This window comes from Piezobacter thermophilus, from assembly GCF_055386745.1.
Genome location: NZ_AP042380.1, coordinates 1 through 56261, shown reverse-complemented (window position 1 = coordinate 56261; position 56261 = coordinate 1). Strand labels below are relative to the sequence as shown.

Annotated in this window: 50 protein-coding genes and 1 pseudogene; 27 read left to right on the top strand and 24 right to left on the bottom strand. The window is 66.1% G+C overall.

The genetic code is table 11. From position 1 onward, the window contains the following. Positions 1-31: 31 nt before the first annotated feature. The 5 genes from boxB to ACZ5CM_RS00235 all read left to right on the top strand — a co-directional run bounded on the left by boxB (position 32) and on the right by ACZ5CM_RS00235 (position 4386). A complete protein-coding gene (gene boxB, locus ACZ5CM_RS00255) occupies positions 32-1483 on the top strand; it encodes a benzoyl-CoA 2,3-epoxidase subunit BoxB (protein ID WP_464640218.1) in 1452 nt (483 codons plus the stop codon). 77 nt (positions 1484-1560) lie between these two features. Then, positions 1561-1734: a hypothetical protein gene (locus ACZ5CM_RS00250; protein WP_464640217.1), complete on the top strand. Its 174-nt coding sequence runs from the start codon at positions 1561-1563 to the stop codon at positions 1732-1734. Beyond that, the gene (gene boxA / locus ACZ5CM_RS00245; RefSeq protein WP_464640215.1) at positions 1731-2918 is read left to right on the top strand and encodes a benzoyl-CoA 2,3-epoxidase subunit BoxA; all 1188 of its coding nucleotides are present in this window, start codon (positions 1731-1733) and stop codon (positions 2916-2918) included. The genes ACZ5CM_RS00250 and boxA overlap by 4 nt, the downstream gene beginning before the upstream one ends. After that, positions 2919-3395: an acyl-CoA thioesterase gene (locus ACZ5CM_RS00240; RefSeq protein WP_464640213.1), complete on the top strand. Its 477-nt coding sequence runs from the start codon at positions 2919-2921 to the stop codon at positions 3393-3395. It abuts the gene before it with no gap. 73 nt (positions 3396-3468) lie between these two features. Then, on the top strand, positions 3469-4386 hold the full coding sequence (locus tag ACZ5CM_RS00235; RefSeq protein WP_464640211.1) for a helix-turn-helix transcriptional regulator: 918 nt from the start codon (positions 3469-3471) through the stop codon (positions 4384-4386). A 12-nt stretch (positions 4387-4398) separates the two neighbouring features. On the opposite strand, the gene pbpC is transcribed toward ACZ5CM_RS00235, so the two are convergent. Then, positions 4399-6441 carry a penicillin-binding protein 1C gene (gene pbpC / locus ACZ5CM_RS00230; RefSeq protein ID WP_464640209.1) on the bottom strand — a complete coding sequence of 681 codons (2043 nt, stop codon included), beginning with the start codon at positions 6439-6441 and terminating at the stop codon, positions 4399-4401. After that, the gene (locus tag ACZ5CM_RS00225; RefSeq protein ID WP_464640207.1) at positions 6438-11888 is read right to left on the bottom strand and encodes an alpha-2-macroglobulin family protein; all 5451 of its coding nucleotides are present in this window, start codon (positions 11886-11888) and stop codon (positions 6438-6440) included. The genes pbpC and ACZ5CM_RS00225 overlap by 4 nt, the downstream gene beginning before the upstream one ends. 148 nt (positions 11889-12036) lie before the next feature. On the opposite strand from ACZ5CM_RS00225, the gene ACZ5CM_RS00220 reads away from it, so the two are divergent. Together ACZ5CM_RS00220 and ACZ5CM_RS00215 are read left to right on the top strand one after the other, a co-directional pair. Further along, positions 12037-14355 (top strand): response regulator, encoded by a 2319-nt coding sequence (locus tag ACZ5CM_RS00220; RefSeq protein ID WP_464640205.1) that lies wholly within the window; start codon positions 12037-12039, stop codon positions 14353-14355. A 79-nt stretch (positions 14356-14434) separates the two neighbouring features. Then, entirely contained in the window at positions 14435-15547 is a 1113-nt protein-coding gene (locus tag ACZ5CM_RS00215) for a CaiB/BaiF CoA transferase family protein (protein WP_464640203.1), read from the top strand. Here the strand turns inward: ACZ5CM_RS00215 and ACZ5CM_RS00210 are convergent. Beyond that, the gene (locus tag ACZ5CM_RS00210; protein ID WP_464640202.1) at positions 15535-16539 is read right to left on the bottom strand and encodes an asparaginase; all 1005 of its coding nucleotides are present in this window, start codon (positions 16537-16539) and stop codon (positions 15535-15537) included. The two genes, ACZ5CM_RS00215 and ACZ5CM_RS00210, sit on opposite strands and share 13 nt — an antisense overlap. Before the next feature lie 168 nt (positions 16540-16707). On the opposite strand from ACZ5CM_RS00210, the gene ACZ5CM_RS00205 reads away from it, so the two are divergent. The 3 genes from ACZ5CM_RS00205 (at position 16708) to ACZ5CM_RS00195 (ending at position 18938) form a co-directional block, all read left to right on the top strand. Further along, complete coding sequence (locus tag ACZ5CM_RS00205; protein ID WP_464640200.1) at positions 16708-17238, top strand: invasion associated locus B family protein; 531 nt, start codon at positions 16708-16710, stop codon at positions 17236-17238. 160 nt (positions 17239-17398) lie between these two features. After that, complete coding sequence (rlmN, locus tag ACZ5CM_RS00200; RefSeq protein WP_464640197.1) at positions 17399-18598, top strand: dual-specificity RNA methyltransferase RlmN; 1200 nt, start codon at positions 17399-17401, stop codon at positions 18596-18598. A 130-nt stretch (positions 18599-18728) separates the two neighbouring features. After that, on the top strand, positions 18729-18938 hold the full coding sequence (locus ACZ5CM_RS00195) for a hypothetical protein (RefSeq protein WP_464640195.1): 210 nt from the start codon (positions 18729-18731) through the stop codon (positions 18936-18938). Positions 18939-18982: 44 nt separating this feature from the next. On the opposite strand, the gene ACZ5CM_RS00190 is transcribed toward ACZ5CM_RS00195, so the two are convergent. The 6 genes from ACZ5CM_RS00190 to ACZ5CM_RS00165 form a co-directional block, all read right to left on the bottom strand. Continuing rightward, positions 18983-19828, bottom strand: a complete 846-nt coding sequence (locus tag ACZ5CM_RS00190; RefSeq protein ID WP_464640193.1) for an LOG family protein — start codon at positions 19826-19828, stop codon at positions 18983-18985. Between the two features lie 245 nt (positions 19829-20073). After that, positions 20074-21174, bottom strand: a complete 1101-nt coding sequence (locus ACZ5CM_RS00185) for a flagellar basal body P-ring protein FlgI (protein WP_464640191.1) — start codon at positions 21172-21174, stop codon at positions 20074-20076. Then, entirely contained in the window at positions 21171-22178 is a 1008-nt protein-coding gene (locus tag ACZ5CM_RS00180; protein WP_464640190.1) for a flagellin, read from the bottom strand. Before ACZ5CM_RS00180 ends, ACZ5CM_RS00185 begins: the two co-directional genes overlap by 4 nt. A gap of 3 nt (positions 22179-22181) precedes the next feature. After that, positions 22182-23636 (bottom strand): flagellar hook-associated protein FlgK, encoded by a 1455-nt coding sequence (gene flgK / locus ACZ5CM_RS00175; protein ID WP_464640188.1) that lies wholly within the window; start codon positions 23634-23636, stop codon positions 22182-22184. A gap of 36 nt (positions 23637-23672) precedes the next feature. Next, positions 23673-24974: a flagellar hook protein FlgE gene (locus ACZ5CM_RS00170; protein WP_464640186.1), complete on the bottom strand. Its 1302-nt coding sequence runs from the start codon at positions 24972-24974 to the stop codon at positions 23673-23675. A gap of 88 nt (positions 24975-25062) precedes the next feature. Next, positions 25063-25983: a flagellar motor protein MotB gene (locus ACZ5CM_RS00165; protein ID WP_464640184.1), complete on the bottom strand. Its 921-nt coding sequence runs from the start codon at positions 25981-25983 to the stop codon at positions 25063-25065. A gap of 116 nt (positions 25984-26099) precedes the next feature. On the opposite strand from ACZ5CM_RS00165, the gene ACZ5CM_RS00160 reads away from it, so the two are divergent. Further along, positions 26100-27320, top strand: a complete 1221-nt coding sequence (locus ACZ5CM_RS00160; protein WP_464640182.1) for an MFS transporter — start codon at positions 26100-26102, stop codon at positions 27318-27320. A gap of 111 nt (positions 27321-27431) precedes the next feature. Here ACZ5CM_RS00160 and trhO read toward each other — a convergent pair whose 3' ends face one another. Next, a complete protein-coding gene (gene trhO / locus ACZ5CM_RS00155) occupies positions 27432-28349 on the bottom strand; it encodes an oxygen-dependent tRNA uridine(34) hydroxylase TrhO (protein WP_464640180.1) in 918 nt (305 codons plus the stop codon). Between the two features lie 97 nt (positions 28350-28446). On the opposite strand from trhO, the gene pncA reads away from it, so the two are divergent. The 6 genes from pncA (at position 28447) to ACZ5CM_RS00125 (ending at position 34508) form a co-directional block, all read left to right on the top strand. Beyond that, positions 28447-29040 carry a bifunctional nicotinamidase/pyrazinamidase gene (gene pncA / locus ACZ5CM_RS00150; RefSeq protein ID WP_464640178.1) on the top strand — a complete coding sequence of 198 codons (594 nt, stop codon included), beginning with the start codon at positions 28447-28449 and terminating at the stop codon, positions 29038-29040. An 87-nt stretch (positions 29041-29127) separates the two neighbouring features. Beyond that, positions 29128-30420, top strand: a complete 1293-nt coding sequence (gene pncB, locus ACZ5CM_RS00145) for a nicotinate phosphoribosyltransferase (RefSeq protein WP_464640176.1) — start codon at positions 29128-29130, stop codon at positions 30418-30420. Positions 30421-30615: 195 nt separating this feature from the next. After that, positions 30616-31479 carry an FAD binding domain-containing protein gene (locus ACZ5CM_RS00140; protein ID WP_464640174.1) on the top strand — a complete coding sequence of 288 codons (864 nt, stop codon included), beginning with the start codon at positions 30616-30618 and terminating at the stop codon, positions 31477-31479. Then, positions 31476-31955, top strand: a complete 480-nt coding sequence (locus tag ACZ5CM_RS00135) for a (2Fe-2S)-binding protein (RefSeq protein WP_464640173.1) — start codon at positions 31476-31478, stop codon at positions 31953-31955. The genes ACZ5CM_RS00140 and ACZ5CM_RS00135 overlap by 4 nt, the downstream gene beginning before the upstream one ends. Continuing rightward, entirely contained in the window at positions 31955-34270 is a 2316-nt protein-coding gene (locus ACZ5CM_RS00130) for a xanthine dehydrogenase family protein molybdopterin-binding subunit (RefSeq protein WP_464640171.1), read from the top strand. Before ACZ5CM_RS00135 ends, ACZ5CM_RS00130 begins: the two co-directional genes overlap by 1 nt. Further along, on the top strand, positions 34263-34508 hold the full coding sequence (locus tag ACZ5CM_RS00125) for a MoaD/ThiS family protein (RefSeq protein WP_464640169.1): 246 nt from the start codon (positions 34263-34265) through the stop codon (positions 34506-34508). The genes ACZ5CM_RS00130 and ACZ5CM_RS00125 overlap by 8 nt, the downstream gene beginning before the upstream one ends. A 102-nt stretch (positions 34509-34610) precedes the next feature. Here ACZ5CM_RS00125 and trmD read toward each other — a convergent pair whose 3' ends face one another. From trmD to ffh, 9 genes are all read right to left on the bottom strand, one after another. Continuing rightward, on the bottom strand, positions 34611-35438 hold the full coding sequence (gene trmD / locus ACZ5CM_RS00120; protein ID WP_464640167.1) for a tRNA (guanosine(37)-N1)-methyltransferase TrmD: 828 nt from the start codon (positions 35436-35438) through the stop codon (positions 34611-34613). Next, positions 35435-36274, bottom strand: a complete 840-nt coding sequence (locus ACZ5CM_RS00115; RefSeq protein ID WP_464640166.1) for a hypothetical protein — start codon at positions 36272-36274, stop codon at positions 35435-35437. Before ACZ5CM_RS00115 ends, trmD begins: the two co-directional genes overlap by 4 nt. After that, a complete protein-coding gene (gene rimM, locus ACZ5CM_RS00110; protein ID WP_464640165.1) occupies positions 36274-36792 on the bottom strand; it encodes a ribosome maturation factor RimM in 519 nt (172 codons plus the stop codon). The genes ACZ5CM_RS00115 and rimM overlap by 1 nt, the downstream gene beginning before the upstream one ends. Before the next feature lie 6 nt (positions 36793-36798). Further along, positions 36799-37464, bottom strand: a complete 666-nt coding sequence (bluB, locus tag ACZ5CM_RS00105) for a 5,6-dimethylbenzimidazole synthase (protein WP_464640163.1) — start codon at positions 37462-37464, stop codon at positions 36799-36801. A 4-nt stretch (positions 37465-37468) separates the two neighbouring features. After that, the gene (rpsP, locus tag ACZ5CM_RS00100; RefSeq protein ID WP_464640161.1) at positions 37469-37831 is read right to left on the bottom strand and encodes a 30S ribosomal protein S16; all 363 of its coding nucleotides are present in this window, start codon (positions 37829-37831) and stop codon (positions 37469-37471) included. Positions 37832-37879: 48 nt separating this feature from the next. Further along, positions 37880-38179, bottom strand: coding sequence for a chorismate mutase (locus ACZ5CM_RS00095; RefSeq protein WP_464640160.1), 300 nt, complete (start codon positions 38177-38179; stop codon positions 37880-37882). Further along, positions 38172-38774, bottom strand: coding sequence for a GNAT family N-acetyltransferase (locus ACZ5CM_RS00090; RefSeq protein WP_464640158.1), 603 nt, complete (start codon positions 38772-38774; stop codon positions 38172-38174). The genes ACZ5CM_RS00095 and ACZ5CM_RS00090 overlap by 8 nt, the downstream gene beginning before the upstream one ends. Further along, positions 38774-39319: a GNAT family N-acetyltransferase gene (locus ACZ5CM_RS00085; protein ID WP_464640156.1), complete on the bottom strand. Its 546-nt coding sequence runs from the start codon at positions 39317-39319 to the stop codon at positions 38774-38776. Before ACZ5CM_RS00085 ends, ACZ5CM_RS00090 begins: the two co-directional genes overlap by 1 nt. Positions 39320-39440: 121 nt before the next feature. Next, entirely contained in the window at positions 39441-40940 is a 1500-nt protein-coding gene (gene ffh / locus ACZ5CM_RS00080; RefSeq protein ID WP_464640154.1) for a signal recognition particle protein, read from the bottom strand. Positions 40941-41250: 310 nt separating this feature from the next. Here ffh and ACZ5CM_RS00075 point away from each other — a divergent pair, with 310 nt between their 5' ends. Then, entirely contained in the window at positions 41251-42129 is an 879-nt protein-coding gene (locus ACZ5CM_RS00075) for a LysR family transcriptional regulator (RefSeq protein ID WP_464640152.1), read from the top strand. 55 nt (positions 42130-42184) lie between these two features. Next, on the top strand, positions 42185-43096 hold the full coding sequence (locus tag ACZ5CM_RS00070; RefSeq protein WP_464640150.1) for a DMT family transporter: 912 nt from the start codon (positions 42185-42187) through the stop codon (positions 43094-43096). Between the two features lie 6 nt (positions 43097-43102). Here ACZ5CM_RS00070 and ACZ5CM_RS00065 read toward each other — a convergent pair whose 3' ends face one another. Then, positions 43103-43471, bottom strand: a complete 369-nt coding sequence (locus ACZ5CM_RS00065) for an ArsR/SmtB family transcription factor (RefSeq protein ID WP_464640148.1) — start codon at positions 43469-43471, stop codon at positions 43103-43105. 242 nt (positions 43472-43713) lie between these two features. Between ACZ5CM_RS00065 and ACZ5CM_RS00060 the strand changes: the two genes are divergently transcribed. The 5 genes from ACZ5CM_RS00060 to ACZ5CM_RS00040 all read left to right on the top strand — a co-directional run bounded on the left by ACZ5CM_RS00060 (position 43714) and on the right by ACZ5CM_RS00040 (position 46322). After that, on the top strand, positions 43714-44046 hold the full coding sequence (locus ACZ5CM_RS00060; protein ID WP_464642655.1) for an AtpZ/AtpI family protein: 333 nt from the start codon (positions 43714-43716) through the stop codon (positions 44044-44046). A gap of 32 nt (positions 44047-44078) precedes the next feature. Beyond that, entirely contained in the window at positions 44079-44819 is a 741-nt protein-coding gene (locus ACZ5CM_RS00055; protein WP_464640146.1) for a F0F1 ATP synthase subunit A, read from the top strand. A 48-nt stretch (positions 44820-44867) separates the two neighbouring features. Next, positions 44868-45125 (top strand): F0F1 ATP synthase subunit C, encoded by a 258-nt coding sequence (locus ACZ5CM_RS00050; RefSeq protein WP_464640144.1) that lies wholly within the window; start codon positions 44868-44870, stop codon positions 45123-45125. 85 nt (positions 45126-45210) lie between these two features. Next, complete coding sequence (locus ACZ5CM_RS00045; RefSeq protein WP_464640142.1) at positions 45211-45756, top strand: F0F1 ATP synthase subunit B'; 546 nt, start codon at positions 45211-45213, stop codon at positions 45754-45756. Continuing rightward, positions 45753-46322 carry a F0F1 ATP synthase subunit B gene (locus tag ACZ5CM_RS00040; RefSeq protein WP_464640141.1) on the top strand — a complete coding sequence of 190 codons (570 nt, stop codon included), beginning with the start codon at positions 45753-45755 and terminating at the stop codon, positions 46320-46322. Before ACZ5CM_RS00045 ends, ACZ5CM_RS00040 begins: the two co-directional genes overlap by 4 nt. A 240-nt stretch (positions 46323-46562) precedes the next feature. Here ACZ5CM_RS00040 and ACZ5CM_RS00035 read toward each other — a convergent pair whose 3' ends face one another. The 3 genes and pseudogenes from ACZ5CM_RS00035 to ACZ5CM_RS00025 all read right to left on the bottom strand — a co-directional run bounded on the left by ACZ5CM_RS00035 (position 46563) and on the right by ACZ5CM_RS00025 (position 48987). Further along, positions 46563-47330: a FadR/GntR family transcriptional regulator gene (locus ACZ5CM_RS00035; RefSeq protein ID WP_464640139.1), complete on the bottom strand. Its 768-nt coding sequence runs from the start codon at positions 47328-47330 to the stop codon at positions 46563-46565. A gap of 321 nt (positions 47331-47651) precedes the next feature. Beyond that, positions 47652-47801: pseudogene (locus tag ACZ5CM_RS00030) on the bottom strand (integrase core domain-containing protein); the annotation flags it as partial. Between the two features lie 26 nt (positions 47802-47827). Beyond that, positions 47828-48987 (bottom strand): IS3 family transposase gene (locus ACZ5CM_RS00025; protein ID WP_464637742.1). Its coding sequence is split into 2 segments (ribosomal slippage): positions 47828-48738 and positions 48738-48987, totalling 1161 coding nucleotides; the frame shifts between segments, so codons are not numbered across the junction. 331 nt (positions 48988-49318) lie between these two features. Between ACZ5CM_RS00025 and ACZ5CM_RS00020 the strand changes: the two genes are divergently transcribed. From ACZ5CM_RS00020 to ACZ5CM_RS00010, 3 genes are all read left to right on the top strand, one after another. Continuing rightward, positions 49319-50491: a Fic family protein gene (locus ACZ5CM_RS00020; RefSeq protein WP_464640137.1), complete on the top strand. Its 1173-nt coding sequence runs from the start codon at positions 49319-49321 to the stop codon at positions 50489-50491. A gap of 88 nt (positions 50492-50579) precedes the next feature. Then, positions 50580-53090, top strand: a complete 2511-nt coding sequence (locus tag ACZ5CM_RS00015; RefSeq protein WP_464640135.1) for an AAA family ATPase — start codon at positions 50580-50582, stop codon at positions 53088-53090. After that, a complete protein-coding gene (locus tag ACZ5CM_RS00010; RefSeq protein ID WP_464640134.1) occupies positions 53087-54433 on the top strand; it encodes an McrC family protein in 1347 nt (448 codons plus the stop codon). The genes ACZ5CM_RS00015 and ACZ5CM_RS00010 overlap by 4 nt, the downstream gene beginning before the upstream one ends. Before the next feature lie 502 nt (positions 54434-54935). On the opposite strand, the gene ACZ5CM_RS00005 is transcribed toward ACZ5CM_RS00010, so the two are convergent. Continuing rightward, positions 54936-56120, bottom strand: a complete 1185-nt coding sequence (locus ACZ5CM_RS00005) for an IS256 family transposase (protein ID WP_464640132.1) — start codon at positions 56118-56120, stop codon at positions 54936-54938. Positions 56121-56261 lie beyond the last annotated feature (141 nt).

The window sequence follows — 56261 nt, the reverse complement described above, 5'->3', positions numbered from 1 at the left end:
GCGCCGCGCCCCGTCCCGAATGGAGGAAAGAATGCTCGATCTCATCAATGTCAGCTATGACACCCAGATCCCCAACAATGTGGGGCTGAGCTCCGACAAGCGCGTGCTCAAGGCGCTGGAGAAGTGGCACCCCGGCTATATCAACTGGTGGAACGACCTGATCCCGCGGAAGTTTCAGGAAAGCCTGATCTATCTGCGCACCGCCGTCAGCGTCGATCCCAAGGGCTGGGCCAAGTTCGACTATGTGAAGATGCCCGAATACCGCTGGGGCATCCTGCTGGCGCCAAAGGTCGAGGGGCGCATCATCCCCTGCGGCGAACATTACGGCGAGCCCGCCTGGCAGGAGGTGCCGGGCGAATACCGCGCCATGCTGCGCCGGCTGATCGTGATCCAGGGCGACACCGAACCCGCCAGCGTCGAGCAGCAGCGCTTTCTCGCGCTCACCGCGCCGTCGCTTTACGACATGCGCAACCTCTTTCAGGTGAACGTGGAAGAGGGCCGGCACCTGTGGGCCATGGTCTATCTGCTGCACAAGTATTTCGGTCGCGACGGGCGGGAAGAGGCAGACGAACTGCTGCGCCGCCAGTCGGGCAGCGAAGAGGCGCCGCGCCTGCTGGGCGCGTTCAACGAGGAAACGCCCGACTGGCTGTCCTTCTTCATGTTCACCTATTTCACCGACCGCGACGGCAAGATGCAGCTGGAAAGCCTCGCGCAGTCGGGCTTCGATCCGCTGTCGCGCTCGTGCCGGTTCATGCTGACCGAAGAGGCCCACCATATGTTCGTGGGCGAAACCGGCGTCGGCCGCACCATCCAGCGCACCTGCGAGGCCATGCGCGAGGCGGGCATCGACGATCCCTTCGACGTGGACCGGGTGCGCGCGCTGGGCGTGATCGACCTGCCGCTGATCCAGAAGAAGCTGAACCTGCACTACACCCTGTCGCTGGATCTCTTCGGGCAGGAGGTCTCGACCAACGCCGCCAACGCCTTCAACGCCGGCATCAAGGGCCGCTATCACGAGAACCGGCTCGACGACGACCACCGGCTCAAGGATGCGACCTATCCGGTGTGGAACTTCGTGGACGGCAAGCTGGTGCGCGAGGAGGTCCCGGCCCTGACCGCCATCAACATGCGCCTGCGCGACGACTACACCAGGGACGCCGCCGGCGGGGTGGGGCGCTGGAACAAGATCATCCAGAAATCCGGCATCGAATTCGAGCTGAAGCTGCCGCACGAGGCGTTCCATCGCCAGATCGGCGTTTTCGCCGGCAAGACCTTCGACCCCGAGGGCAACCTGCTGAGCGAGGCCGAATACGAAGCCCGCAAGGGCGAGTGGCTGCCCAACAAGGACGACGGGGACTTCATCCAGTCGCTGATGAAGCAGGTGACCGAGCCCGGCAAGTATGCGGGCTGGATCGCGCCGCCGAAGGTTGGTATCGACAACAAGCCGGGCGACTTCGAATATGTGAAGCTGCATATGGCCTGACCCGGAGCCCGACTCCGGGGCCGGCCTGCGGATGCGGGGCCGGCAGAGCAGAGGGAAACTCCGATGCGGAGGCGCAAATGATTGTCAGTCGCGACCGAACACCCGACCATCACACGAAGGTTCTGCAGGAGCGTCTCATGGCCCTGCGCGGGCCCTGCGTCGGCTGCAAGGGGTGCACCGGTCTGTGCCCGGCCCTGATCGACCTTCTGACCCTTCCCGACCTGATCCTCGCCCGGGCGCATCACGCATGACGAAGCCTTTCAAGCAGCACCTGATCGACCCGGAAATCTGCATCCGCTGCTATACCTGCGAGATGACCTGCGGGCTTGAGGCGATCACCCATGACGACAACAACGTCGTGGTGGATGCCGAGAAGTGCAACTACTGCATGGACTGCATCCCGGTCTGCCCGACCGGTTCGATCGACAACTGGCGGGTGGTGGAGGAACCCTATTCGCTGGAAGAGCAGTTCGGCTGGGACGAACTGCCCGAACAGGCCGAGATTGCCGCCGAGGCCGTGACCGGCGACGAGGCCCTGGACGAGGCGGTGACAGCACTTCTGGCCGAGGCCCATGCCGGTACCGGTGGCCGCCCCCGCGCCCCGGCCAGCGCGGCGAAGCCCACGATCAACATGTACACCCTTGCCCGCCCGGCCGAGGCGCGGGTGCAGGGCAACTACCGCCTGACCGACGCGGGCAGCGACAGCGACGTGCGCCACATCATCCTCGATCTCGGGGCCACGCCCTTCCCGGTGCTCGAAGGGCAGAGCGTCGGCATCATCCCCCCCGGCACCGATGCCGAGGGAAAGCCCCACCTGCCGCGGCTCTACTCGGTCTCCAGCCCGCGCGATGGCGAAAGGCCCGGCTTCAACAACCTGTCGCTGACCGTCAAGCGGGTCGAAGGCGGGCTGTGCTCCAACTATGTCTGCGACCTGCAGAAGGGCGACACCGTGCGCCTGACCGGGCCGTTCGGGTCCACCTTCCTGATGCCCTCGGACCCGCAGGCGCATCTGCTGATGATCTGCACCGGCACCGGCTCGGCCCCGTTCCGCGCCTTTACCATGCATCGCCAGCGCGAATTTCCCGGCCTGCAGGATTCACTGACGCTGGTCTTCGGCGCCCGCCGGCCGGGCGAGCTGCCCTATTTCGGCCCGCTGGGGAAGGTGCCCGAAAGCTTCATGCGCAAGCTGTTCGCCTTTTCCCGGCAAGAGGATGCGCCCAAGCAGTACGTGCAGGACAAGCTGCGCGAGGAGGGCGAGCGTATCGCCGCCATCCTGCGCGACCCAAAGGGCCATGTCTATGTCTGCGGGCTGAAGGCGATGGAGCAGGGCGTGAACGAGGCGCTTGCCGATATTGCCCGCGGCGTCGGGCTGAACTGGTCCGAGCTGCGCGACACCATGCGCAACGAGGGCCGTTATCACGTGGAAACCTATTGAATGACGATACAGGAACAGACTCCGGTGCAGACCACCTTCACCCATGACGTGCGCGTCGGCTGGGGCCATTGCGATCCGGCCCGCATCGCCTATACCGGCCACATCCCGTGGTTCGCGCTTGAGGCGATCGACGCCTGGTGGGAAGCCCACATCGCCGGGCTGGGCTGGTACCAGCTCAACCTGGACCGCAACATCGGAACGCCGTTCGTGCATCTGAGCATGGATTTCCGGTCCCCGATCACCCCCCGCCATCCGCTGCGCTGCGAGGTGGCGCCGGTGCGGATCGGCAACTCCTCGATCGAGTTCCGCGTGGTCGGGCGGCAGGACGGGAAACTGTGTTTCGAGGGCCGGTTCGTCAGCGTTTTCGTCGAATCCGACAGCCACGCAAGGTCGATCCCCGCCCCGCCCGACATTCGGGCCATTGTGGAACCTCTCATTGCAGCGAACACGCACAATAGTGCAGGAACCAGCGACTGACCGGGTAATTTCGTTTGAACCATCCGGTGCTGCATCGTAGGTTTGTGCAATATTTTTCACAATCAGCGGCGCCATGACCGAGATCACCAACTTTCGCGGCGAAGCCGAACCGCAGTCGAGGGAAAGCCGGATCGAGCAATCCGTTTCCGAGCTGATCCGCCGCGTGGGCGAGAGGGTGCGCAAGGCGCGCGAACGCAAGGGCATTCCGCGCCGCGTCCTGTCCGAGATGTCCGGCGTCTCTCCGCGCTACCTGGCGCAGCTCGAGGCGGGCGAGGGCAATATCTCGATCGGGCTGCTTCAGCGGGTGGCGCTGGCACTGGATCATCGGGTCGAGTGGCTGGTTGGCGAAGAGGATCCGTGGTCCTCGGACGCGCTGCGGGTGGCCGAGCTGTTCCGCTCGGCGCCGGCAGATGTGCAGCAGTCGGTGCTGCGCGCGCTCAACCCCGAACCGGCCGAGGTGATGCGGGCGCACCGGATCTGCCTGATCGGCCTGCGCGGGGCCGGGAAATCGACCCTGGGCGCGCTGGCAGGGCAGGCGCTGAACATCCCCTTCGTCGAGCTCAACGCCGAGATCGAGGAACAGAGCGGCATGGCCGTGAGCGAGGTGATCGCCCTTTACGGCCAGGAGGGGTATCGCCGGCTCGAGGCACAGGCGATCGAGCGGATCATCGCCACCCATGACACGATGATCCTTGCCGCCGCCGGCGGGGTGGTGGCCGACCCCGAAACCTACAACACGCTGCTGGGCCATTTTCACACCATCTGGCTGCGCACCACGCCCGAAGAGCACATGGCGCGGGTCCGCGCGCAGGGGGACGAGCGCCCGATGGCCGGCAACCCCGAGGCGATGGAGCAGCTGAAGTCCATCCTCACCAGCCGCGAGACGCTGTATGCCCGGGCGCTGGCGCAGCTGGATACGTCCGGCCAGTCGGTGGAATCCTCGCTGGCTCGGCTCTTGCGGCTGATCGAGGACCGCAAGTTCCTGGCCTGAAACGGACCGCCGTCAATCCACGCGAATGGTTGCCCGGTCGGTCCGGCCGTCGGCATCGATGACCACCAGGGTGGTGAAACCTGTCCCCGGTGCGGGGATCTCGAATTCGCGCTGCCTTTGCCCGGTTGCCACCGGCCGGCCGTTTTCCAGCACCGTGTAGGGCGCGGTGCCGCCGCGCAGCTTGACCGGCACCACGCCGCCGGTATCGGCCAGCCGCGCACCGTCCGGGGGGAAGCTCAGCCGCACGGCATCATCCGGCCGGGAAAAGGCGGCATCGCGCGGCCGGAACCGGCGCAGCGGCGGCGGAAGCTCCGCATTGCCGGCGAACGGCACCAGGCGGGGCGGCGGCGGAAGCGGGTCGAAATCCGGCTTCAGCCGGCCAAAGGCTTCGAACAGCACCGGCGCGGCCATCTCGCCCCCGAAGGCGCCCGGAACCGGCGTGCCGTCGGCCCGGCCCATCCAGATGCCGATCACATGGGCACCGTCCCAGCCGATGGCCCAGGCATCCCGGTTGCCGTAGGAGGTGCCGGTCTTCCAGGCGATGCGGCCGGCGGGCGCCCCCGGCGGCGGCGCAAGCCCCGACAGGATGTCGCCCAGCTGCCATGCGGCAACGGCCGACATGATCCGCCCGCCCCGGCGCGCCGGAGTGTCCGGCGTCTCGCGCAGGATCGGCCCCCGCCCGCCCTCGGCCAGCGCGGCGTAAAGCTGGACCAGGTCGCGCAGGCTCAGCCCGACGCCGCCCAGCGCCACCGCCAGCCCCGGCACGCCCGACGGCAGGCGCGGCGCCAGCCCCGCCGCCCGCAACCCGGCCATCAGCCGGGCCGGGCCCAGCTCGTCCGTCAGCATCACCGCCGGCACGTTCAGCGACAGCCGCAGCGCATCGCGCACCCGCACATCGCCGCGGAAGCGGCCGTCGAAATTGCGCGGCGCGTAGCGGCCGAAGGTCATCGGCCCGTCGCGGATCAGCGTTTCGGGATGCACCAACCCTCGGTCGAACGCCATCCCGTAGATCAGCGGCTTGAGCGTCGAGCCGGGCGACCGGATCGCCCGCGTCATGTCCACGAAGCCCTGCCGCCCGTCGCTGGCCTCGTACCCGGCCGAACCGACCGAGGCGATGATCTCTCCGTTGCGGTGATCGGCAACGAGGATCGCGGCGGAAACCCGCGGCCCGGCCCGGCGGGCTGCCTCGCGCGCCAGGCGTTCAAGTGCCGCCTGAACCCCCGCGTCGATGGTGGTTTCGATCCGGTCGGCGCCGGGCCTGTCCGCCCGAAGCCGGTCGGCAAGATGCGCGGCCAGCTTCGGAAACGCGCGCATCCGGGTCGGAACGGGTTCGCGCCGTGCGGCCGCCACGGCCTCGGCGCCAAGGACGCCGCGCGCCTGCATCCGCGCAAGAACCCGGTTGCGCGCCGCCCGCGCGGCGTTGGGGTTGCGATCGGGGCGGCGGGTCTCGGGCGCCTGCGGCAACGCCACCAGCAGCGCGGCTTCGGCGGGGGTCAGGCGGGCGGGCTCCTTGCTGAACCACGCCAGCGCCGCCGCCCGCACCCCTTCGAGGTTGCCGCCATAGGGCGCGTGGGTGAGGTAGAGCGCAAGGATCTGCGCCTTGTCCAGCCGCCGCTCCAGCGCCAGCGCCACCCGGATCTGGCGCAGCTTGGCGCCCCAGCGTCCGGTGGGGCCGTCCTCGATCAGCCGCGCGACCTGCATGGTCAGGGTCGAGCCCCCCGACACCACCCGCCGGTTCCACGCCGCCTGACCCGCCGCCCGCAGCAGCGCCAGCGGATCGACCCCCCGGTGGTGGAAGAACCGCCGGTCCTCCCAGGCCAGCAGCATGGACACCAGCCGCGGATCGACCGCCCCGGCCCGCGGCGCCAGCCGCCACAGCCCGTCCCCGACCTGATAGGCGCGCAGCAATGCGCCATTGCGGTCGCGCAGCTCGGTCGAGGTTGCCGACAGCACCGGCGGCAAACGGGTCCGGTCCACCCAGCTGTCGAAAGCATCGCGCAACCCCGCCGCCGCGAACAGCAGCAGCGCGAAAAGAAGGATGCCGTGCCGCCTCATTCCCCGACCGTGACGCTGCCGGTTCCGGTCCAGGCGCGCAAGCGCGGGCGATACATGTCCTCGACCAGTGCCGCCGGCCGGTGGAACTTCCCGGGGCTGACGGCGCGGGCCACATAGGCCAGCGTCACCTCCCCGACCCCCGCCCGCAGGTCCACCGCCGCGAGGAACCGGTCGGTGCGGAACTCGGCATGCGCCGCCTCGCCTGGCGCCAGCCAGCCCAGCGCCGCCACGTCGCCCGAGCGCAGGAGGTTCGGGTTGTCGATCTCGATCCCGGCCGGCAGCGGATCGTCCACCATCAGCCGCGCCCCCTCCCGTTCGAGCGAGTTCACCTCGATCACGGTGACGAAGCGGTCTCCGACGGCGAACGTGGTCCCGTCAAGCGGCGTGCCGTCCATCGCGTAGTAACTGCGCGTGATGCGATAGCCCGCCCCGCCCGCCGGTGGCGGAATCCGGGGCACGCCCAGCGTCGTCAGCGTGATGTCGGTGGCGCGCCCGCCGGCGGTGGTGATCGTCATCTCGCCGGCCCGCCCGTCATCGGCCCGCACCCGAACGAAGGGGCCGGAGACCGCCTGCCCGTTCACGCGCAGCCCGGCGCGTTCGGGTTCGGACACCAGCGCGTTCGCCGCCAGCAGCGTCCACGCGCTTTCCTGGGTCGAACGTCGCCCCTGCCCCTGCCCCACCCGCAGCGCCAGCGCGTCGAGATCCACCGTTTCGCTTCCGGCCTCGGCGGCCAGCGCAAGCACTCCGGCCGCGTCCCGCAGCGCGGTTCCGTAATCGGCGCGCCACCGGGGCGATTCCCGCCCCTCGTCCTGGCGCTGAAGCATCTTCGCCGCGCGGCGGAACATCGCGTCGGCGCGGGTCCGGTCGCCATACATCGCCAGTGCCGCCCCCAGCTGCGCCGCCGCCAGCGGCGTGGCGAACGCGTCGCCCTTTGCGTCGGCGTAGTAGCGCAGATCCGCCATCGCCGCGGCCCCTTCGCGGGCCAGCACCATCAGCGCATAGGCGATGGCCTCGCCGCCGCGATCGAAATCCGCCGCCCGGTTGACGCTGTTGCGCAGGTTGTCCATCGCCTGGCGGAAGGGAAGGTCGGGCACGGCGTGACCGGCGGCGCGGGCGCGGGCGAGGAAGTCGCTCACATAGGCATCCAGCCACGGATCGCCGGAATCGGGCCGCCACAACCCGAAGGCCCCGTTGGCGGCCTGCCGGGTCAGGATGCGCGAGATCGTTGCGTTGATGCGCCGCCGGATCGCGGCGCCACTTCCCAGCCCCCCGGCCTGGGCCACCGATGACAGGTAAAGCAGCGGCAGCGCCTTCGAGGTCAGCTGCTCGGTGCAGCCATACGGGTAGCGGTCCAGCCGCGCCAGCAATCCCGGCACGTCGAATTTCGCCAGCGGCCCGGCCGACAGGATCGCCTGCCCGGTGCCGGGCCGGTAGCCCGCGAACACGTCGTCGGTGAACAGGAAACCATCCCCCGCCGCCAGCGAGAACCGCCGGGTTTCGGACACGACCGGATCGTTGGACCGAACGGTCAGGCGCAGCGCCTGGCGCAGCACCCGGCCATCCGGCAAGGTCAGGGACAGCGCGATTTCCGAATCTCCCGGCGCCAGCGCCGTGACCGGCACCGCGAATTCGCGACGGCCTCCGGGTTCAAGCCGGAACCCCCCCGGACCGGCCCCGAGGCGCAGCCCTTCGCCGCGCAGGCCAAGGTCGAGCCGCATCTCGCCCGCCGGCCCGTCGGCATGGGCAACGCGCAGCAAGATGCGCGACCGGTCGCCGGGGGCAAGAAAGCGCGGCAGGCTCGCCGTCACGACCACCGGGTCGCGCACGGTCATGTCGCGCGCGGCCTGCCCCACCGAGGAGCGGCTCCAGGCCACGGTCATCAGCCGCACGGTGCCGTTGAAGTCCGGCAGCTCGATATCAATCAGCGCCGATCCGTCCTCGCCCACCCGTACCGGGCCGCTGAACAGCGCCACCAGATCCTGCGTGGGCGGGGGAGACTGCATCCGCATCCCGCCCGCGCCATCGCCGCCCGAGCGCACCACGCCCATCGCCCCGTTCATGCCGTCGATCAGCCGGCCGTAGAGGTCGCGCAATTCGACCCCCAGCCGCCTTTGCCCGAAATAGTGCCCCTTCGGGTCCGGGCTCTCGAACCCGGTCAGGTTCAGGATCCCCAGGTCCACCGCCGCCAGCGTCAGCCAGACTGGCTCGCCCCTGCGGGCGCCGCCGACCGTCACCCGCACCGTCTGGGCCCGTCGCGGGCGGACCACTTCGGGGGCGTCGATCGCCACGTCCAGAACCCGGCCCTCGGGGGCGACCGATGCGTGCACCACGCCCAGGGCCCGGCCCGGGTTGCGCCTGGCCTGCCCGTCCAGGGGGCGGATCACGGTGGCCACCACATAGGCGCCCGCGCCCCACTCCGCCGTCACCGGCAGCGGGATCACGCTCTCGCCCGCCTTCACCGCCACCGCCCGGCGCGCGATCACCCGGTTCGACATGACCGTGATCAGCGCGGTGCCGCCCGCCCGCGGCACGATCCGCAACAACGCCGTGTCGCCGGGGCGATAGCTTTCCCGATCCAGCGACATCTCCAGCCGGTCGGGCGTGGCTGCGGCATCGGCCGCGCCGTACCAGCCGGCATCGAAGGCGATCGAAGCCGCCGCGAAATCGCCGTCCGTCCGCTCGACCACCAGTTCGTAGCTGCCCCAGTCCACCGGCAGGGAAAGGCGCAGCGGTGTGGCGTCCAGCGCGGTCTCGCCGGTTGCAACGCGGGTGCGGCGGGTGACCGGCTCCCATTCCCAGTTGCCGTAAAGCTGATACCACTGATAGCGCGTCTCGACCCGGTTGAGCGTCCACTTCACCCGCATCGGCATCGGTGCAAGCGTCGGCGCCAGGCCGATCACTTCAAAGGCGGCCTCGCCCCCTTCGGGCACGATGTCGTCGAACAGGGGCCGGATCCCGATCACCGGGCCCGCCGGACGGACCGGAGCAGTCAGGCCGCGTTCCACAGGCCGTGCTGATCCGTCGGCCAGGCGGGCGATGACAGTCGCCTCCAGCGGCTGGTCCCCGGTTTCCGGCTCGGGCAGCACCAGCGGCACGACTGCCCGGCCCTGCGCATCGGTGCGCAGGCCGCCGAACTGCTCGCTCACCTGTGCAACCGGCGCATCGTGCCGGCCAAAGCGGAAGCCGGGCCATGCCTCCACGCGGTCGGCCGCGCGAATCCTCACTTCACCCTCGACCTTCAGATCCGCCCCCGGTGCGCCGAACAGATAGCGCGCGTCAATCCGCAGCAGCGGCCGGTCGCCCAGCCGGATCGGTCCCGCGGGCAGGGCAAGGTCGAAATCGATCTGCTCGGGCAGGAAGTCCTCGACCAGGATCCGGCGGCTGGCCAGCGCCTCGGCCTCCGGGTCGGCCCTGATGTCGAGCCGCCAGGTGCCGCGCGGCACGTCGCTGCCAAGCGCGAAGTCGAACACATGCCCCCCGGCATTGCCCGCGCCCGAGATGCGCCGGGCATATTCGACGCCATCGGGACGCGAAAGCACCGCGATCAGCGGCAGTCCCTCGATGGCGGCGGCGGTGTCGTCGCGGGCCAGGGCCGTGGCGTAAATCGTTTCGCCCGCGCGATAGGCGCCGCGGTCGGTGGTCAGGAACACATCGACCAGCCCCGGCGCCGGCCGCCCCGCCACGCCCCGGTCCGAGAGATCGAAGGCCGGCTCGGTGAGCGACAGGAAGGCAATGTCCTCCTCCCCCTGTCGCGCCACGATCAGCGCCGGGGCCGCGCCCCCCGTCCCCCGCGTCAGGCCGGGTCCGAACACCGCGTGACCCTCGGTATCGGTTCGCGCCGTGGCGAGCACCGCATTGGCGCGCGAGATCAGGGACAGGGAGATACCTTCGCGGGGGGCGGCATCGCTCAGCCCGTGCACCAGAACATGCAGGCCGTCGGTCCCCGACATGGTGGACAGCCCCAGGTCGGACAGCACGAACCACTGGGTCGCGCTGGCCACGTCCCACGGATCGGTGCCGGGCACGCGGGCCGAAAGCGCATAGATGCCCGGCGGTTGCCCGGCGATCGCGTCGGTCAGCGGCAGGCGGGTCGTCACCTCGCGGTTCAGCTCACCGGCGATTTCGGCGCTGCCAGTCCAGATGTCTTCGCCGATCTCGCGGCCGAACCGGTCCTCCTGCCAGCGGGAGAGGGGCCGCCCGAACCAGCTGTCCTGAAAGGCGCGGATCAGGTTGCGATCGGACACGCGGCGCAGGCGCAGATCGATGCGGTCGGTGTTCACGGTCAGCACCGGCAGGGCGGCCTCGGCCGTGCGGGGCAGGACGTAGGAACGGCCGGGGAAGCGGACAATCGGTGCGCGGTCGCGCACGTAGTGGGTGATCTCGACATCCTTCGAAAGCGCTTCGCCGTCCGCTGCGGGCAGCCCGGCGCGGAAGGTCAGGCGATAGCGCACCCCGTGTTCGACCCCGCCCACGCAAAGCTGCCGCCCCTGCGCCTCGACCATCAGCCCCGGTGCGGGCAGGCGCAGGAAGGGTTCGTAGTCCACCGCCTTGTCCAGGCGCCCGGAAAACTCGGCGCAGATCCGCGGGGTTGCCGAGTCGCTCTCGACGGTGCTTTCGACGATGCGGAACCCGTACTTGCCAATGGCATCGTCCAGCATCACGTCGATATCGGCATCGGGCCGGATCGCCTGCGCCAGGCGCAGCGCGCCGATCATGTCGCGCCCGCGCCCTACCCGCTCGAGCGCCCGTGCCAGCACCACCAGCGCCTCGGCCCGGTCATCTCCGGTGGCGGCGCGCAGATAGGCGTTGGTTGCCGCCGCTACCGCGTTCCTGCGGTCGGTGTTGCGTCGCGCAATCTCTCGGGCCTCGATGGTCAGCAGGCGGCGGGCATATTCGGCCCACGGGCCCGACCGGTCGGACAACAGAGCCACTGCCGCCGCCGTCCAGTTCGCGGCAAGCCGGGCCTCGCCCCGGGCCGCCTGCGCGCGGGCGGCCTCAAGCAGCGTCGCCGGATCGCTTGCGTCCGGGGGATGGCGCAGGCCCAGATCGCGCGCAAGCGCTGCCGCGCCCGCAAGATCGCCCTCGCCCAGGAAGGTCAGATCGGCGGCCCGCTCCGCCCCGGCCCGCAGCACGGCCCGGTCGGTCGCGATCTTCCGGGCCGAGAACGCGCCCTCGTAAGGAACCCGGTCGCTCACCGCGCTCTTGGGGAAACAGGCGCGCGTGCGCGTGTTGTAGGTAAACGCGCCGCAGGATGCATCGGCCGAGCAGGTCCGGATGCAGCTTGGCAGGTCGGTATCGAACAGCGGCTCAAGATCGGAGCCGTAGAAATCGGTGTCCGGCGAGGCCAGGTAGCGGAATTCCGGTATCGCCCCCTGCGCGGAAAGCGCGGCCGGAAGGGCGGAAAGAACGACGAAAAGCGGGGCAATCAGGCGCATGAATCGGGGCATCTTGGTCTCCTCAATACCGTTCAGGGTCGCATGGTGCCGGCGATTCTGGCAACGCCGCATCCCGCCCGCCTTAATCTTCTGTTTACCGGCTGCGGGGATGCTGGCGCCCGCGACCACCATTCACGGGGCGAACAGCGGATTGACGGCCATGGAGCTTGCCGAAAAACTTGCCGCCGAACGGCGGGCACGGCTGGCGGCGGAACGGTTGCTGGAACTCAAGCAGGCGGAACTTCTGGCCGCCAACCGCAAGCTGGGCCTGCACGCGCTGGCGCTGACCCGGCAGATAGGCGAAACTCGGGCCGAGGTCGAAACCGTCCGGGACGAAGCCGAAAGGGTGCGCTCGGACCTGCACGCCGCCAACCGCAAGGTCGAGGTCGCCGAACGCCGGCTGTGGCTTTCGATCAGCGCCATTCCCGACGGCTTCGCTTTCTTCGATGCCGACAGCCGGCTGATCGCGGCCAACCCGGCCTATCTGGAATTCTTCGACGGGCTCGAAGAGGTGGCCCCGGGCGTCAGCTACATGCGCATCCTCCAGCTGCTGACCGACGAGGGGCTGATCGACACCGGGGATCTGGCCCCCGACGCCTGGCGCGCCATGATGATCGAGCGCTGGACGTCGCCCAATCCGAAGCCGGTGGTGATGCGCACCTGGAACGACCAGTACATCCGCCTGATCGACCAGCGCGGCCATGGTGGTGATGTGGTCAGCCTGGCGCTGAACATCACCGCCAGCGTCCGCTACGAGGAAGAGCTGAAGGCCGCCCGCGCGCGGGCCGAGGCCGCAAACCGCGCCAAGTCGGCCTTCCTGGCCAACATGAGCCACGAGATCCGCACCCCCATGAACGGCATCGTGGGCATGGCCGATCTGCTGGCCGAATCGTCTCTGGACGAGGAACAGAAGCTTTATGTCGATACCATCCGCAATTCGGGCGATGCACTGCTGGTCATCATCAACGACGTGCTCGACTATTCCCGGATTGAGGCCGGGCGGATGTCGCTGCACCCCGAACCCTTCGACTTGGAACGGACCGTTCACGAGGTGGCGCTGCTGCTGCAGCCGATGGCGCGGGACAAGGGGATCGACCTCGTGGTGGATTACGACCTGTTCCTGCCCACCGGCTTTGTCGGCGATCGGGGCCGCATCCGGCAGGTGCTGACCAACCTTGCCGGAAACGCCGTCAAGTTCACCATGCAGGGGCATGTTCTGATCCGGGTGACCGGGGTGCCGCAGGACGGGCGCTGCGCGGTGCACATCGCCATCGAGGACACCGGGATCGGCATTCCCGCCGACCGGATCGACCATATCTTCGGCGAGTTCAACCAGGTCGAGGATGAGCGCAACCGCCGCTTCGAGGGCACCGGGCTGGGACTGGCCATCTCGCGCCGGCTGGTGGAACTGATGGAGGGCACGATCTGGGTCGAAAGCGAAGAGGGCAAGGGGTCGTGCTTCGGCTTTCGGGTGGAGCTGCCGATGGCCGGGGGCGAGGATGCCCCCGACCCGCCCCTGCCGCAGGGGCCGGGGCACGTGCTGGTCGTGGCCGAACGGCCGATCAGCCGGGAAATCCTTTGCCGCCAGATCGGGGCGACCGGCATCCGCGTCACTGCCTGCGGTTCGGGGCAGGAGGCGCTGGAGCGCATGGATGACAGCGTCGAACTGGTGATCGGCGATCACCACATGCCGGGGATGGACGGGCTGGAACTTGCCGCTGCGCTGCGCGAGGGGGGGCGTTGGAAGGCGCCGGTGGTGCTGATGTCATCGAACCCTTCAGAGGTGGCGGCGGCGGTGTCCTCGGGGCTGATCCGGGGCGTGCTGACCAAACCGGTGTCGCGGGCGGCGCTGTTTGCCCGTCTGGCCGAGTTGCGCGGCGACGGCGCGGCCGCGCGCCCTGAAACTCTCGGAACCCGGTCGCCGGAACCTGCCCCGGCCGAAGCTGTGCCGCCCGAGGCGGAAGCAGCGGCTTCGCCCCCGGTGACCCCGCCCGCGCGGCCTGAACCCGGACCGCCCGCCCCGCCCGCGGCGCAGGACGGGGCACGGCCGCGCGTCCTGGTGGCCGAGGACAACCGCACCAACCAGCTGGTGTTCCGCAAGATGGCCGGGGGGCTCGAGATCGACCTGCATTTCGCCTGTGACGGGGCCCAGGCGGTGGCGGCATTCCGCGAAATCTCGCCCGATCTGATCTTCATGGACATTTCCATGCCCGGAATGGACGGCAAGCAGGCTGCGGCGGAAATCCGGCGGATCGAGGCCGAAGCCGGCGGGCATGTTCCCATCGTGGCTCTGACCGCCCATGCCATGGAGGGCGACGCGCAGGACATACTGGCCTGCGGGATCGACCGCTACATGACCAAGCCGCTGCGCAAGGCCGCGCTGCACGCGGTCATGGCCGAGACCCTTCCCGCCGCTGCGGCCGCGGCTGGCGGTGATTCCCCCAACCATCAGGCCGCGACCGGCGGTGGGCCGACATGACCGGGCCGCGGGTTGCGCCGGGCCGCGCGCGGGGCTAACCATCGCCCAAGGCGGGTGCCGCCAACCGGAAGGAGAGCCCATGACCCCCCTGCAAGGCCTGAAGGTCGTCGAACTGGCACGCATCCTCGCCGGGCCGTGGATCGGGCAGGCGCTGGCCGATCTGGGCGCCGAGGTGATGAAGGTCGAAAGCCCCCAGGGCGACGACACCCGCAGATGGGGCCCGCCTTTCATCGAACGCGACGGTGACCGCACCGCCGCCTACTACTATGCCGCCAACCGCGGCAAGACCTGCGTGACCGCCGATTTCCGCACCCCCGAGGGGCAGGCGAAGGTCGTCGATCTGGTGCGCGACGCCGACGTCCTGATCGAGAATTTCAAGGTGGGCGGGCTGGCCCGATACGGGCTGGACTATGACAGCCTTGCCCGGATCAATCCCCGGCTGATCTACTGTTCGGTCACCGGCTTCGGCCAGGACGGCCCCTATGCGGCGCGGGCGGGCTATGACTTTCTGCTTCAGGGCATGTCGGGGCTGATGTCGATCACCGGAGAGCCGGACCGGCAGCCGATGAAGGTCGGGGTGGCGATCACCGACATCGTGACCGGGCTTTACGGCGCCATCGGCATTCTGGCCGCTCTCGAACAGCGCCACCGCACCGGGCGGGGGCAGCACCTGGACATGTCGCTTCTGGATTGCTCGGTGGCGATGCTGGCCAACCAGACCATGAACTACCTTGCCTCGGGCATCAGCCCGACCCGGCTGGGCAACACGCATCCGAACATCGCCCCCTACCAGGTGGTGCCGGTGAAGGACGGCCATATCATCCTGGCGGTGGGCAACGATGCCCAGTTCCGCCGCTTCTGCGAGGTGATCGACCGCCCCGACCTGCGCGACGACCCGCGCTTTGCCAGCAATGAATCCAGGGTCGCCCATCGCGACTCCCTGACCGCCGAGATCGAGCGCTCCCTGGCAGGCCGCGAGGCGGGCGAAGTTCTGGCCGCGCTCGAGGATGCCACCGTCCCCGCCGGACCGATCAACACCATCGGCCAGGCCCTGAACGATCCCCAGATCGCCCATCGCGGCATGGTCATCCACCCCGAAGGCGTGCCCGGCCTGCGTGGGCCGTGGCGGTTTTCCGATGCCGAACTGGCGCTGGAACGCTCGGCGCCGACCCTGCCGCCTCAGAGCGGCTGAAGCAGATCGGCCGCCGGCCGGATGGCGCCGGTCGCGATTCCGCGCCGGTTCAGGATCGGCGCATTCACATATCTTCGCGCCGCATCCTGCCCGGGATCGAGCGCGCCCAGCGCGATCAGCAGTGCCGCAATCGCGCATTCGCTGGCCCGCGTGGCGCCGTCGGAGATCTTCAGCGCCACCCCCAGGCGGCGTTCGGGCAGGATCGCCACGAAGACGCCCTCGGCCCCGGTCTTGACCACCGCCCGCCCGCCCGCGGCCCGCATCAACACGGTGCAGGCGCGCCCCTCGCCGGCGACCAGTTCGGGATGCGCCGCCATCGCCCGCACCAGCCGAGCCGCCGCCCGGCTGGCGCTGCCCGACCGCCCGGCCGCGCCGGCAAACCACGCCATGGCGCGCGCCAGCCCGTGCAGCGTGGTGGCGAAATTGGGGGCCGAGCAGCCGTCGATCCCGAAACCGGGGCTTTCCTGCCCGGTCGCCTCTTCGAAGGCCGCGCGCACCGCCCTTTGCACGGGGTGGTCGATGTCTACATATTCCGGCCCGGCGCCCAGGTGCTTCGACAGCGTGAGAAACCCGGCATGCTTGCCTGAACAGTTGTTGTGATACTGGCAGGGGCGTGTGTCGGAGCAGATCAGGCGGGTGCGTTCCTCACGATCATTGGGCATCTGCGGGCCGCAACGCAGGTCGTCATCGGCCAGCCCCAGATCCGCCAGCCACGCCCGCACCCGCGCGGTGTGAATCATGGCGCCGTCATGGGATGCGCAGGCAAGCGCCAGCTGTTCCTCGCCAAGGCCGAAGGCATCTGCCGCGCCCGAGCTGAGCAGCGGCAGCGCCTGCACCATCTTGCACGCGCTGCGCGGATAGATCAGCGCCTGCGCATCGCCATGGGCTCGCAGGATGCGGCCGGCCTCGTCGCAGATCACCGCATGGCCCAGATGCAGGCTTTCCAGATAGGGGCCGCGCCAGATTTCGGCCATGGGCACGGGGTGAGTCATTCTTGCCTCTCGCATTGGCGGTTTCCTGCCAATCGCTCTTTCGCTGGTGGCGCTGGTTGGTCTATTGTGTCTATGTCGGCATTCGGCGGGGCACGCAAGAGAGACGGTCGGCCAAGGCCGCGCACCGCCGGGATATTGAGGTAAACGAAAGTCTGGGAGTCTGGACGAATGGGATCGAAACTCGCCCGCCTGATCGCGGGCCTGTGTCTGGCCGCGCTGGCCGCAACCTCTGCAACCGCTCAGGAAAGAAGCAAGAACCGCGTTGCGGCCGAGACCGACTGGAGCGTATTCGTCGAGAGCAACCCGAAGGAATGCTGGAGCGTCTCCGCCCCGAAAAAGACGGTCAACACCCGTGGTGGCAAGGTCGTTGCAGTGCGGCGCAGCGATATCCTGCTGTTCGTGTTCTTCCGCCCCGGCGAAGGGGTGAAGGGCGAGGTTTCGTTCACCGGCGGCTATCCCTTCGCGGCGGGATCGACGGTGGATCTCGATATCGACGGAACCCGGTTCGAGATGTTCACCAAGGGCGAATGGGCCTGGGCGAAGAATTCCGACGAAGACGCGAAGATCATCGCCGCCATGAAACGTGGCAAGCAGGCGGTCCTGACCGCCCGGTCCAAGCGCGGCACGCAGACCAGGGACACGTTTTCGCTGCTGGGGTTCACTGCGGCGGTCGAGGATGCGGAAAAGCGCTGCAAATAGCACCTGAACCGGTGCGATCTGTCCTGTCGTCTCGGGACCGGCCCCGAGGGGGCAGGCTGTGGCTGATCCGCGGTCGGGGTGTCGCGACGGGTTTGTTTTGAAATCGTCGCAAAACCCTGTATAGGGGCGGCCTGCCGCCGAAACCGAAGGTCCAAGTGCCATGCCCGCAGATGCAGATGCGCCGATCACCCAGGATGTCGTCACCATCCCCCGGGCATTGCCCGAGGGGCCGATCAACCTTGTCGGCCTGACCCGTGCGCAGCTGCGCGAGGTTCTGGTGGCCAATGGCACGCCCGAGCGGCAGGCGAACATGCGGGTCGGGCAGATCTGGCAGTGGATCTACCACTGGGGCGTGCGCGACTTCGATGCGATGACCAACCTGGCCAAGAGCTATCGCGCGCAACTTGCCGAGAACTTCGTGATCGAACTGCCCCGGGTGGTCAGCCGTCAGGTCAGCGCCGATGGCACCCGCAAGTATCTGGTGCGCATTGCCGGGGGGCACGAGGTCGAAACCGTCTACATCCCGGAAGAGGGGCGCGGCACGCTGTGCATCTCGTCCCAGGTCGGGTGCACGCTGACCTGTTCCTTCTGTCACACCGGCACCCAGAAACTGGTGCGCAACCTGACCGCGGCGGAAATCGTCGGGCAGGTGATGGTAGCGCGCGACGATCTGGGCGAATGGCCGGTGCCGGGCCGGCCAAAGGACGAAACCCGCCTGCTGTCGAACATCGTGCTGATGGGCATGGGCGAGCCGCTTTACAATTTCGAAAATGTCCGCGACGCGATGAAGGTGGTGATGGATGGCGAAGGCATCGCCCTGTCGCGCCGCCGGATCACGCTTTCGACCAGTGGCGTGGTGCCCCAGATCGCCCGTGCCGCCGAAGAGATCGGCTGCATGCTGGCGGTGTCCTTTCACGCAACGACGGACGAGGTGCGCAACCGGCTGGTGCCGATCAACCGGCGCTGGAACATCGAGGAACTTCTGGATGCCCTGCGCGCCTATCCGCGGCTGTCCAATTCCGAACGGATCACTTTCGAATACGTGATGCTGGACGGGGTGAATGACAGCGACGAGGACGCCCGCCGCCTGACCCGGCTGATCGCCGGCATTCCGGCCAAGATCAACCTGATCCCGTTCAATGAGTGGCCCGGTGCGCCCTATCGCCGGTCGCCTGAGGCGCGCATTCGCGCCTTTGCCGACATCATCTACAAGGCGGGCTATGCATCGCCCATCCGCACGCCGCGGGGCGAGGACATCATGGCCGCCTGCGGGCAGTTGAAATCCGCCACCGAACGCGCCCGCAAGTCGCGCCGAGAGATCGAGGCCGAGGCTGGCGTAACGGGTCTGACGTCGCGCTGAGCGCAGGTTCCGGGCCAAAGGGAGCCGAAACAATCTGGCCGTTCGCCCGGAAATTTCCCCAATTCGGAACCAAATTGGCCCCGATCAACAATCAGTCTCAAACCTGCATACAGGTTGCAGGAGAGAAACGATGGCACGGACTGATTTCGATCAAGGCATTGTCGAACCCCCGGTTCTGGAACTGATCCGCCGGGAAAGAAAGAAGGCGCTGAGCGCGCGGGAATGGAAATTCCGGTTGCGTGGATACGGGTACGCGATCCGCCAGATCGGGAATGCGCAGGTGGTGACGCGGCTGCCCCAGGGAACCGCGCTCGGGGTTCTGCCGGCCGGGCTGAACTGATCTGCGCCGGCGCCCGTGCCGGTGGCAGCTGTCGGTACGATGCGTCACGCCCGGTCCGGGATTTCATCGCGCGGCGGGGCGGGTTCCCAGCGGTCAATGATGTCGGCCGCTTCCTCGGCGGTTTCCACGAACCGGAACAGGTCGAGATCGGCCTTGGCAATCGTGCCGGCCTCGGCCAGGGCCTGCCAGTTGATGATCCGTTCCCAGAATTCGCGCCCGAACAGGAGGAACGGAACCCGCTTCATCCGCCCCGTCTGGATCAGGGTCAGGGATTCGAACATCTCGTCGAGGGTTCCGAAGCCGCCCGGGAACACGCAGATCGCGCGGGCGCGCATGAGGAAGTGCATCTTGCGGATCGCGAAATAGTGGAAATTGAAACACAGCTCGGGCGTGACGTACGCATTGGGCGCCTGTTCGTGTGGCAGGACGATATTGAGGCCGATGGAGATGCCGCCCGCTTCGGCAGCGCCGCGGTTGCCGGCCTCCATGACGCCAGGGCCTCCGCCAGTGCAGATGACGTGCTCGCGATTGCCGCTGGCGATGGATTTTTCCGTCATCATCCGCGCGAATTCGCGCGCTTCGTCATAGAAAGATGACAATGCGGCAAGCGTTTCGGTCCGCGCCTTGTGCCTGTGCGCGGGTTCGGGGATGCGGGCGCCGCCAAACATCACGATGGTGCTGAGGATTTCACGTTCATCCAGCAGCATCTCGGGCTTCAGAAGCTCCAGTTGCAGCCGAACCGGGCGCAACTCGTCGCGGCAAAGAAAGGCCTCGTCCGCAAAGGCGAGTCGGTAGGTCGGGGATTCGGTTTGCGGAGTTCGCGGTACCTGACTGGCGGTGTCCCTGTCGGTATGGGCGTCCCGGAACGCGCTCAGGCGATCGTCTCTCATCTGCGTTTCCCTCATCTTGCGCACCGCGCCAGCCATACCCGCTTCGACCCGTCGGGGCCAGACAGGAAAGCTTGCGGCCTTGAGGGCGCGTCCGCTGGCTGGCCCCGCGGGAACCCGCACACCGCGAATCCGGGTCGCGGGAAGCCCCTTCGACCCGCGTCGCGATACGCGTTCCGGGACGATGCGCCCTGCTCCGGCACCGGGCGGGGTGTGCCTTTTGGTAGCGATACGCTTCGAGCACCTCTTCATCGCAGGACCAGCTCGGCATGAAGGGCGCCAGCCGCCTTGAGATTCTTGAGAATGTCGATCATGTCGCGTGGCGAGACACCGAGGGCGTTCAGCCCCGCAATCACCTGTGAAAGCGAAGTGCCCTCGGGGACCTCCGCAAGCGAAATGCCCTTGTCCTTCTGGATCGACGCCCCGGTTCGCGGTACCACCACCGTATCGCCGGCCGAGAACGGGTTGGGCTGGACGGCGATGGGAGACTCTTCGATGCGCAAGGTCAGGTTCCCCTGCGATACTGCGACCCGCGACAGACGCACATCCGCGCCCATCACGATCGTGCCCGATCGCTGGTCGATCACGACCCGCGCCCTGAGCTGCGGCTCGACAAGGATGTTCTCGATGCGGCTGAGGGCGTGCGCCGTCGAAGTCATGCCAGTGGCGGCTATGTCGATTTCCACGGTTCCTGGATCCCGCATTACGGCGACGGGGCGCGCGAAGGCTCGATTGACGGCGGCTTCTATGCGGCTTGCAGTGGTGAAATCCGGATTGCGCAGGGCCAGTCGCACCGACTGCAGCGAGGACAGCTCGAAGTCGATTTCCCGCTCGACCCGCGCGCCCGAGGGGATGACCCCAGATGTGGGAACCCCCTGTACGACCGAGGCGGCCTGACCTTCGACCGATACACCGCCAGCCAGAACCGAGCCCTGCGCCACGGCATAGATCTGCCCGTCTGCCGCCTTGAGCGGGGTCATGATCAAGGTGCCGCCCAGCAGGCTCTTGGCATCGCCGATTGCCGAGACGCTCACATCGATCTGGCTGCCGGTGCGCGCGAAGGGAGGCAGCGTTGCGGTGACGAAGACCGCCGCCACGTTCTTCGGGCGAAACTGCTCGCCGGTCACGTTCACGCCGAGACGTTCGAGCATGTTCGACATGATCTCTTCCGTGAAGGGGGCGTTGCGAAGCCCGTCGCCGGTACCGTTGAGCCCGACCACGAGTCCATAGCCCACGAGATCGTTGCCACGCACCCCGTCGAATTCCACGAGGTCCTTGAGCCGCACCGGCGCGGACATCGCCGGGACGGGAAATGCCAGAGCCAGTACCAGGAGGAATGTGCGAATCATTCGAGAAACCTGACAAGTGAGAGGCGAGAGGCACGGGCGGTGACGGCATATATGCTTTCCAGCTGGAACTGTGCCTCCTGCAGGCGCGATGCCGTTTCATACGGGTCCGCCCCGATCAGGTCGTTGCGGGCCATTTCCAGGCTTGCGCGGGAGGAGGAGTTGCGGGCAGCAGTCTCTTCCACCCGGGACTCGATGAAACCGAGATCAGCGCGAATTTCACTCAGCCCGTCCTGAACAGCGAATAGCTTTTCACCCGCTCTGCGAAGCAAGGTGGCTTGAGCAGTCGCATCCGGCGCAAAGGCGGGGTCGGCCGCCAGCGCCGCCAGCGCCACGCCTTCGAGAACCACGCGCAGAGTCGGATTGTCGGCCCTCAGATCGACTGTGATCGTCTCGTCCGGGCCGATCCGGAAGGGCCCCAGAGCCTGGTTCGAGCCCGAATATACGACGGCTTCGAAACCGGTCGGGTCGTCGAACCAGGCTTCGACCGCGGAAATTACATCGTTCGCAGTGGTTGCGCCGGCGGCCGCGGCAGTCAGTCCTGCCATCAGCGTGTCGGCCGGTTGCAGCGGCGCCCTGTCGGTCGCCGTGCCTGCAAAAAGGCTGCGGCCCGAGGCCTGACCATTGAGAGCTGCCATGATCGTGCCCAGGTCTTCCCGTGCCTGTTGCGCGGCAAGATTGCGCTGGTGCGTCGGGCTGGTTTCGTCGATCTTTACCAGATCAGCTGCCAAGGCTGCGGAAACATCCTGCACATGGGCAAGGGAGGATTGTGCGCCGGCTGCGAAGAAACTGGCCTCTCTGGTGGCGAGCGCGTATCCTGCGAGGGCTTTCAGGCTGCGATCGATGTCGGAGAGGGCATCGACGCCGCCCCCGAGACGGCCGGGAATGTCCGAGATTCGCCCGGTGGCAAGCTCTTCGGTGAGCGTTTGCGCGGTTCTCTTCACATTTGTCATCTGCGTACGCAGCACCATGCCTTGTGCCAGATCGCCGATCGAAGTCATGGCCATGGGTCAGATCCTCAGCAGGGTTTGCATCATGTCGTCGACCGCCTGAATGATCCGGGCATTTGCGGAATAGGACTGCTCGATCAGCAGAAGGGTCTGCATTTCGGCATCGGTATCGACGCCCTGTTCCAGTTCCAGGCGGGACATTTCCGTTTGGGTGGCGGCGGCGAGGGCAAGGGCTTCGTCGGCAAGCTGGCTGCTGCCCGCAGCGCGGGATTGCAGGCTTGCGCCTGCGGCACCGGCACTCATGAGGCCGGTGCCAAGCCGATCGGACGACAGCGGCCTTTGTCCCGCCAGCGCGTCGGCGAGGGCGGACAGCAGGCGGGAATCGCCCGGCTCGCCGGGGTCGGGGGCGCCAAGGCCGGCGCGCAAACGCCAGCTCTGCCCCCCTTGGACCGGATCCGCCGCTGCGTTGAGCGAAAGGCGCTGGGACAGGCCGGTTTCCGCGGTGCCATCGAAATATGCGCCGGCATCCGTGAAGAGGCCGGGTTGTCCGGCAACAACCGTCGGGTCCGGGCCCGGTGCCTGGAATCGTTCCACGATGTCGCGCGCAAAGGCATCCAGGTCGGCCTGGGCCCCGACTGCCAGCTCGTCTCGGATGCGGAATTGCGCGGCCAGCGTACCGCCCGAGATGGGGCTCTGCACGGTTGAGGAGGTACGGACTTCCCGGCCGTTGATCTTCAGCCCCGAAAGGAGACCGTTTTCCACCGTCATCTGCGGTGCCGTCGTGCCTGTGGGCGTGAACTCGAACCGCGCCGCCGTTCCGTCCAGAAGAATCGCACCACCTTCGGAATAGAGCGCGATCTGCCCGTTGGGCCGGTCGAGCAGGCGGACCGGGACGATCCTGTTGACATCGTCGACCAGCAACTGGCGCTGGTCCATCAGGGCGGCCGCGTCCGAACCCGATGCCTGCGCCGCGGTGATCCGCGCGTTCAGCCGACGAATGCGGTCAAGCGCGGTATTCAATCTGTCAACCTGCCGACCGATTTCGGCGTCAGCGGAATCGCGGAGCTTGCGTATTCCTTCCGCGGCCGCGTTGATTGCGGTGACAAGGTCGCCAGCCCGCCGGGCAACTGTGTCGAGCCGCTGTTGCGAATCGGGGCGGCTGGTGGCCTCGATCAGGCTGGATTCAAGCGCGGCAACACGCATCGGAAGAGAGGCCGGATCGTCCGGCGCACCGATCAGGGTCTCGAGGCGAGAGGCGAACCCGGCCTCGGCCTCGGCTGCGCCGAGCCGGGCGTCGGCGGCGCGGCGGTTGGCGATTGCCACCGGATCGGCGTGCCGGACCACGCCGACCACGCGCACGCCCGAGCCGGCGTCCGCGTTGGATGACACGGCCAGGGAACGGCGGACATAGCCGGGCGTCATCGCGTTGGCGATGTTGTCGGACACCACGCCCGAGGCCCGCCTGGTGGCGACAAGACCGCTCATTGCGTTGTGAAGAGCTGATGAAAGGGACATCGTGAGAGACTCCCGTCGGGACGGTCAGGCGGCGGCCTAACGCTTGATGTTGGTGGTTTCCTGCAGCATCTCGTCCACGGTCTGGATCACCTTGGCGTTCGAGGAATAGGCCCGCTGCGTCTGGATCATCTCGGTCAGTTCATTGGCCACGTCGGTGGCCGATTCCTCGCGGGCATAGGACACGATGTCGCCCGTCGGTCCCTCACCGGCATCCCAGAGGAAATAGGTGCCGCTTTCGGGCGAGGGCAGATAGGTCTGCCGATCCAGCGCGACCATGCCGTTGGGATTGGGAAGATCGACCAGCGGTACCTTGTAGATCGTGCGGGTAATCCCGGTGTCGAAGAAGGCATGGACATAGCCGTTGGCATCAACCTCGACGCTGGTCATGTTGCCGACCGGAGAGCCGTCTTTCGAGATCGACACGGGGGCGAACCGGTCGGACAGCTGCGTAATGCCGTCGCTTTCGCCGATATTGCCGATGTCGATCTCGATCGGGCCGCCGGCGACATTGACGATCATGGTGCCGGTGGTCGTGTCATAGGTTCCACCGGAGATGGTGGTGACCGAGGCAAGCGTTCCGCCCGAGGTCCGGCTGTCGTCGAACCGGAGGACATATTCCCCGATCACCGCCCCGCCGGAAGCAGTATCACGCAGGGTCATTGTCCATTCGTTCGACGATCCGGAAGCGGGGATCGTGGGGACGAACTCGACCCGAATGCTCTCTGACGTGCCGAGGTTGTCGTAGTATTCGATGGACAGTTCCTGGCTGTCGCCGCTGGCCGTTGCGTCGGTTTCGGTCGCAGGCAGGTTGACGCCCAGCGACATGCGCGTGGTCGGTTCGCCCGAGAACTGGTTGACGTTGATCTGCACCGGTTCCAACCCTTCCGACGTGTCGCGGGGATAGCTGGGCACGGTACCGTCGGGCAGGGCCGGCCAGCCCAGAAGCACGAGGCCGGATTCGGAAGTCAGGATTCCGTTGGCGTCGGTGCGGAATGAGCCGGTTGTCGTCAGCAGCATCTGCGGGGCGCCATTGCCGGAGGCAACTTCGGTCGCGCTGGCGACGGGCAGCATGCCGCGGCCGCGAACGGCAAGATCGGTGGGGTTTGAGGTGGACACGAGCGGCCCGCGCTCGTCGATCAGGCGTTGCGTGGTGGCCCGCGTTCCGCCCGCCGAATAGGTGCCGCCGGATGACGAGATGACCATGGAGTGGAAATCGGTCTGCACCCTCTTGTAACCGTAGGTCGAGGAGTTCGCGATATTGTCGGAAATCGACGCCAGCCGGGTGGCATTCGCGGACAGCCCGGCAACCCCGGCATTGAGCGAGGAGGATATCGTCATGGGCAAGCCTTTCTGCTGCATCAATCCAAGATCGGTGCAACTGGTAGCGTGCGCAGACTTAACATCCGGCTAACGGATAAAATGCTTTCTATCGAACGTCGTTTCGCAGAAGGATCACCTCGATTCGGTTGTTGCGGACCGACATCGGGTCCGGGACGGCGGGTTTGCGGTCCGCGTGACCGGTGACGCGGCGGATGCGTTTCGGCGCAAATCCTGCCGATTCAAGCAGTTCACGGACTCTGCCGGCCCTGGTAGCCGACAGTTCCCAGACCGGATTTTCCGCCTGAACGATCGGTCGCGCCCGGGTATGGCCTTCGATTGCCGCGCCGTTCGGCACCAGAGCCGCGGCCTCGGAAACGGTCTGGGCCAGCGCGCCGAGCAGAGGGGTCGGTCGGTTCGAATCGGGTTCGAACAGCGCCGCGTCTTCGGTATCGAACAACTCGATCACCAGCCCTTCGTCGGTAACCCGCGTGGCGATGTGCTTGCGGATGCGATCATCCATCAGGCTGTCGCCGCCGCGGCCCGAGAGGGCCTTTTCGACCTCGCGGAGCGTCGCGTCCGTTTCGGAGCCGTCGTCGGCAAGCCCCAGATTGCCCCGCGCGGCATTCCCTTCGGTCGGGGCCTGCGCCGAGGCGCCGGTTCCCGAATACAGAAGGGACTCTTCGGAATAGAGGCTGTCGCCGCCGAACGCCCCCGAACCGCCGCCCGATTCGCGGCTGATCGGGACCGAGGGCGAAAAGTAGTCCGCCAGCCCCTTGCGCTGTTTTTCAGTCGTTGCGTTCAGCAGCCACATCAGCATGAAGAAGGCCATCATCGCCGTCACGAAGTCGGCATAGGCGACTTTCCAGGCGCCGCCGTGATGACCGTCGCCGCCTGAAACCTTCTTGCGCTTGATGATGACTGGCGCGGCGTTTGTCGGCGCACCCATCTCCACCACCTTTTTCTCACCCGGCGTCATGGGTAGCAGGGGGCGCGTTAAGGCGGGATTAACGGGTAAAATTGCAGGCAATGGAGAGGGCGCGGAATTCTTCGCTGCAGTGTGCCATGCCTGGCGGCTGCCGGAGCATCGTGGCCGGAGTGGCATTTTCGCTGGGCAAGCGCGATTTCACGCCATAGCGTGCCGGCATGACCGATGCCGAGATTCACGACAGCCGATATTCGTGGTTCCGCCTGATCGTCACGCTGGCCATTGCCACCGTGGCCAATGTGGGCATGTGGGCCGTCATCGTCGTCATGCCCGCGGTCGAGGCGGAATTCGGCGCCAGCCGGGCCGAGGCATCCATGCCCTATACCCTGACCATGCTGGGCTTTGCCGCCGGCAATTTCGTGATCGGGCGGCTGGTGGACCGGCTGGGCGTGACGCTGGCGCTGATTGTGGCGGCTGGGGTGAGCGCGACGGGGTTCGGGCTGGCCACGCTGGCGCCGTCCATGCCGGTTCTGTCGGCGGCGCATTTCGTTCTGGGGCTGGGCACGGCGGTGGGTTTCGGGCCGCTGATCGCGGACATCTCGCACTGGTTCCTGCGCCGGCGCGGAATCGCGGTGGCGCTGGTGGCCAGCGGCAACTACATCTCGGGGGCGTTCTGGCCGATGGTGCTTTCGGGGATGCTGGCCGGAAGCGGCTGGCGGCAGGTCTATTTCACGCTGGCGCTGGTGTCGCTGGCGGTCCTGATCCCGCTGTCGCTGCTGCTACGCCGGCGGGTTTCGGCGGCAGCGCATGGCCGGGCCGAGGCGGCATCGGCCCTGAAGGCGAAAACGGTGGGAATCGCGCCGCGGCGGTTGCAGTGGCTGCTCGGGCTGGCGGGGATCGGCTGCTGCGTGGCGATGTCGATGCCGCAGGTGCATATCGTCGCCTACTCGGTGGGCCTCGGCTACGGCCCGGCCGCCGGGGCACAGATGCTGTCGCTGATGCTGCTTGGAGGGGTGGTCAGCCGGATCGCTTCCGGCTTTCTGGCGGATCGGCTGGGCGGGGTGGCGACGCTGCTGATCGGTTCGATGCTGCAGGCGGTCGCGCTTGTGCTCTACCTGCCGTGGAGCGGGATGGCTGCCCTGTATGCGGTCAGTGCGATCTTCGGTCTGGCGCAGGGCGGGATCGTGCCGAGCTATGCGCTGGTGGTTCGGGAATACATGCCCGCGCGCGAGGCCGGGGCGCGGGTGGGTTTCGTCATGATGATGACGATCCTGGGCATGGCGCTGGGCGGGTGGATGTCGGGCTGGATCTATGACGCGACCGGATCATACAGCTGGGCCTTCGTGAACGGTATCGGGTGGAACCTGATGAACATTGCCATCATCGGCACCCTTCTGGCCCGGTCGCGGCCTCGGCATCCGGGGATGGTGGCGGCCTGATTGCTGCCTGAGCCCTTGCGCGCGCGTGGCCGGCGGCGGGGGCGGGGGGCGCTGCCCCCGTCGCCCGTGCCGGGCGACTCCCCCGGAGTATTTTGGGCAAGAGGAAGGGGATCAGAGTCCCGCCCCGTGGGCGATGCCGTGCGCGGTGCCGCGGCGGCGGGCGCGTTCGATCTGGCGCTGGCGTTCGCGGAAGCGCGCCTTGTCCGCGTCGGAGGTCTCATTGAAGCACAGGTGGCAGGATACGCCTTCCTCGTAATGCGGGTGACTGCGGTCCTGCGGCAGGATGGGGCGTCGGCATCCGTGGCACAGGACATGCGGTCCGGGGCGCAGGCCATGACCGACGCTTACTCGCCGGTCGAATACGAAGCATTGGCCACGCCAGGCGCTCTGTTCGGGCGGGATCTCTTCGAGATAGCGGAGGATGCCGCCCTTGAGGTGCCAGACTTCCTCGAGTCCCTGCCCGAGCAGCCAGTTGGTCGATTTTTCGCAGCGGATGCCGCCGGTGCAGAACATGGCGATGCGCTTGTTGTGAAAGCGGTCGCGGTTGACCTGCCACCATGCGGGGAAGTCGCGGAAGGTGGCGGTTTTCGGGTTGATGGCGCCCTTGAAGGTGCCGATGGCCACTTCGTAGTCGTTGCGGGTATCGATCACCACCACGTCGGGCGCGCGGATCAGATCGTTCCAGTCGCGTGGCTCCACATAACGGCCGGTGCGGGCGCGCGGATCCACGTCCGGCCGGCCGAGGGTGACGATTTCCTTCTTGAGCCGGACCTTCATGCGCGCGAAGGGCGGTGCATCGGCGGTTGCTTCCTTCCACTCCAGGTCGGCGCAGCCGGGAAGGGCGCGGATATGGGCCAGCACCGCCTCGATCCCGGCACGCGGGCCGGCGATGGTGCCGTTGATGCCCTCGCGCGCGAGCAGCAGCGTACCTTTCACCCCGTTGCGCCGGCACAGATCGGACAGCGGTGTGCGCAGGGCGGCGGGATCGTCGAAGCGGGTGAAGTGATAGAGCGCGGCGATGGTATGCATGCGGTGTGGTCTAGTCGCCGCGGCCGCGCGCCACAAGGCCCCGCATTGACGTGGCCGGATGCGCCGCCTACCGATAGGGAAAGGAAGGAGCCCGCGCATGTCGACTGCCCTGATCGTGATCGATGTTCAGAACGACTTCTGCCCCGGCGGCGCGCTTGCCGTGCCGGGCGGCGACGAAGTGGTGGCGCCCATCAACGCGATGATGGATGATTTCGACGCGGTGATCCTGACGCAGGACTGGCACCCGGCGGGGCATTCCTCCTTCGCCTCCTCGCATCCGGGGCAGGAGCCCTTCTGGGTGATCGACATGCCCTATGGTCCGCAGGTGCTGTGGCCCGATCACTGCGTTCAGGGAAGCGAGGGCGCCGCGTTTCACCCCGGCCTGCGCAGTGATGGCGACCTGATCCTGCGCAAGGGGTTCAACCGCGAAATCGACAGCTATTCGGCCTTTTTCGAGAACGACCGCTCCACGCCGACGGGGCTCGAGGGCTATCTTCGCACACGCGGCATCGACCGGCTGACGCTGGTCGGGCTGGCCGCCGATTTCTGCGTCCACTATTCGGCCGTGGACGCGGCACGGCTGGGTTTCGACGTGGCCGTGCGGATGCAGGCCTGCCGGGCGATCGACCTCGACGGGTCGCTGGCGGCGGCTGTCGAGGCGATGAAGGCCGCGGGGGTGAGCCTGGAATGACACCGCAGCCGCGCCGGGTGCCGGTCGGCCGGACAGCCCGCCGCATCCGACGCACCAGCAAACGAAACACAACCCGAGAGGCCGCGCATGGTCGATATCGCCACCCGCGTCTGGAACCACAAGTGGAAGATCGACCCGATCGTGCGGTCGCTGATCGACACCGACTTCTACAAGCTGCTCATGTGCCAGTCGGTGTTCCGCAACCGGCCCGATACCACCGTCACCTTCAGCCTCATCAACCGCAGCCGGCACATCCGCCTGGCCGACCTGATCGACGAGGGCGAGTTGCGCGAGCAGCTCGACCATATCCGCACGCTGCGACTGACCCGCGGCGAGAGCACCTGGCTGCGCGGCAACATGTTCTACGGCAAGCGCCAGATGTTCCGCCCCGACTTCATGGAGTGGTTCGAGAACCTGACGCTTCCGCCCTACCACCTGGAAAAGCGTGACGGTCAGTATGAACTGACCTTCGAGGGCAAATGGCCCGAGGTGATGCTATGGGAAATTCCCGCGCTGGCGGTGCTGATGGAGCTGCGCGGGCGGACGGTCCTGAACCGCATGCGCCGGTTCGAACTGCAGGTACTCTACGCCCGCGCGATGACGAAGCTGTGGGAAAAGGTCGAAAGGCTGCGCCGAGTCGAGGGGATCAAGATCGCCGACTTCGGTACCCGGCGGCGCCACTCCTTTCTCTGGCAGGACTGGTGCGTCCAGGCCATGACCGAAGGGCTGGGGGAAGGCTTCGTCGGCACCTCGAACTGCCTGATCGCCAAGAACCGTGATCTCGAGGCGATCGGTACCAATGCCCATGAACTGCCGATGGTCTACGCGGCACTGGCCGACAGCGACGAGGAACTGGCCCGCGCGCCCTACGAGGTCCTGCAGGACTGGCACGACGAACACGAAGGCAACCTGCGGATCATCCTGCCCGACACCTTCGGAACGAAGGGATTTCTCGAACGCGCCCCCGACTGGCTGGCCAGCTGGACCGGCATCCGCATCGACAGCGGCGACCCGGTGGAAGGCGCCGAAACCGCCATCGCCTGGTGGAAATCGCGGGGCGAAGATCCCCGGAAAAAGCGCATCATCTTCTCCGACGGGCTGGACGTGGACCGCATCCTCGACCTGCACCGGCGCTTTGCCCACCGGGCGATGGTGTCGTTCGGCTGGGGCACGCTGCTGACCAACGACTTCCGCGGCCTGACCGAAGACGACGCGCTGGCGCCCTTCAGCCTCGTCTGCAAGGCGGTGGCGGCCAATGGCCGCCCGACGGTGAAACTCTCCGACAACCCCGAAAAGGCCATGGGCCCGCCCGAAGAAATCGCCCGCTACAAACGGGTCTTCGGGGTCGGAGAGCAAAAGCGGATCCGGGTCGAAGTGTAGTGCCCCGCTCCTGTCTCTCTTCCTCTTGCTCCAAATACTCCGGGGGTGAACGGGCCGCAGGCCCGGAGGGGGCAGAGCCCCCTTGCCCGGCCGCATCGGCCGGGGCGCTGCGGAACCTGTGGACGCGACGTTCCGCTTGATCTACGACTTTCGGCAAAGACCCTTCGATGGTCGTTTCCGTTCCGAGGTGAAACCATGGACTACCACAAACCCTCCACCTTCGAGGAGGCGGTCGCAATCGCCGCCGGCGCCGCGGGCACGACCCGCTTCCTCGCGGGCGGCACCGACATCCTGGTGCAGATGCGATCCGACATCGCCACGCCGGACGTGCTGATCGACATCAAGGGCATCGCGGGCTCCAGGGACATCGTCCGCGAAGACGACGGCGGTTGGCGCATCGGCGTGGCCGTGACCGGCGCCGAGCTGACCGAACATCCCGAAATCGGCCGTGACTGGCCCGGCGTGATCGAAGCCGTCGGCCTGATCGGCTCGACCCAGGTGCAGGGACGGGCCACGCCGGTGGGCAACCTGTGCAACGCCTCTCCGGCCGCCGACAGCGTGCCGGCACTGGTGGCGGCGGGGGCCGAGGTGACGGTCCAGGGCCCCGACGGCACGCGCCGCGTCCCGGTCGAGGACATCCCCACCGGCCCCGGCCGGACCAGCCTGAAGAAGGGCGAGCTCATCACCGCCCTGCACCTGCCGCCGCGCGGCAAGGGCGGGGGCGATGCCTATCAGCGTTTCATTCCGCGAACCGAAATGGACATCGCGGTGATCGGCTGCGGGGTGAGCCTGCGCGTCTCCGGTCTTGTCATCACCGAGGCCCGCATGGCGCTGGGCGCGGTCGCTCCCACGGTCGAACCCGTGCGCGGCGCGGCGGATGCGCTGGTGGGCACGCGGCTGGAAAAGTCCGCGCTGGACGCCCTGGCCGATCTGGCCCAGGCCGCCTGCAACCCCATCGACGACAAGCGCGGAACGGTGAAGTTCCGCACCCACCTGGCCGGCGTCTATGCGCGCCGGGTCGCCATGATCGCCTATGAACGCGCGAGGGCAGCACAATGACGAAGATCCACGTAACCGCAAGGATCAATGGCGACGAGGTTGAATTCCTCTGCGACCCGCGCGAAACCATGCTGGACGTGCTGCGCGACCGGCTGGGCCTGATCGGAGCCAAGGAAGGCTGCGGCACTGGCGATTGCGGCGCCTGCACGATCACCCTCGACGGCCGCCCGGTCTGCGCCTGCCTGATGCTGGGGGTCGAGGCCGAAGGGCGCGAGATCGGCACCATCGAGGGCATCGCCGAGGGCGAGACCCTCCACCCCCTGCAAAGGAGGTTCATCGAACATGCCGCCCTTCAGTGCGGCTTCTGCACGCCGGGGATCCTGGTGGCGGCGAAGGCCCTGCTGGAGCGCAACCCCGACCCGACCGAGGAAGAGGTGCGCTACTGGCTGGCCGGCAATCTGTGCCGCTGCACCGGCTATGACAAGATCATACGCGCCGTTCTGGATGCGGCGGCGGACATGCGGGAGGCTCGGTAATGGCTCTGGACGAATACAGGCCGCAAAAGGGCGGCGAGGACTACGAAGGCCCGCGCGAATTCCGCCATGTGGGCACCCGCCCCGACCGGCCCGACGGCTTCGACAAGGTGACCGGGCGGGCGCGCTTCGGCGCCGACATGCAGGCGCCGGGGATGCTGCACGCGGCGATCCTGCGCAGCCCGCACGCCCATGCCCGGATCGTCCGGCTCGACACTTCGAAGGCCGAGGCGCTGGAGGGTGTCAAGGCGGTGGTGACGCGGGCGGATTTCTCGAAGAACGTCGCCTTCGCCCCCGGCACGGCGGGCGAGTTCTGGAACATCCTCGAAAACATCATGGCCGGCGAGCGGGTGCTCTATGACGGCCACGCGCTGGCCGCCGTGGCCGCCACCACGCCGCTGATCGCGCGCGATGCGCTCAAGCTGATCGAGGTCGAATACGAGATCCTGCCGCACGTCACCGATGTGGACGAGGCGATGAAGCCCGGCGCCCCGGTGATCCGCGAGGGTGCGGCCGACGCTTCCGTGCCCGAGGGGATGCACCCCAACGTGGTGCGCTATCACGAAAGCGGCCATGGCGATGTCGAGGCCGGCTTTGCCGAGGCCGATCTGGTGATCGAGGATCACTTCACCACCGAGGCCACCCATCAGGGCTATATCGAGCCGCATGCCTGCCTCGGCACGCTGGGCGCGGACGGCAAGGGAGAGCTGTGGTGCTGCACCCAGGGCCACTGGTATGTGCAGAAGGTCTGCGCCGCGCTGCTGGATCTGGAAACCGCCAACCTGCGGGTGACCGCCTCGGAGATCGGCGGCGGCTTCGGCGGCAAGACCACGGTGTTCATCGAACCCGTCGCACTGGCGCTTTCGCGCAAGGCGGGCCGCCCGGTGAAACTGGTGATGCGTCGCGACGAGGTGTTTCGCGCCACCGGCCCCACCGCGTCGGCCTCGATGGACGTGAAGATCGGCATGAAGAAGGACGGCACCATCACCGCGGCCGAGGGCACCTTCCGCCTGCAGGGCGGGGCATTCCCCGGCGCGCCGATGGAGTTCACCGCCATGTGTGCCTTCGCCTGCTACGATCTGAAGAACGTCCGCCAGGTGGGCTATGACGTGATGACCAACCGCCCCAAGCAGGCGGCCTACCGGGCGCCGGGCTCGCCCATGGCCGCCTTCGCGGTGGAATCGGTGATCGACGAGCTGTGCAAGCGGCTGGGGCTGGACCCCATCGAGGTGCGTCTGAAGAACGCCGCGCGCGAGGGCGCCAAGGCCAGCTACGGCCCCACCTACCCCCGCATCGGGCTGGTCGAGACGCTGGAGGCGGCCCGCGCGCATCCCCATTATTCGGCACCGCTGAAGCCCGGACAGGGGCGGGGGATTTCCTGCGGCTTCTGGTTCAACTACGGCGGCGAAACCTCGGTGTCGCTGGCGCTGAGCGAGGACGGCTCGGCCCAGGTGATGGTGGGCACGCCCGATATCGGCGGCTCGCGCGCCTCGATGGCGCTGATGGCGGCCGAGGTGCTGGGTATCCCCTACGAGAAGATCCGCGTGACCGTGGCCGATACCGGCTCGCTGGGTTACAACGAGATCAGCCACGGCAGCCGCGTCACCTATGCCTCGGGGCTGGCCACCATCAGGGCGGCGCGGGACGCGGTGCGCAAGCTGCGCCAGCGTGCCGCCGACAAGTGGGGCATCGACGTCGAGGCGGTGGACTGGGTGGACGGCTGCGCCGTGCCCTCGGGGCCGAACGCAGGCGATTTCGAACCCCTGCCGCTGGCCGAGATTACCCGCACCATGGGCGCCACCGGCGGCCCGATCAGCGGCCATTTCGAGGCCACGCCCGAAGGTGCGGGGGTCAGCTTCGCCACCCATATCGTCGATGCCGAGGTGGACCGCGAGACCGGCCGCACGAAGATCCTACGCTACACGGTGGTCCAGGACGCCGGCAAGGCCATTCACCCGGCCTATGTCGAGGGCCAGTTCCAGGGCGGCGCCGCCCAGGGCATCGGCTGGGCGCTGAACGAGGAATACATCTATGGCGAGGACGGCCGGTTGCAGAATCCGGGCTTCCTCGATTACCGGATTCCCGTCGCTTCGGACCTGCCGATGATCGACACGGTGATTGTCGAGGTGCCCAATCCCGGCCATCCCTTCGGCGTGCGCGGGGTGGGCGAGACCTCGATCTGCCCGCCGCTGGCGGCGATTGCCAATGCCGTCTCGGACGCGGCCGGGGTGCGGCTGCGGGATCTGCCCATGCGGCCCTCGCGCATCCTCGACGAGATCGAGGCGGGGCGGAATGAAACCGGGCAGGGCGATGCCTGAGGTGCATCTGTGGTCGGGGCTGCGGGCGCTGGCCGGCGGGCACGAGGTGGTGACGGTCGAGGGTCGCACCGTGGGTGAGATCCTTGATGCGCTGGTGGCCGCCCATCCGGGGCTGAAGGAGGTGATCGAGGCCGGCGTGTCGGTCGCCGTGGACGGGCGGGTGATCGCCTCGGCCCGCAACGAACCCGTCCGTCCCGACAGCGAAATCTACCTGATGCAGCGCCTGCGCGGCGGGTGAACGGCGAGGTGCGGAAGGATCGGCCGTCAAGGGTTTTCGAAAACCCTTGACGAAGGCGCTTCGAAGCGCCTTCGGCCCCTGCCCCGCCGGTGGGGAAGGCGATCAGCCCGGCCCGTCCCCGTCGCGACGCTTCAGCCAGGCCTGCCACAGATCGGGGCGGCGTTCGCGGGTGATGCGCTCGGCCTCGGCCTGCCGCCATTCGGCGATGCGGCGGTGATGGCCCGACAGCAGCACCTCGGGGATCGCCCGCCCCTTCCACTCGGCCGGGCGGGTGTAGTGCGGATGCTCAAGCAGCCCGTGGGCGAAGCTTTCCTCCTCGGTCGAGGCCTGGTTGCCCAGCACCCCCGGCAGCAGCCGCACGGTGGCGTCGATCAGGGCCATGGCGGCGATCTCGCCCCCGGTCATCACGAAATCGCCCAGCGAGATTTCCTCGATGGCGTAATGTTGCAGAACGCGCTCGTCCACGCCCTCGAAGCGGCCGCACAGAAGGGTGACGCCGCCGGCGCGGGCAAGGCGGCGCATCAGCGCCTGATCCATCGGCCGCCCGCGCGGGGAAAGATAGATCAGCGGCCGGTCGGCGAGGCCGGTGCCGGCCATGGCGTGTTCGATGGCCTCGCCCAGCACGTCGGCGCGCAGCACCATGCCCGCCCCGCCGCCGGCTGGGGTGTCGTCCACATTGCGGTGCCGCCCCTTGCCGAAGCGGCGCAGGTCGATGGTTTCCAGCTGCCAAAGCCCTTCCTGCAATGCCTTTCCGGTCAGGCTTTCGCCCAGCACGCCGGGAAAGGCAGCGGGAAACAGCGTGATGACCTGCGCCTTCCATACCCCGGCCAGATCCGGCGCGGGGGTAATCAGCTCGCGCGGCTTTGCCGAGGGGCGGATGGTCTTGCGCCCCAGCGCGCGGGCCGGGGTGGGGCGGTCGGGGTCGGTCATCGGGCGTCCTCCTGTGCCGCCTGCAGTATGGCGGCCTTGGCCGCCTGCCGTTTCTCGGGATCGTCATATGTGCGGTTGACGGCCAGAAGTTCAAGCAGAACCGCCCGATCGGGGCGGCGGTTCACCGGCGGCGGGGCGGGCAGGGCGCGGATGATGTCGGGCGGAATGCCGCACAGCTCCAGCAGGGGTTGCGCAGGCCCCGCCGGTGCGGCCAGCGCATCTTCCAGCCGGGCGCGGTGGACCGGGTGATCCAGCGCATCGGCCACCGCATCCACCACCGAATCGAGATCCGCCGATGCGGCATGGGCGGCGGCGTAGTCTTCCCAGCTCATGGTCATGGACGAGGCCTTCACATGGTGCCAGTAGGCGCTTTCCAGCCAGGCCTCGGGCGCGCGGGTGGAATAGAAGAAGACGATCTCGACCCCGGGAAAGCGGCGCGCGGCAATGGCGGCCATGCGGGCGGCCAGAACCGGGGCGGCAGAGAAATCGGCCAGCCCGGCCCGCCCCGGCAGGTGCCCCGAAAGTTCCTCGGCCGACAGGCACAGCACCCGCCCGCGCGGCCCCTGCAACCCGTCGAGGAAGGCCTTGAAACGGGCCGAGAACTTGAACAGCGACACCGGGTCGCGCCAGGTGGAATAGCCCCGCGCCGCGGCCACGATCATGCGCATCTGCCCGCGCAGCACGCTTTGCATCCACGGGCGCAGGGTCGGGCGGTTCGCCTTCAGCACATGCTGGATGGTCGAGGTGCCGGTCTTGTGAAAGCCGGGATGAATCACGATCCGGCGCGGCATCGGCCCCTTTTCCAACCCGGCCCCCGCCCCTCCGGCACGCGCCATCAGAGCAGCCCTTCGGGCGGGTCGGCAACGATCCGCCCGGCGGCCAGGTCCACCGTCGGCACCGTGGCCCGGGTGAAGGGTAGCAGCACGGTCTTCGACTGTCCCTCCAGCGCCACCTCCAGCAGATCGCCCGCCCCGTGGTTGAGCACCGCCTTGACCCGCCCCAGCAGAGCCCCGCCGGTGTCGTGCACGGCCAGCCCAATCAGATCGGCGTGATAATATTCGTCATCGGGCAGTTCGGGCAGCCGGTGGCGCGGGGCATAGAGGCGGGTGCCGCGCAGGGCGTCGGCCTGCTCCTTCGTCGTCACCCCGCCCAGCCGCGCGGCAAAGCCCCCCTTGATCGGGCGCGTCAGGCGGATGGTGAACTGCCGCGTGCCGTTGGCATCGGTCAGCGGGGCATAGCTTTCGATGTCCTCGGGGCGGGCGCAGAAGCTTTTCAGCCGCACCTCGCCACGCACGCCGAAGGCGCCGGCAATGGCGCCTAGGCAGATCAGATCGTCGGGTTGCGTTTCGGTCATCGCGGCTCAGCGGGTTTCCATCGGCAGGGCCGGGCGCCGCCTTTCCCAGCCGGCGGTCTCCAGCTCCGGGGTATCTGATAGCGCCTGCGGGTGCCCGATGCAAAAATATCCCACCAGTTGCCAGCCTTCGGGCACGGCCAGGTCGCGCGAGAGCCGCCCGGGGTCGAGCACCGACACCCAGCCCAGCCCCAGCCCCTCGGCCCTGAGCGCCAGCCAGAACAGCGTGATCGCGGCCACCACCGAATAGCGGCGCATCTCGGGCATGGTGGCCGCCCCCAGCCCGTGGCCCTTGGGCGTCGCGTCATCGCAGAAGACGGCCAGCTGCACCGGCGCCTCCTCCATCCCCGACAGCTTGAGCGAGGCGTAAAGCCGCGCCCGGTCGCCGGAATAGCCGGCCAGCGCGGCCGCATTGGCAGTGCGGAAATTGTCCAGCGCCGCGGCGCGGGCCGTTTCGCTTTCCACCCGCAGGATGCGCCAGGGCTCGCTCAGGCCCACCGAGGGGGCCAGCCGGAACGATTCGAGGCAGCGCCTCAGCACTGCCTCGTCCACCGGGTCGGGGCGAAAGCGGCGCACGTCGCGCCGGAGCCGAATCAGCTGGTAAAGCCGGTCGCGGAACGCATCCGAAAACTCGGGGGAAGAGCCGGGGGAAGATCCGGGCGCCCGCGCCGTCATCGGGTCACTCCGATGCGGCCTCTTCGGCTTCGGCGGCCTTGGCGGCCTTCTCTTCGGCGCGTTCCTGCGCCTTCTTGCCGGGCACGGCCTTTTTCGGATTGTTGCGCTCGGCCTTTTCGCGCAGCCCGGCGGCTTCGAGGAAACGCGCCACCCGGTCGGTGGGCTTGGCCCCGCGGTCGAGCCAGAACTGCACACGTTCGATATTCATCTTCACGCGCTCTTCGCTGTCCTTGGGCAGCAGCGGGTTGTAGGTGCCCAGCTTCTCGATGAAGCGGCCGTCGCGGGGCATGCGGCTGTCGGCCGCGACGATGCGGTAGAACGGACGTTTCTTCGAGCCGCCACGGGCAAGACGGATTTTCATGGCCATTTTCTGTTTCTCCTTTGAATGGCAGGTCGGGGCGGGCGGGGCCCGCCTTCAGCTCTGGTGTCTCTGGTGGTGCCGGATGACTTCGGCGATGATGAAGTTGAGGAATTTGCGGGCAAATTCCGGGTCGAGGTCGGCCTTGCGGGCCAGGTCTTCAAGCCGTGCGATCTGTTGCGCCTCGCGCGCCGGATCGGACGGGGGAAGGTCGTGTTCGGCCTTGAGCCGGCCCACCGCCTGGGTGTGCTTGAACCGCTCGGCCAGGGTATAGACCAGGATCGCGTCCAGCCGGTCGATGGACTCGCGGTGCTCCTTCAGCAGTTCGGCCGCGCGGGTGGTGTGGTCGTCAGTCAAGAGCCCAGCCTTTCGGTTTGAACATCGGGTCGGCGTAGTGGCCGATTTCCATCTCGATCCCATGGGCCAGCTGGGTGCCGTCCAGCTCTTCGGGCGAGGGGTGGCGATAGACCACGTCATGCCCGTCCACGGTGGGGGCGTCGGGGTCGCGCCTTGCGCCCAGCCGTTCGGCCAGGCGGATGGAATCGAGGTTCTTCGGGTCGATATAGCTGACGGCGGTTTTCCAGCCCAGCTGGCGGTAGAACCAGTTGCGCGCGGCATGGGTGGCCTCCAGCGCAATGCCGCGCCCGGCCACCTCGGGCCAGATCACCCAGGCCAGCTCGGCCTCGGGCCACATGGCGGGTTTCCAGCCCCCCGCCATGCCGTAGGTTTCGTCCGTCTTGCGGTCGTGGATCATCCACATGCCGTAGCCCCGGATCCGCCAGTGGCCGATCTCGGCGGCGTAGAGCATCCAGCTTTCATAAGGGTTCAGCGGCCCGCCCATGAAGCGGGCGCGGTAGCTGGTGAAGGTGGACTTGAAATTCGGATAGTCCTCGGGCTCGGGGCCGCGCAGGATCAGCCGGGTGGTTTCGATGACGGGAATGCTTCCGGGCATCAGGCATAGGCCTCCACGCCGCCATCGGCCAGCTCCTCGGGCGAGGGGTGGCGCCAGATATGCATGAGCCCGTGGCGCTCATGGGAGAAATCGCCGTCGGGCCGTGCCCCCATGCGGGCGGCGACGGCGGCCGAGCGGTCGTTGCCCGGCTTGACCAGGCTGATTGCCGTCTGCCAGCCCAGCACGTCATAGGCGTAGGCGCGCGCGTGCAGGGCGGCCTCGGTGGCATAGCCGCGGCCTTCGAAGCCGTTGAAGAGATCCCAGCCGATTTCCGGCTCGGGCCAGCCTTCGGGCGCGAACGGGCCGACCAGACCCACCGGCCGGCCGGTACTGCGTTCCTCGACGATCCAGCGGCCGAAGCCCTTGAGCGCCCAGTGGCCGATCTCCATCGCCAGCATCCGCCAGCTGCCTTCGGGGGAGAGCGGGCCGCCCACGAATTTCGCGCGCTCGGAGGCGTAGAACGCGGCAAAGGGCGGGAAATCCTCGGCCCGGGGCGCGCGCAGGATCAGGCGCGGGGTTTCAAGGGTCGGAATGGCGAAGGTCACGGGTCAATCTCCCACACGATCGCCGGCCGGGACGCGAGAGCGGCCCGGTTCGCGCCCGAACCTTCGTTGCGCTTCGAGGCGACCCGAGACGGGTTATGCGGCCATCCCTGTTCCATGAGGATCACTTCTTCTTTCCAAGGCCCGACAGCCCCGGCGGCAGCGCCATGCCGCCGCCCAGCCCGGGCAGGCCACCGCGCCCGCCCATCTGGCGGGCTGCCGCCTCAAGCGCCTTGGGGTCCATGCCCGCGGCCATCTCTTCGGGGCCGGCGCCCTTGCCGAACATGCCCTTCATGGCCTGTTTCAGCATCTTGCCCTTGCCCATGCGGCCCATCTTCTTCATCACGTCCGCCATCTGCCGCTGCATCTTCAGCAGCTTGTTGAGCTCGGACACCTCCAGCCCGGCGCCGGCGGCGATGCGCTTTTTCCGGCTGGCCTGAAGGATCTGCGGATTGGCGCGCTCCTTCTTCGTCATCGACTGGATGAGCGCGATCTGGCGGCGGATCATCCTGTCGTCGATCCCGGCCTGCTGGACCTGTTTGGCCATCTTGCCCATGCCGGGCAGCATCCCCATCACCCCTTCCATGCCGCCCATCTTGAGCATCTGCTCGAGCTGCATCTTCAGGTCGTTCATGTTGAAACGGCCCTTGGCCATGCGGCGCATCATGCGCTCGGCCTGCTCGGCCTCGATGGTCTCCTGCGCCTTTTCGACCAGAGCCACGATGTCGCCCATGCCGAGGATGCGGCCGGCGATGCGCTCGGGCTCGAAGGTCTCCAGCGCATCCATCTTCTCGCCCGTGCCGACAAAGCGGATCGGCTTGCCGGTGACCGCCCGCATCGACAGCGCCGCCCCGCCGCGCCCGTCGCCGTCCATCCGCGTCAGAACCACGCCGGTGATGCCGATCTTGGCGTCGAACTCTTCGGCCACCTCGACGGCGACCTGGCCGGTCAGGCCATCGACCACCAGCAGCGTCTCGCGCGGCTCGACCACGTTGCGGACGTCCTCGACCTCCTGCATCAGGGTTTCGTCGATATGCAGCCGCCCTGCGGTGTCGAGGATATAGACGTCATAGCCGCCCAGCGCCGCCTGCTGTTTCGCGCGACGGGCGATCTCCACCGGCTTCTGCCCCGGCACGATGGGCAGGGTATCGACGCCGATCTGCCGGCCGAGAATGGCAAGCTGCTCCATCGCCGCCGGGCGATAGACATCGAGCGAGGCCATCAGCACCCGCTTGCCCTCCTTCTCGGTCAGGCGCCTGGCGATCTTGGCGGTGGTGGTGGTCTTGCCGCCGCCCTGCAGGCCGACCATCAGGATCGGGGCGGGCGGGTTGTCGATCTTGAGCTTGCCGGGGTCGTCCTCGCCGCGCAGCACATCGACCAGCGCATCATGGACGATCTTGACCACCTGCTGGCCCGGCGTGACCGATTTCGTCACCGCCTGGCCGGTGGCCTGCTGCTGCACCTTCTTCACAAAGTCGCGGGCCACGGGCAGCGACACGTCGGCCTCGAGCAGGGCCACGCGGACCTCGCGCAGAGCGGTCTTCACGTCCTCTTCGGACAGCGCGCCCTGCCGCGTCAGCCGATCGAAGACGCCCGAGAGGCGTTCGGACAGATTTTCAAACATGCCTTCGGCCTCCTTCGCCGGTTTCCACATGCCGCCCCCCGACCGGGAGACGGCGGTTCACAGCACGCCGCCCCAGGGGCAAATTCATACGACGCGCGCCCCCATGGGCGCAACGCGCTGATGGGGGGCGATCCCTGGACGGGCCGGGGACCGGAAGGTGTGACGCTTCCGGGTATCGCGCCGCAGTTAGAGGGTTTGCCCGCGCGAGTCAAGCCGGGGCGGCGCGGATGCGCGCCATTGCATGTTCAGGCAAGACCGGCAAGAAATGAACGGATTGCGGGTTGTCGCAAGGGGCGCGGGGTCGAGGCGCATGGAAAACTGGGACGAGATACGCACCGCCTATCAGGTAGCGCGCATGGGCACGGTCAGCGGCGCGGCCCAGGTCCTGGGCGTGCACCACGCCACCGTGATCCGGCACATCGACGCGCTGGAGGCACGGCTGGGGGTCAAGCTGTTCCAGCGTCACGCGCGGGGATATACGCCGACCGAGGCCGGGATGGACCTGCTGCGCGTGGCGCAGACGACCGAGGACCAGTTCAACCAGCTGGCCGGCCGGCTCAAGGGGCAGGGGGAAGGCGTCTCGGGCGAGCTGGTGGTCACCTCGCTGGACGCGCTGGCGCCGCTGATCGTGCCGGTGCTGACCGCGTTCCAGGCCGCCCATCCGGGGCTGATCGTGCGATACCTGACCGGGGCGCGCCTGTTCCGTCTGGAATACGGCGAGGCGCATGTGGCAATCCGTGCCGGCAACCCTCCGGACCAGCCCGACAACGTGGTGCAGAAGTTCCTGACCCAGCGCATGGGGCTCTATGCCAGCGCCGACTACGTGGCGCGGCATGGAAGGCCGCAGTCGCAGGCGGATTTCGGGCGGCACCGCTTCATCGGCGCCGACGACGCCAGCAGCCGCGCCCCCTACAATAGCTGGCTGCGCGAAAACGTGCCGGCCGAGGCGATCACCTTCCGCTGCTCCGACGGCTTTTCCATGCGCGAGGCAGTACTGGCCGGGGCGGGCATCGGCTTCATGCCCCGGTGGGAGGCCACCCGCCATCCCGACCTCGTCGAGATCGTCGATCCCCGCCCCGAATGGTCCGGCAGGCTGTGGCTGGTGACCCATGTGGACCTGCATCGGTCGAACAAGGTGCAGGCATTCCTTGCCTTCCTGAAGAAGAAGGCCAGGGAGTGGCCGGTATGAGCGGCGCCACAGATGCGGCCGGGGCTGACCCGCGGGGTTTCGCGTGGGCGCAGGCATGAGCGAACAGGCCAGGGGGCACCTGGCGATGCTGACCTTTTCCGCGCTGGTGGCGGGGTCGTTTTCGCTGGGCTCGATGATTGCCAACGATATCGCACCGGCGGCGCTGAACGCGTTGCGCTTCTGGATTTCGGCGGCGGTGATCGGAGGCATCGCCCTGGCCACCACCGGCCTGCCGCGGCGGCATTTTCGCGCGCCATGGCGGTTTGTGCTGCTGGGAGGCACCTTTGCCGCCTATTTCGTGCTGATGTTTGAAGGGCTCAAGACCGCACCGCCGGTCAGCGCGGCGGCGGTGTTCACGCTGACTCCGATCATGGCGGCGGGCTTCGGCTGGCTGCTGCTGCGCCAGATCACCACCGCGCGGATCGCCGCCGCGCTGGCGGTGGGGGCGGTCGGGGCGCTGTGGGTGATCTTCCGCGCCGATCTGGCGGCGCTGGCTGCCTTCCGCATCGGCAGGGGAGAGTTGATATATTTCTGGGGCTGCGTGGCCCATGCGCTCTATACGCCGATGGTGCGCTTGCTGAACCGGGGCGAGCCGGTGGTCACCTTTTCCTTCGGCATGATGGTGGCCGGGGGGGTCGTGCTGACGATCTATGGCTGGAGCGACATTCTGGCGACCGACTGGGCGGCGCTGCCGGCGCGGGTCTGGATCGGGCTGATCTACGTGTCGATCTTGGCCAGCGCGGTGACCTTCGTACTGCTGCAGTTCGCCACCCTGCGCCTACCGTCCTCCAAGGTCATGGCCTATACCTATCTCACCCCCAGCTGGGTGATATTGTGGGAAATCGCGCTGGGCCACGGTGCGCCGCGCGGGCTGACGCTGGTGGGCGTGGCGCTGACGGTCGCGGCGCTGGTCATGCTGCTGGAGAATGACGGCCCGCGCTTCGGCGCCGGGCGGAGGGCGGCCTGAGGCGGTTCAGCCGGCGCCGTCCTCGCGATCCGTGGCATCGGTCGGGTCCGGGGTCGGGCCGAACTCGAATTCGAGGAAGCGTTCGAAGGCATCGAGGTTGACCGGCTCGAACTGGCCGAAGCCCTGCATCCAGACGCTGGCGGCACGCAGCGCGTCGGGCTCCAGCTTGCACCACTTCACCCGCCCGCGCTTCTCCTGGCTGATCAGCCCCGCGCGGGTGAGAATGCCTAGGTGCTTGGAGATCGCCGCCAGCGACATCTCGAACGGTTCGGCCACATCCGTCACCGCCATGTCATCTTCCAGAAGCATGGTCAGGATGGCCCGGCGGGTCGGGTCGGCAAGGGCCGAAAACACGGCGTCGAGATCATCGCTCATGCCGAGGCCATAGGCCGGGCCGGGAAAATCGTCAACCGGGTGGTTGAATATGCAAACCCGCCCCGTTTTGCGCTAACGGCGGTTGCGGCGGAATCGCTCCGTCTTCGAGCGTTGGAACAAAATCCAATGATTTCCGTTAGTTGCCTGGAACTCGCGGTGCGTATCGAGAGCGTTGACTCCACGGCCCGGGCACCCTAATCCAAGCGCAACCAAGCGTGGGGTTTGCGCGCGTGACCGATGACCTGTCCGAGGACGAGCGAAAGCACCGGCTGGAGCAGCTGGAGCAGCGCATCGCGGCGGCGCGACAGGAACTGGAACCGAAGCCCCGCGTGGACAAGACCGCCGACCAGGCGCATCTGGCCTGGCGGATGGTGATCGAGCTTGTAACCGGTCTGCTGATCGGTTTCGGCATGGGGTACGGGCTGGACAGCCTGTTCGGGACGATGCCCGTTTTCCTCGTGCTGTTCACATTGCTGGGGCTTGCCGCGGGCATTCGCACGATGATGCGAAGCGCGCAGGAAGCCCAGACGACACAGGCGGCCGAGAGGGCCGCGGGCGAAGACGAGAGGGACTGAACGTGGCAAGCGACGCGCAGGCGGTTGAGCAGATGGCGGAGGAAGGCGGCCTCGTCTTCCATCCGATGGAGCAGTTCGAGATCAAGCCGCTTTTCGGCGGGACCGAGATTGCCTGGTACACGCCCACCAATGCCACGCTGTGGATGGGGGTCGCGATCCTTGCGATCATCGGGCTTCTGATCCTCGGCACCTCGAAGCGGGCGGTCATCCCTTCGCGTCTGCAATCGGTCGCCGAGCTGGCCTATGGCTTCATCTACAAGATGGTCGAGGACATCTGCGGCAAGGAGGGGGTGAAGTATTTCCCCTATGTCATGACGCTGTTCATGTTCATCGTCACCGCGAATTTCCTCGGGCTGCTGCCGCTTGCCTTCACCACCACCAGCCACATCGCGGTCACGGCGGTGATGGCGATGATGGTCTTCCTCTCGGTCACGGTGCTGGGTTTCGTGCTGCACGGGGCAAGCTTTCTCAGCCTGTTCTGGATCAGCTCGGCGCCGCTGGCGCTGCGGCCGATCCTGGCGCTGATCGAGGTGATCTCGTATTTCGTGCGGCCGATCAGCCACTCCATCCGACTTGCCGGCAACATGATGGCCGGTCACGCGGTCATCAAGGTGTTCGCGGCCTTCGCGGCGATCGAGCTGCTCTCGCCGGTGCCGATCCTGGCGATCACGGCGATCTATGCGCTCGAGGTGCTGGTGGCCTTCATCCAGGCCTATGTCTTCACCATTCTGACCTGCGTGTATCTGAAGGATGCGCTGCACCCGCATCACTGACAACGAACCAAACCCAATCACACCAATTCCACTGTAAGGAGAGAAATCATGGAAGGTGAAATCGCGATCACTGGCGCCGAGCTGATGAAGATGGGCGCCTATATCGGTGCCGGTCTGGCCAGTGCCGGCATGGGCGGCGCCGCCGTCGGTATCGGCCATGTGGTCGGCAACTACCTGGCGGGTGCGCTGCGCAACCCCTCGGCTGCCGCCGGTCAGACCGCCACCATGTTCATCGGTATCGCATTCTCGGAAGCGCTGGGCATTTTCTCGTTCCTGGTCGCGCTTCTGCTGATGTTCGCCGTCTGATTCCCTTCGGAACCTTCATCCTTACGGTCGGGCGGCGCGTTACTCCGCGCTGCCCGATGTAGGTCAAGTTCCCGAGGAGAACGACATGGCAACCGATATCCAAGAGGCCGGGAAGGCCGTCGCCGAGGTTGGCGAAGCCGCTGAAAAGGCGGGCATGCCGCAGCTGGACTTTTCGACCTTTCCGAACCAGATCTTCTGGCTCGTGGTCACGCTGGTCGTGATCTACCTGATCCTGTCGCGCGTGGCCCTGCCGCGGATCGGCGCCATCCTTGCCGAACGCCAGGGCACCATCACCAACGATCTGGCGGCGGCCGAGGAACTCAAGGCCAAGGCGGTCGAGGCCGAGAAGGCCTATGAGAAGGCTCTGGCCGATGCCCGGGCTGAGGCCCAGCGCATCGCCGCTGAAACCCGCGCCGAGATCCAGGCCGAGCTGAACGAGGCGATCGCAAAGGCCGATGCCGAGATCGCGGCCAAGGCGGCCGAGTCGGAAAAGGCCATCGCCGAAATTCGCGCCAGCGCGCTGGAGAGCATCGAGGCCGTGGCCACGGATACTGCGGCGGAAATCGTCGCCGTGCTGGGCGGCAAGCCCGACGGCATCGCCAAGGCCGTGGCCGAGCGGATGAAAGGATGAGAGACATGCGCAACCTTTTCGCACTTGTCCTGACTTTCGGCGCAGCCGGGCCGGCCCTTGCGGCCGAGGAGGCGTTCTTCTCGCTCAAGAATACCGAGTTCGTGGTGCTGATCGCGTTCCTCGTGTTCGTGGGTGTCCTTGTCTACTTCAAGGTGCCGCGGATGCTGGGCGATGCCCTGGACAAGCGCTCCGAGACGATCCGCAGCGAACTGGAAGAGGCCCGCGCGCTGCGTGACGAGGCTCAGGCGATCCTGGCATCCTACGAGAAGAAGCAGCGTGAGGTGCAGGAGCAGGCCGACCGGATCGTGGCGGCCGCCCGCGAGGATGCCCAGACCGTGGCCGAACAGGCCCGGGCCGATCTGGAGAAATCCATCGCCCGCCGCCTGGCCGCTGCCGAGGAGCAGATCGCATCGGCCCAGGCCGCCGCGGTGAAGGACGTGCGCGACCGGGCGATCGCCATCGCGGTCGCGGCTGCCGGTGACGTGATTGCCAAGCAGATGACGGCGGCCCGCGCCAACAAGCTGATCGACGAAGCGATCAAGGAAGTCGAAGCCAAACTGCACTGACGGGGCGGGATCTTCGCGAACCGACAACCCCGGCCCGCGCGGCCGGGGTTTTCATTTTCGCCGCCAGTGCCGGGACCCGGCGGAGCAGAGCTTTCGCTTCCGATCGCGTTCGTCCCGCCCGCTCTGTCGTATAACGGCGGGCACCCGCCCTGCGCCTGACGGCCGGTTGAACCCGGTCGCGCGCGATACCCTACAGGGTCGGGAGCTGTTCCCTGCGGCTTGGGCCCGTGGAGTTGCCGGTCAGCGACTTTTCTCGCGTTCGAATCTTTGTCGCGCGACTTCTTCGTTCTGCATGGCCTTGAGGTGGTCGGACAGGGACTGTTCGACAAAACTCAGATGTGCGACCACCGCTTCGCGGGCGCCTGCGGGGTCGCGCGCCTGAAGAGCGTCGTTGATCTTTCGGTGCTGATCCAGAAGCTCGCTTCGCCTGGTTCGCTGCTTGAACATCATCGCGCGGTTGTAGAACACCCCTTCGCGCAGAAGCTCGTACATCGACCGCATCATGTGCAGCATGATGACGTTGTGGCTGGCCTCTATGATGGCAAGGTGGAAATCGGCATCCAGCCGGGCCTCGTCCGCCGGGTTGCGCTTGGCATGTGCGGCTTCCATCTTGCGAAAGACGGTGTCGATGACCTTCAGGTCCGTGTCCGAGGCCAGCCGCGCGGCGCGTTCGGCGGCCAGCCCCTCCATGTCGCGGCGGAAGGAGATATAGTCGAACACGGCTTCGTCATGGGTTGCGAACAGCCGGATCAGCGCCGGCGAAAACGCGCTGCCCAGAACGTCGGCCACGTAGATCCCCGCCCCCGGCCGCGCGGCGAGAAGTCCGCGTTCCTGCAAGTCGGCCACCGCGTCCCGAAGCGACGGGCGCGAGACGCCCAGCCGCTCGGACAGTTCGCGCTCGGCGGGCAGGCGCTCTCCGGGGCGCAGGATGCCGCGCAGGATCAACAGTTCGATCTGGCGCACCACCGAGGTTGAAAGCTTTTCCGGCTGGACCTTCCTAAATGGCATCTGTGGACTCCACTGATTGGTCAGAACATATGACCACGCGCCGGGGGCCTCAACGGATCGTGGAAAAAAAAGCGGCCCCGGGAGGGCGGGGCCGCAAGATGGAAGCCACGTGGGATTCCGCAATCCGGGCGAAACGCATAGAGGGATAGGCGTTCGCCCCACTGGATGCGGCCGGACGGGAGGGCCCGGCTCGGGATCTATTAATATTCGAAAACACGAATACGTCAAGCTGGATTCTGGTAAACTAGGCCATGTTGACAAAAAGGATTCACACGGAGCTGTAGACGTGATTCAAGCTGGTATCTTCAATGGAGTGTATTCTTAACCTTCTTGCCGAACAAAAGACATGACGGTTTCGATGGGTCTGCGGCCCATGTTTCTGTATCCCGGATGCGGCCGTTCAGTATTGTAGTGCACCAGCCATGCGTCCAGATCGGCCTGCAGCGCCTCGACGGTTTCGTAGAAGGTCTCTGACCTGCCCCCCAATGGTCCCTCATTCATAACGAGAGTCTGCGGGTTTGGTTTTCATAATCTGCGGTTTCGGTTTGGGCAAGCGCGCCGGGCGCGGAGCCTTTGGGTCGCTCAAGCGTCCGGCGCGCTTGGGCCGGCGTCTGGTTCCCCAGCGATGAGTGGGGCCTGACGTTGTTATAATCATAGCGCCACAGGGCCAGTTTTCGGCGGGCGTCATCGAGAGTATCGAACAGCTCCTCGTTCAGAAGCTCGTCACGCAGGCTGCCATTGAACGACTCGATGAAGGCATTTTGCTGAGGCTTGCCAGGATCGATGTAATGCCAGTCGACGTCATTGTCGTCCGCCCATTTGAGGATCGCCCGACTGGTGAACTCGGTCCCATTGTCAGAAACAATGCTTTCAGGCTTGCCATGGAGGCGGACAAGAGCATCAAGCTCGCGCGCCACACGCGCGCCCGAGATGCTGGTGTCGGCAACCAGGCAGAGGTTCTCGCGACAGCAATCGTCGATCACCGCCAGGATGCGGAACCGACGCGAAGCACCAAACGTGTCGGAGACAAAGTCCAGGCTCCATCGCTGGTTTGGCCTGATCGCCTCGGGCATTGGCGTCCTCGAGCCTCTGGCGCGCTTGCGCCCGCGCCGCCGTTTCACCGACAACCCTTCTTCGCGATACAGGCGATAGAGTTTCTTGTGGTTCATGATCATTCCCTTGCGTTCGAGCAACACGCCGATCCGTCGGTAACCGAAACGGCGGCGCTTGCCCGCAATCTGCTTCATCGCTTCGCGGATCTCCGGATGGTCCGGCGGGCGTTCGCGCCGGACCGTCTTGGGATCGACACCGACCAGCCTGCAGGCCCGGCGCTGCGAGATGCCATGATCCCGCATCGCCCGCAGCGCTGCATCACGCCGCGCGCTCGGCGTCGTCAGTTCTTTCCCAGGAGATCCTTCAGGACCGCGTTGTCCAGCATCGCATCGGCCAACAGGCGCTTGAGCTTGGCATTCTCGTCCTCAAGCATCTTCAGGCGCTTCACGTCCGAAAGCCCCATGCCGCCGTATTTCGACTTGTACTTGTAGAACGTCGCCGGGCTCAGCCCATGCCGGCGACAAACCTCCACCGTCGGCATTCCGGCCTCCTGTTCCTTGATCATCGCAATGATTTGCGCCTCCGTAAAACGGCTCTTTCGAATTCGTCTGCTCCTTTCTGATCGGGCAGACTCTACTTCAAAATGCGGGCGTTGGCGGGGGGCAGGTCAGCTCGACCAGGTTGGCGGTTGGTGTGCCGCCTGTCACCAGGTACCTGACGATATCCGGCAGATTGCGATAGGCTGGGAGCTTGCCAAGGCGTTGATGACCCATTGAATCACCGGCCTAGAAAGCCAGTCCGCGCTGGACGCGCTGAAGGCAGCGTGAATGAGTGCTCGACACAGAAAGGAACCTTTCGTAAGAATTGTGGTAAGGAAAGGAATACGCGGTATCCTTTCTTACCCTGTTTGCCAAGGAAAGGATCCTTTTTCAACCATGGCGTTAGCACCGGATCCATCACGCCTCGGTCAGCATGTGGTCATCTCGACGGCAGGTGAGCGCGCCGAAGCGTTCGTACCGCCACCGCTGCCGCCGACCCCGCCAATCCGGATGGAACGGCTCTACCGGTTGCTCGAAAAAGCGAACCGTGCGATCGGCCGGCTCGACGGTGTAACTTCCATCCTGCCGGACACACCGCTGTTCCTCTATATGTATGTGCGCAAAGAGGCTTTGCTGTCGTCCCAGATCGAGGGCACCCAGTCGTCGCTCTCGGAGCTTCTATTGTTCGAAAGCGACGAAGCGCCCGGCGCGCCAATCGATGATGTTCAGGAGGTTTCCAACTATGTCGCGGCCATGAATCATGGCCTGGACAGGATCCGCGAGGGCTTTCCCATTTCCCTGCGCCTGATCCGCGAAATCCACGCAATACTTCTGGAAAAAGGCCGGGGGAGTACGAAGCAGCCAGGCGAGTTCCGGCGCTCGCAGAACTGGATCGGAGGAACAAGGCCTGGAAATGCGCTCTTCGTCCCGCCTCCGCCCGATCGCATCCTGGATCTGATGTCGGACCTTGAAGCTTTCATTCATGCCGACACTCCAGAAATACCGACCCTCATCAAGGCCGGGCTCGTCCACGTCCAGTTCGAGACAATCCATCCGTTTCTTGATGGAAATGGACGCCTCGGAAGGTTGCTGATCACCTTCCTGCTTTGCGCACAGGGCATCCTGAAAGAGCCGATCCTTTATCTCAGCCTCTATTTCAAGACCCACCGGCGCCAGTACTATGACCTGCTTCAACAGGTCAGAGAAAATGGTGACTGGGAAACCTGGCTGGAGTTCTTCCTCGAAGGCATTGCGGAGACATCCCTGCAAGCGTCCGAGGCAGCGCGCGAGATCCTCGCCCTGTTCGAAGCTGATCGACATCGGATCGAAGAACTCGGCCGCCCCGCCGCATCCGCGCTTCGGGTCCACCAGCTGCTTCAGCAGAAGCCGATTATCGGCATCCCTGCGGCAGCGCAAAGGCTGAACATTTCACCTCCGACCATTGCAAAATCCATCCAGCACCTACAGGATCTCGGAATCGTGCGGGAAGTGACCGGAAAACAGCGCGGCCGAATGTTCGTTTATGGCGATTACCTGAGCATTCTCAGCCAGGGGACGGAACAGCTTTGACGTCAATGCAGAAGCCTCGATGTTGGCAAACTACATCCAACGAAACCCAACGGATTAAATTTCCCAAAGAAATCAAGAGCAGTGAATCATGAAAGAGCACGAATTCAAGGCTTGGCTCGAACAGGGAGGCGCTCAAACGGAAGCTGGGCGTAATTCACGAACCTATGCTGTCCGCACCATCGAGCGGAACCTTGCCGCCCTCGGCATGCCTTATCGGGATCTCGAAGAAGCATGGGAAGCCGACAGGTTCGAAACGCTTCGCGAACGCCTTCGAAAAATGCGCGAGGACGCCCGAGATGGTGGGGAGGATTACCGGATCCTGATGCCGGATTCCGATAATCCGCACAACAGGCTCTCCAACTGGGGCAGCTGGCTGGGGCAATACGGCCGGTTTCTGGCAGGGGACCCGCCGGGAGCAGCGAAGGATGCTGACCGGATACGACAATATGTCCTCGAGCACTACATCGAACCTGCGCGGGAGGAAGGTCGTGACCATGTCGAAGTGCTCGTCCGCGACGTGAACAAGGCGCTCGGTCTGAATGAGGCCTGGCCGAACATATGCCAAGCGCTTGCCGGGCGGAAATTTCAGGACATGGCGCAGATCCCGGCGCCTGAGCGGATAGGCGCGGACCAGAGCTCGGCCACCGTGTTTCGCTTCAAGCTTGAGGAAACATCGTCGGCCGGTAAGCATCGTCCCTTCGTGCTCTTCGATGTCACAGGCGCCCCTTACCAGCCGGTAAGAATCCATAACCGGAAGACGGGCATGTCGGCCTATCGGATCAAGCCGAAGGGCTTGGGGAACACGGTAGACGAAGCGATCGAAGCAGAAGACATTGCCGATGTCGCCCGCGCAATGCTCGTCGACGGACTCGCATCGCGGATCCAGGAGATTGCAGGCGGGCCGGTCAGCTACCTGACCTATGGCGGCAGTAAGCTCGTCCGCTATGAGCTGGCCCCCGCGATCGCTCAATCGATCGGTGTTCCACCACGCGGCAGCACCGATGGACAAGAGAGCACCAGTAAAGGCGACGGGCCCAACGACAGGAAAGGGAAGGGTTTGCCCCCCATGAACCTCATCCTTTACGGCCCGCCCGGCACAGGCAAGACCTTTGCCACCGCAGCCGAGGCCGTGCGACTGTGCGGCGAACCTGTCCCAGGAGATCGGGAGAAGCTCAAGGAAATATACGAGAGGCTTCAGGCCGCCGGCCGCATCGCATTCGTTACCTTCCACCAGTCGATGAGTTACGAGGAGTTCGTCGAGGGCCTTCGCCCCGAGACGCAAGGGGCCGAGGATCAGGACCTTGTCGCAGAAGAACCTGGGGCATCCGGTTTTCGCCTCAAGGTGGAGGACGGAATTTTCAAACGGTTCAGCGAACGGGCCCGCCTTGATCATGGTGATAATGGCGACATCCGCCGTCTTGACCGGACGCGCCCGGTCTTCAAGATGTCACTCGGACGACGATTTCAGGACGAAGAAACAATCAAGGATGCTCTCGATGCCAACGAGATCCGCCATGGCTGGGGAGGAAAGACCGACTGGGCGGATGAACGGTTTGAAAACTGGGACGAAATCAAGAGCAAGTGGGAAACACAGACCGGCAAGGAAGTGAGCGGACACGCCGGCGATGTCGTTTGCACATGGTCATTCCGTTCCAACATGGAGATTGGCGACTATGTCGTGATTTCCGATGGCCGTGACAGGTTTCGAGCATTTGGCGAAATCAAAAGCGACTACTTTTTCCAAGCTGGGGCAGAATACCATCCACACCGCCGAAAGGTCGAATGGATCTGGCGCGACGATTCCGGGGTAGAACGCGCACGATTCTACCCCAACGGCTTCCGGCAGCACACCGTTTACAAATTGAATCATTCCCTGATCGACTGGGACGGGCTGGAAGAAATCGTGTTCGGCACCGATAAAGCCGCTACTTCGGGAATCGCTCCTCCCCACGTGCTCATTATCGACGAGATCAACCGCGCGAACATCTCGAAGGTCTTCGGCGAGTTGATCACACTTCTGGAGCCTGACAAGCGGCTTGGGCAGAAAAATGAAATCAGGCTGACCCTGCCCTATTCCAAACGGCTTTTCGGCGTGCCGGCGAACTTGCACATCATCGGGACCATGAACACCGCCGACCGCTCGATCGCACTTCTCGATACCGCCCTCAGGCGCCGCTTTACCTTCCACGAGATAATGCCCGATCCGTCCTGTCTGCTTGATGCAGCAAAAAGAACGGACATTGACTTGCCGCGCCTTCTCACAACCATCAACGAGCGGATCGAATATCTCTATGACCGCGAACACCAAATCGGTCATGCCTATTTCATCGACTGCAAAAGCAGGAACGACGTGGATGAAGTTATGCGCCACAAGGTCATCCCCCTTCTGGCCGAATACTTCTTCGAAGACTGGGCCAGGATCGCAGCGGTGCTCGGTGACCTGGAGCCTCACGATGGCCCGATCAAGGGCGGCTTTCTCAAACGCTCGGTCCTGAAGGCACCACCCGGTCTCGACGATGGCGACGCCGCCCCAAGGTTCCGTTGGGAAGTCCGCTCGGAAGATGAAGGTTTCAACTACAGCAAGTTGGCAGGCGCATGATCCGCCGAACAATCCGCGAATGGGAACATATCCGCCACGGGCCGGGCGAAGGCGAGATCCCCGAGAAACAGGCAGAGCGCCTCGCCGCGGTCGCGCGGGCCTCGGCATTTTCGGGTCGCGGAGGCGAGGGTGTGTTGGAGCACCGGCGCAAAGGTCTTCGCGCACGTGGAGTCGTAGGCGTCATCGCAACCCCGGACTGCCAGCTTGAGATTCTCCCCAAGATCGAAGGGCGAGGCGAAAACAATGTTTCGGATGCGACGCTGCGTTCCCGACTCATCCATATGCTCGCCATCACTTACGATTTGCCCATCGAAGCCGGATTGATGACGCAACTCGGCTGGCAGCGCGAAACGGTGCTCGAACTGCTGATCCGTCTGTTTTGCGAAAAGCTTGCAGATGCGGTGCGCCAGGGAATGCCCCGCCATTATCTTGAACATGAAGAAGATCTGCCTGCGCTCAGGGGGCGCTTGAACGTAACAAGGCAATTCTCCACGCTCGCGGTCTCGCCGCAGAAACTCGCGTGCCGTTTCGATGCCCTGTCGCCCGACATTGCACTGAACCAGGTCATGCGTGCAGCTGTCGGCAAGCTTTCGCGCCTTGCCTCCGCGCTCGATAACCAGCGCGCGCTGCGCGAGTTAAGTTTCTTCTATGCAGACGTCACAGAGGTCCCCCCAAACGCGCTTCGGTGGGACCGGATCGTCCTCGACCGGACGAACCGGCGCTGGCGGGATCTTCTTTCGTTTGCCCGTCTGTTTCTTTTCGATTGCCACCAACAGACGAGCGCGGGCAATATCGAAGGGCACGCGCTCCTTTTCGAGATGAACGTGCTGTTCGAAAAATATGTGGAACGTATCCTGTCACGTGCACTGACTGGCACAAGATTGCGTGTTTCGTCTCAAGGGGGCCATCGCGATTGCCTCTACGAGGGCGAAATTGGTCGTTTCCGGACCCGCCCGGACCTCATAATTCGACGAGGCGGGGAAATCGCGCTGATTATTGACACAAAATGGAAGCGAATGACCCCAAGGATCGACGATCCGAAACAGGGGGTCAGCCAGGCAGACGTGTACCAGATGATGGCCTACGGCAGGTTATATGACTGCCAGAAGGTCATGCTTCTCTATCCGCACCATGCCGGCTTGCCTACCGCCCCAATTTGCCATTCGTATTCGATTGCCGCAATGGGCGCGGGCGAAAAACTGATCGTGGCAACGCTGGATCTCGGGGGTACACAACAAAATCACAAGGAAAACCTTCAACGACTAGTAATGAATTGCCTCGGGAGCGAACGGGGGCCAAAACCACATGGCAATCACAAAGATGCGATTTTCGAAGCAATATGAAGAACTTAGCGCCCTCTTGCTTCCACTATGCTTCCAAAAATGGGCGGACCAAGGTGCCGCCGAAACGGCACCCATCTAACCATTTGATATTACGCGATAAATTGGTTGCGGGGGTAGGATTTGAACCTACGACCTTCAGGTTATGAGCCGAATATTGAGCGATTCCTATAACTTATGGAATTCAGACACTTACGCGCTAAGCGTTTGATTGCGCGAAATGTCCTTTACGTCACTCAACGATTTTCGCTGGTTTTCGGCAGCCCCTACTGTTCCAAAACGACGTATGAGGGTTGAGGTGGCGTTGATGTGAGAACAAGCGATTGGTCGCCATCATGATCGCGGTTTTGCCCGCGCACATGCGGCCGCTGACCCCTTTTTCAGCCCGGCGGCTTTCGCTCACGCCAGTTGGCCACTGACTTGACGTTGACGCAAGCTCCCGGCTCAGCGCCGCGCTCGAAGTTAGTGTCCGCGCGGTACTGTCAAATATCTTTCGCACTTTTTGTCATGCGACGACGGCTCCTTGGGTTTGATCCGCGAATAGCGGGGTCATGTTCATGTATTTTCGGGTTGCCCACTGGGTTCCGGCGATATGGCGCAGGCGGGCGGCGGCCAGGTTCAGGCAGGACTTGCCGTCCGGGAACGCCCCCACGACCCGCGTTCGTCGCCGGATCTCACGCATGATGCGTTCCAGCGGGTTGTTGGTTCTCAGCTTGACCCAATGGCTGTCGGGAAACGCGTAGTAGATCAGCGTTTCATGTCCGCTTTTCTCGAGCAGATCGGCGGCTTTGCTCAACCTCTGGCGGCGCAGCTCGGCGATGACCGCTTCCATCTTCTCGGCGGCCGCCTTGCGGTCCTCCTGGGCGTGGATGGCCTTCAGCATCCTGCTGACGTCCCGAACCTTGCCCGAAGGCACCAGACTGAACACGTTGCGGTAAAAATGAACCACACAGCGCTGCCAGCGCGCATCCGGCAGGTATTCGGCGACGCTTTCCATCAGGCCGCGGCAGGCGTCGGACACGATCAGCTGCACGCCGGAGAGCCCGCGGTCCACCAGGTGGCGCAGGAACGCCGACCAGCCGGACTTGTCCTCCTTCGGGCCTTCCATGATGCCAAGGATTTCCCTGTAGCCTTCCTTGGTCACGCCAATGGCCACCAGGAGCGAGACGTTGCGCACCTCACCCGCCCAGGAGCGCTTCATCACGATCCCGTCAAGGAAGACATAGGGATGATCGCCCTCGATCCGGCGGTGCCGCCACGCCTCGATCTTGGCATAGATCTTCTTGTTCAGGTTGGACACCGTGCCCGGAGAAACCCGCGTGCCCCACAGGGCCTCGGTGATGTCCTCGACGCGGCGAACAGAAACACCCGCAAGGTACATCTCGATCAACGCTTCCTCGACCGAGCTTTCCCGCCGCCGGTAGCGCTCGATGATTGCCGTCTCGAAGGTTTGGCGGCGCAGCTTCGGCACCTTCAGGCTGACCTTGCCCGCCTTCGTCTCCAGCGACCTGCGATAATGGCCCGCCCGCCTGTCCTTGCGGCCCTCGCTGCGCTCATAGCGATCCGCGCCACACAGCCGGTCGGCTTCCGCATCCAGCATCGCATTCAGCGCCTCCTCGACCGTGCCCCGCACCATCTCGCCAAGGTGGTCGCGAATGCGCGCCTCGTCGATCTGAATGACCTTTCCCATCCCTTTGGGTTTCTCGTCTTCGTCCATTCTCAGCTCCTCTCAGCAAGTCTGAAAGGAACCGTCGTCAAAAGCAAATGTGCGAAAGATCTGTACGTTATCGTCCGCGCACGTGGTGTAATTTCTGCACCTTCGACGGTGTAA

Excerpts from the sequence above, each read along its gene's own strand:
- rlmN (WP_464640197.1), top strand. The coding sequence starts at position 17,399 with ATGCCCGCAGATGCAGATGCGCCGATCACCCAGGATGTCGTCACCATC.
- flgK (WP_464640188.1), bottom strand. The coding sequence starts at position 23,636 with ATGTCCCTTTCATCAGCTCTTCACAACGCAATGAGCGGTCTTGTCGCC.
- bluB (WP_464640163.1), bottom strand. The coding sequence starts at position 37,464 with ATGACGGCGCGGGCGCCCGGATCTTCCCCCGGCTCTTCCCCCGAGTTT.
- ACZ5CM_RS00010 (WP_464640134.1), top strand. The coding sequence starts at position 53,087 with ATGATCCGCCGAACAATCCGCGAATGGGAACATATCCGCCACGGGCCG.
- rpsP (WP_464640161.1), bottom strand. The coding sequence starts at position 37,831 with ATGGCCATGAAAATCCGTCTTGCCCGTGGCGGCTCGAAGAAACGTCCG.
- ACZ5CM_RS00180 (WP_464640190.1), bottom strand. The coding sequence starts at position 22,178 with ATGGCCATGACTTCGATCGGCGATCTGGCACAAGGCATGGTGCTGCGT.
- ACZ5CM_RS00205 (WP_464640200.1), top strand. The coding sequence starts at position 16,708 with ATGGGATCGAAACTCGCCCGCCTGATCGCGGGCCTGTGTCTGGCCGCG.
- ACZ5CM_RS00210 (WP_464640202.1), bottom strand. The coding sequence starts at position 16,539 with ATGACTCACCCCGTGCCCATGGCCGAAATCTGGCGCGGCCCCTATCTG.
- ACZ5CM_RS00140 (WP_464640174.1), top strand. The coding sequence starts at position 30,616 with ATGGACTACCACAAACCCTCCACCTTCGAGGAGGCGGTCGCAATCGCC.
- ACZ5CM_RS00065 (WP_464640148.1), bottom strand. The coding sequence starts at position 43,471 with ATGAGCGATGATCTCGACGCCGTGTTTTCGGCCCTTGCCGACCCGACC.
- trhO (WP_464640180.1), bottom strand. The coding sequence starts at position 28,349 with ATGCATACCATCGCCGCGCTCTATCACTTCACCCGCTTCGACGATCCC.
- pncA (WP_464640178.1), top strand. The coding sequence starts at position 28,447 with ATGTCGACTGCCCTGATCGTGATCGATGTTCAGAACGACTTCTGCCCC.
- ACZ5CM_RS00240 (WP_464640213.1), top strand. The coding sequence starts at position 2,919 with ATGACGATACAGGAACAGACTCCGGTGCAGACCACCTTCACCCATGAC.
- trmD (WP_464640167.1), bottom strand. The coding sequence starts at position 35,438 with ATGACCGACCCCGACCGCCCCACCCCGGCCCGCGCGCTGGGGCGCAAG.
- ACZ5CM_RS00090 (WP_464640158.1), bottom strand. The coding sequence starts at position 38,774 with ATGCCCGGAAGCATTCCCGTCATCGAAACCACCCGGCTGATCCTGCGC.
- ffh (WP_464640154.1), bottom strand. The coding sequence starts at position 40,940 with ATGTTTGAAAATCTGTCCGAACGCCTCTCGGGCGTCTTCGATCGGCTG.
- ACZ5CM_RS00170 (WP_464640186.1), bottom strand. The coding sequence starts at position 24,974 with ATGACGATATCCTCCTCGCTCAATGCCGGGGTTGCCGGGCTGTCCGCG.
- ACZ5CM_RS00015 (WP_464640135.1), top strand. The coding sequence starts at position 50,580 with ATGAAAGAGCACGAATTCAAGGCTTGGCTCGAACAGGGAGGCGCTCAA.
- ACZ5CM_RS00020 (WP_464640137.1), top strand. The coding sequence starts at position 49,319 with ATGGCGTTAGCACCGGATCCATCACGCCTCGGTCAGCATGTGGTCATC.
- ACZ5CM_RS00050 (WP_464640144.1), top strand. The coding sequence starts at position 44,868 with ATGGAAGGTGAAATCGCGATCACTGGCGCCGAGCTGATGAAGATGGGC.
- ACZ5CM_RS00055 (WP_464640146.1), top strand. The coding sequence starts at position 44,079 with ATGGCGGAGGAAGGCGGCCTCGTCTTCCATCCGATGGAGCAGTTCGAG.
- ACZ5CM_RS00195 (WP_464640195.1), top strand. The coding sequence starts at position 18,729 with ATGGCACGGACTGATTTCGATCAAGGCATTGTCGAACCCCCGGTTCTG.
- ACZ5CM_RS00135 (WP_464640173.1), top strand. The coding sequence starts at position 31,476 with ATGACGAAGATCCACGTAACCGCAAGGATCAATGGCGACGAGGTTGAA.
- ACZ5CM_RS00115 (WP_464640166.1), bottom strand. The coding sequence starts at position 36,274 with ATGGCGCGTGCCGGAGGGGCGGGGGCCGGGTTGGAAAAGGGGCCGATG.
- ACZ5CM_RS00160 (WP_464640182.1), top strand. The coding sequence starts at position 26,100 with ATGACCGATGCCGAGATTCACGACAGCCGATATTCGTGGTTCCGCCTG.
- pncB (WP_464640176.1), top strand. The coding sequence starts at position 29,128 with ATGGTCGATATCGCCACCCGCGTCTGGAACCACAAGTGGAAGATCGAC.
- ACZ5CM_RS00035 (WP_464640139.1), bottom strand. The coding sequence starts at position 47,330 with ATGCCATTTAGGAAGGTCCAGCCGGAAAAGCTTTCAACCTCGGTGGTG.
- ACZ5CM_RS00225 (WP_464640207.1), bottom strand. The coding sequence starts at position 11,888 with ATGCCCCGATTCATGCGCCTGATTGCCCCGCTTTTCGTCGTTCTTTCC.
- ACZ5CM_RS00075 (WP_464640152.1), top strand. The coding sequence starts at position 41,251 with ATGGAAAACTGGGACGAGATACGCACCGCCTATCAGGTAGCGCGCATG.
- ACZ5CM_RS00005 (WP_464640132.1), bottom strand. The coding sequence starts at position 56,120 with ATGGGAAAGGTCATTCAGATCGACGAGGCGCGCATTCGCGACCACCTT.
- ACZ5CM_RS00215 (WP_464640203.1), top strand. The coding sequence starts at position 14,435 with ATGACCCCCCTGCAAGGCCTGAAGGTCGTCGAACTGGCACGCATCCTC.
- ACZ5CM_RS00040 (WP_464640141.1), top strand. The coding sequence starts at position 45,753 with ATGAGAGACATGCGCAACCTTTTCGCACTTGTCCTGACTTTCGGCGCA.
- ACZ5CM_RS00250 (WP_464640217.1), top strand. The coding sequence starts at position 1,561 with ATGATTGTCAGTCGCGACCGAACACCCGACCATCACACGAAGGTTCTG.
- ACZ5CM_RS00125 (WP_464640169.1), top strand. The coding sequence starts at position 34,263 with ATGCCTGAGGTGCATCTGTGGTCGGGGCTGCGGGCGCTGGCCGGCGGG.
- ACZ5CM_RS00130 (WP_464640171.1), top strand. The coding sequence starts at position 31,955 with ATGGCTCTGGACGAATACAGGCCGCAAAAGGGCGGCGAGGACTACGAA.
- ACZ5CM_RS00045 (WP_464640142.1), top strand. The coding sequence starts at position 45,211 with ATGGCAACCGATATCCAAGAGGCCGGGAAGGCCGTCGCCGAGGTTGGC.
- ACZ5CM_RS00220 (WP_464640205.1), top strand. The coding sequence starts at position 12,037 with ATGGAGCTTGCCGAAAAACTTGCCGCCGAACGGCGGGCACGGCTGGCG.
- boxA (WP_464640215.1), top strand. The coding sequence starts at position 1,731 with ATGACGAAGCCTTTCAAGCAGCACCTGATCGACCCGGAAATCTGCATC.
- ACZ5CM_RS00235 (WP_464640211.1), top strand. The coding sequence starts at position 3,469 with ATGACCGAGATCACCAACTTTCGCGGCGAAGCCGAACCGCAGTCGAGG.
- rimM (WP_464640165.1), bottom strand. The coding sequence starts at position 36,792 with ATGACCGAAACGCAACCCGACGATCTGATCTGCCTAGGCGCCATTGCC.
- boxB (WP_464640218.1), top strand. The coding sequence starts at position 32 with ATGCTCGATCTCATCAATGTCAGCTATGACACCCAGATCCCCAACAAT.
- ACZ5CM_RS00070 (WP_464640150.1), top strand. The coding sequence starts at position 42,185 with ATGAGCGAACAGGCCAGGGGGCACCTGGCGATGCTGACCTTTTCCGCG.
- ACZ5CM_RS00190 (WP_464640193.1), bottom strand. The coding sequence starts at position 19,828 with ATGAGAGACGATCGCCTGAGCGCGTTCCGGGACGCCCATACCGACAGG.
- pbpC (WP_464640209.1), bottom strand. The coding sequence starts at position 6,441 with ATGAGGCGGCACGGCATCCTTCTTTTCGCGCTGCTGCTGTTCGCGGCG.
- ACZ5CM_RS00185 (WP_464640191.1), bottom strand. The coding sequence starts at position 21,174 with ATGATTCGCACATTCCTCCTGGTACTGGCTCTGGCATTTCCCGTCCCG.